The following is a 57076-nucleotide window of genomic DNA, read 5'->3' on the forward strand; positions in this document are numbered from 1 at the left end:
CAAGCCTTTCAGCGTGGCGGCATCGGCCTTGCGCCGCAACGCTTCGACCCAAGCAGCCACATTGCGGTCGCGCTGGTCTGCGCCGGGGGTGGCATTCTGTGAGCTTTTGCGGGGCTGAACCATGCGTAGATTGTGCCGCCTGGCAAGGGGCTTTTATGACCTGCGATACTTATCAACATGCTCCATAGCACCCCCCTCATCACCACCATCGCCACCGCGCTCGGCCTGGCGCTGGTATTCGGCTTTCTGGCCGTTCGTTTCAAGCTGCCTGCGCTGGTGGGTTACTTGCTCGCGGGCGTTTTGATTGGCCCCTTCACGCCGGGTTTTGTGGCAGACGGCCAGATCGCGGCGGAGCTGGCTGAAATCGGCGTGATGCTGCTGATGTTTGGCGTGGGCATGCATTTCTCGCTGGACGATTTGATGTCCGTGCGCAAGATCGCACTGCCTGGCGCGGTGTTGCAGATCGCAGTGGCCACGGCCATGGGCGCGGGTGTCGCGCATTTCTGGGGTTGGCCCATGGGCGAGGCCGTGGTGTTTGGTCTGGCGCTGTCGGTGGCGAGCACGGTGGTGCTGTTGCGTGCGCTGGAGTCCCGCGGCGCGCTGGATTCTCTGAACGGCAAGATTGCGGTCGGCTGGTTGGTCGTCGAAGACCTAGCAATGGTGTTGGTGCTGGTGCTGTTGCCGCCCTTGGCCGGATGGCTGGGCGGCACGGTGCCGGATGCGGCCCACGGCGGTGGGAGCAATGTGTGGTTCTCGCTCGGCTTGACGCTGTTGAAGGTCTCAGCCTTTGTCGCTCTGATGCTTGTGGTGGGCCGCCGCGTGTTCCCCAAATTGTTGTGGATGGTGACGCTGACCGGCTCGCGCGAGCTGTTTACGCTGTGTGTGATCGCCGCGGCGGTGAGCATTGCCTATGGCGCGGCCATCTTGTTTGGTGTGTCGTTTGCGCTGGGCGCGTTCTTTGCGGGCATGGTGATGCGCGAATCGGAATTCAGCCACCGCGCTGCCGAAGATTCTCTGCCGCTGCGCGAAGCGTTTGCGGTCTTGTTCTTCGTGTCGGTGGGCATGCTGTTTGACCCCATGGTGCTGGTCAATCAGCCGCTGCAGGTATTGGCCGTGCTGGCCATCATCATTGTCGGCAAAACCGTCGCCGCCGCGGGGTTGGTGCTGTTCTTCCGCTACCCGCTCAACACGGCGCTGAATGTATCGGCCAGTCTGGCTCAGATCGGCGAGTTCTCGTTCATCCTGGCGGGCTTGGGCGCTAGTCTGGGGCTGTTGAGGCCTGAAGGGCAGAGCCTGATTCTGGCTGGAGCCCTGCTGTCGATTGCGATCAACCCGCTGGTGTTCAGCGCCATCGATGGCCTGGAACGTTGGATTCGCGCAAGCCCCCGGCTGGTCAATATGCTGGAGCGCCGCGCCGACCCGTTAGCCGAACTGCCGATGAGTACGCATGCAAAATTTCTGTCGGGCCAGGTCGTTCTGGTCGGTTGGGGCCGCGTCGGCAAGCGCATTGGCGCCGCGCTGACAGAGCAGGGCATTCCGTTTGTGGTGGTGGAGCAAAACCGGGAGCGCGTAGAGCAATTGCGTTTGAACGGTCTCACCGCCGTGTCGGGCGACGCGGCTGAGGCCGGGGTCCTGATACAGGCACACATCGCGCATGCCAGCATGCTGGTGACGGCCACGCCCGATGCTTTCTATGTGCGCCAGATGGTGAAGAACGCCCGCATGCTGAACCCCGGCATCGAAACCGTGGTGCGTACGCACAACACAACCGAAGCCGAGCTGCTCGCGCAAGAGAACATCGGCCGCGTGTTCCTGGGCGAAGATGAATTGGCCCACAACATGGGCACGCATGTGCTGGAGCGGTTTGGGAAAGCCGCCTAATGTGGCCCCCACGCTCCGCCGCTTTGCGGGTCGCTGCCCCCCGAGGGAGCTAATTCCCCTTGGGGCGGCCCTGCGGGGAATTGGTCTCTTGTCTTAGCGCGCCAAGCGCTTTAATTCAATGCAATCCGGCGTGAACGCGAACGCGTAGTCCGGGTCTGGCTGCACCAGATGGGTTTTCTTGCCCGCGTAGTGCATGCGGGAGAGCAGGTCGCGAATCAAATTCAGGCGGGCCTGGCGCTTGCTGTTGGTAGCCACGATATGCCACGGCGCGACGGCGGTATGCGTTTGCGTCAGCATGGCGTCGCGTGCGGTGGAATAGGCCTTCCAACGCTTCACAGCCACCGCGTCTATCGGGCTGGTTTTCCATTGCTTCAGCGGATCGTTCATGCGGCTCGCCAGGCGTTTGATTTGTTCGTCCTTGCTGATGTCCAGGTAGTACTTCATCAGCTTGAAGCCGGAGTGCACCAGCATCTCTTCGAATTTGGGCACGGACTGCAGGAAGGCGTGGTATTCATCGTTGGTGCAAAAGCCCATGACCTTTTCCACGCCGGCGCGGTTGTACCAACTGCGGTTGAATAAGACCATTTCCTCGGCCACTGGCAAATGCGCGATGTAGCGCTGGAAATACCACTCCTGTTGCTGGCGGCTGGATGGCACACCCAGCGCAACCACACGCGTTTCGCGCGGGCTCAGGTATTCAACGATGCGTTTGATGCTGCCATCCTTGCCCGCTGCGTCGCGGCCTTCCAGCAGGATGATGACTTTCTCACCGCTGCGGATGATGTGTTTCTGCAGTTTTACCAGCTCAATCTGCAGCAGGTTCAGCTGGGTGCGGTATTCCTTGCGAGAGATCGCGCCGTCTGGCACAGGCGCTGTGGGCTCCGCCAAACCTGTGCGGTGACCATCGTTGGCAGCCGTGTCGGCATCCGATGGATTTGGTTTTTCCTGTGCGCTGGTCTTGCTCATATCGTGGTTTCGCTAAAGCCCCATGCTGTGCGCTCTGCAAAGCGGGGTCGGTGCGGTGTCGAACAATGGCGCTGCAAGAATTATTGTGCCTGGGGGTTACCTGGCACACGGAAGGATGTGTTGCACAGCCCTACGCTGCAAGCTGCATTCACAACATCCCTTTGAGGAACTCCATGAAAACTTCTTTGCTGCTCTCCGCCTTGCTGATCACCTTGGGCGTTTCCGCCTGCCAGCCCACGACCGCGCCACCCGCTGTCGTGATGGTGCCGGGTCCTGCAGGTCCAGCCGGCGCAACCGGCGCCACCGGTACTGCGACCAATGTGCCCGTCCCCGGTGCCACAGGCGCAACTGGCGCTACCGGCGCGCCGGGCTATGACGGCAATACAGGAGCTACAGGCGCCACTGGAAGTTCCGGCGCCACGGGTGCACCGGGCTACGACGGCGTCAAGGGCGATACCGGACGCACCGGTAAGCCTGGCGAAACGATTGTGGTTGTGCCAGTTCAAAAGTAACTGCACGGTCCAAAAAAAACCGGTGGTTGGTATGTTTGCGAACAGAAGGATGGGGCGTGTGTCAAATACGCTTCAGTCGTCATTCACCACAACCAACCATTGGGGAAACGCCATGAAAACGACGATTGCTTTGCTATTCAGCACTTTTGTTCTTGCGCTGGGCATGGCCGCATGCCAGCCTTCGACACCACAGCCGGTGGTCGTGGTACCCGGACCTGCGGGCCAACCCGGCCCGGCAGGTCCTACGGGTCTGCCCGGTGCCCCTGGTACCAACGGCACAACCGTTGTGGTCCCCGTGCCTGTTCCCGCGCCAACCGCCAGCGCGCCCAGCAACTAAGCTGGGTGAATAGCTGGGAGGCGCAGCATAGGTTTGCGCCAGAGATTGCAATCCGCAGATGACCAAGGAGCGGCATATGTCCTATTGGCGGCTTTTCGGTGTTCGCATGTCGACACTGCTCGCGTCAACGGCGCTGTTCGTTGCCTGCGGCGGTGGGGCAGGCGGGGCGCAAACAACGCCCCCGCCGCCACCGTCCACGTTTGGCATTCAATTGCAGCAGGTCGCCTCCGGCCTCATGTCGCCGGTATTTCTGACCGCACCCAGCGGGGACGCGCGCCTGTTCATTGTTGAGCAACCCGGGCGCATCCGCATCCTGAAGAATGGCGCACTCACCGGGGTGCCGTTTCTCGACGTCAGCGCGCGAATTTCGTCCAGCGGAGAACGTGGCCTGTTGTCGATGGCGTTTGATCCAAACTATGCGACCAACGGGTTCTTCTTTGTTTATTTCACCGTGCCCAACGGCGATATCGCCATTGAGCGTTTCAGCCGGTCTTCTGTCAACGCAGACCTGGCGGACCCCGCATCGGCCTTGCGCATATTGACCATTTCCCACTCCAATTTCTCCAACCACAACGGCGGGCAGCTGAGCTTCGGTCCGGATGGTTTTCTGTACGCGGGGATAGGTGATGGTGGTGGTAGCGGAGACCCTTCGGGCAATGGGCAAAACACCAATGTGCTGCTGGGCAAGATGTTGCGCCTGGATGTGCGCAGCGCGTCGCTGACCGATCCCTATGCCTCCCCGGCTGGCAATCCGTTTATCGGGCAGGCCGGCAAGCGCTCCGAGATCTGGGCGACCGGCTTGCGCAACCCCTGGCGCTTTGCGTTTGACGGAGTGCAACTGTATGTCGCCGACGTGGGGCAGGACAGCCGCGAAGAAGTCAACATCGCCGCAGCGAGTGCCGCCGGTTTGAACTACGGCTGGAAGGTGATGGAAGGCACGCAATGCTACGGCGCCGGCACCTGCAACATGACGGGCCTCACGCTCCCGGTGCTGGAGTACGAGCACGGCGCAGGGGGCGTCAACGGCTGCTCCATCACTGGCGGCTACGTCTACCGCGGCAGCGCGATGCCCGAGGTCCAGGGCCGCTACTTTTATTCAGACTACTGCGGCGGCTGGCTGAAGAGCTTTGCCTTGCGCGATGGCGCGGCCGCCGAGCGCACGACCTGGCCGGTTGCGAATGTGGGCCATATCCTTTCGTTTGGCGAAGACGCGCAACGCGAGTTGTATGTGTTGACGGATTCCGGCGTGGTCTACCGGCTCGTGAAGTCCTGAGCGATCTGCTCAGGCAACCACGGTGCGGTTGCGGCCGGTTTCCTTGGCTTGGTAAAGCGCCGTGTCCGAGCGCTGTATTGCCGCATCCAGATCGGGCTCGCCTGCTTGCCACGCGCTGACACCGGCACTGAAACGCAAGATCTCTCCGGTTTGCAGGGGCTTGGCCTCCAGTCGCTTGCGTATGCGCTCTGCCAGATGTTCCGCATCGGCGAGCCTGCCGCCGGTCAACACGACGCAGAACTCTTCACCACCGTAGCGCGCCACGAGGTCGGACTGGCGCGCTTCTTCGCGGATGCAGGCGGCGAACAGCTTCAGGGCTACGTCCCCCGCGGGGTGGCCGTGGGTGTCATTGATTTTCTTGAAGAAATCCAGATCCATCATCATCACGATCAGGCCGTGGCTGCGGCGCCGCGCGACGGCTATCTCGCGCGCAGAGGCCTCCATCAGCGCACGGCGGTTGAGCAAACCGGTCAGTGGGTCCGTCAATGCCAGCCGCAGATTTTTGAACCAGGCGCGGTCCTGGTGCAGCATCAACAGGCTCACATTGATCAGCACCACCGTCATGAACGTGGTCCACATGGACAGCACATTGATCGGCGTGGGGGAGCGAAGATCGGGCATCAGCTGCGGCGCCACGGCCGTCAGCAGTGATCTGGCAAACAGGCTGATCGCAAAGATGGAGAACCCGGCCACCAGCAGGTAGCGCGAACGGTCTGTTCCGTCCTGCCGCGGTTTCAGCAGCGGCCAGCAGCACCACAGCGCTTGGCCACCCAGCACCAGATTGGCAAAAATGATGCGGCTGTGGCCATCCTCCAGCCAAATGGTTTGCTGTACCAGGCACACCAGGGGTACCAGCCAGATTTCCCAACGCGCTACCGATTCGCCATAGAACCGCTTCAGGCTGATGCGCGACAGGCTCAGGCACAGCGACAGCAGGGTGACCGCGACCGCCGCCGACATGAAGCCCGGCACATGCGATTTGGCAATGAACAGCAGCCAGCCACACACTTCCAGCGCACCGGCAATCGACCATTCCAGCAAGCCATCGCGAAAGCGCCCCCAAAACACGACCACCAGCATCAGCACAAGAAGTGTCTGTGCCGTCAGCGCGGAGAGGAACAGGGTAGGGACGTCGAGCATTGTGTTTTTGCCGGTGTTGCGGCCATTGTGACGCCAAAATGCCGCCTTTCCGTGCGGCGCAGTGTCTCGGGGATTGCTATAAATTCAGTAGCTGCTTACGCACGTTCTACGGGCGTTTCAGGCATTTTTCCCTCTGAAATCGCTTATTCCAGCAGGGCTGCCGCTTCCTTCTGCCCCATACGTTGCGCGTGTTGCAGCGCGGTCAGTCCCTGTTTGTCGGTTGCGGCGCGGTCAGCGCCCAGCTCCAGCAGGTGCTGGACGATCGCGGTGTGCCCGCCAATTGCGGCCCACATCAGCGCGGTGCGGCCCTGCGTGTCCCGCGCCTGCAGTGACGCGCCGTCATTCAACTGCGCCAGCAACATGGTCAGGTCTCCCTCGCGCGCCGCCAACAGCAGCAGTGTTGCATCTGGTCGATATGCGCTGCGTGCCACGGAAATCGATTTGGTGGGCGCTGGCGCTGGAGCGAAACTGGATGTCAAGGGCGCGGTCTCTCGCGCCCGGGCCGCGCTGGGCGCGGCGCGGTCTGCGCGCGGTTCTGCGTTCGCGGTAGCGCCCAGGCTGCCCTGCATGGCGGGCCGATCAAACGCCGCTGCTGGCGCAGGCGCTGCATCCGCAATTTTTGCGGCTGGAGCCGCTGGTCCGGGTGCGAAGGGGGGCGCAGGCGCGGCAGGTGCGGTAGGTGCCGCAAGTGCTTTGGCGGCGGTGGCGGCCTCAGGTGCGTGCACCTCGGCTACTTGCGCTTTGCGCGCGACGGCCTCGGTAACAGCAGTCTCCTTGCGCATGGCCGGTGCCATCGGCGCAGTCGGGGCCGTGGGTGCAACTGCAACGGGCGCAGGCGCAACGGCTGCAGAGGGCTTGGACGCCTCAGCCAATTCGGAAGGCACAGCGGAATGCACAGGCGCCGGTACCGGCTCCTGCCATTCCGGCGTGTCCTTCATGTGCAGCATCAGCATGCCCAATACGGGTACCAGCAGGACGCTGGCGACCAGGCCGGATTTCCATTGCGGCCAGTTGGCCGCAGCTTTGACGCTTGGCGCGGCTTCCGCGGTGGCGGCCGCACGGCCTTGCGCCAGCATCGTGGCGTGGGCCAGCACAGCCGAACGCACCTGTGGCGCCGGCTGCGCGTCGTCCATCGCCGAGGCTTCTTCGTAGAGGCGTTGCAGATCGTCTTGCGGTGTGGTCATGCCATGTCCTTCAGTGCTTCGCGCAGATGGTTGCGCGCGTAGCGCAGGCGGCTCTTGGCCGTCTCGAAACTGGTGCCCGTGGCCCGGGCGATTTCCTGTACATCCATGCCAGCCTCCGCCTGCAGCAGGAAAGCCTGCCGCTGCGCTGCGGGCAAGGATTCAATCGCATCCAGCAGGGCCCGCGCCTGCTGCCGTGATTCCAGTTGCCGCACTGGGCCAAAGCCCGAATCGGCGGCCAGCGTCAATGCCGGTCCGCTGTCGTCATCCGCTTCAACGTCCAGGCTGACATGCGCCTTGGCGGAGCGAAAGTGGTCCACCACCCGGTGGTGCGCCAGCGTGAACAGCCATGTCTTGAACTTGGCGCTGGGCTGGTATTTGTCGGCCTGGCGTGCCACGGCAAACCAGACGTCCTGCAACAAATCATCCGCCACTGCCTGCACCCGCACGCTGCGCAGGATGAAGCGCCAGCTGCCCATCTCGTGGCGGCGGTACAGCACCTCAAACGCCGCAACGTCGCCCTGGCCATAGCGCAACATCAGGGCTTCGTCGGTGTCAGAGATGTCCGCAGGCATCCGCAAATTATGGTGCCATCACCGTCGATCAATAGCGGCGTACCGGTGGGTCCGGCACATAGGACGCGGTCTCGGACTGCGGGAAGGGCTTGGGGATGCGCCGGTTGGTGTCGGGGATCACTCCCATCGCTATCAGTGACTCGCGGCTGTCGTAGCGGATTCGGATGACCTCATTGGGTTGGGATTGCGCGCGTTCGAAGCCGGTGTGCGATACGACCGATGTCTCGCGCTGGCCGTGGCCCGTGCCCAGCCGTTGTGCTGCCGCGGGTGCGCTGTCGGCGGCACGGCTGCTTTCCAGATTCAGCGCCAGGCCTTTTGCGGCGGGTGCTGCAGGTGGCGGGGGCGCCGCTTCCTCGCGGATGCGTGACTCGCTGGCGGCGCCGTCTTTGCGGAGCATGCCCAACGTTGGAAAAGGTGCAGGTGCGTACTGAACCACGGGTTCGGGTTGGCGCTCCTTGAACAGCGCGACGCCAATCACACCCACTTGCGCGGGCCGCCCCGTCTGCGCTGCATAGGAGTCCCCTGAAGCGGCAAACTCGAAGGCCGCAATCTCGCTGTCGCTCTTGCGCCAGCCGGTGATTTCATAACCGCTGTAGTTGCCGAACACATAGCCGGTCTGGTTGTAGCCGGCGGCGGCACCGCTGAGCACGTTGATGCCATCGACCGACGTGACCGCCAACAACCGCTCACCGCCCTTGTTGCGGATGGCGATGGCGTAGCGCGCGTTGGGTTGCCCGGCGACCCAGTATTCGCCGCGGTGCATGTAGACCGGCAGCGTGGCGCCGGTGTTGCGGTCAATCAGATTGATATCTGCCAGACGCCCTATGGCCAGAGCAGGCAGGGCGGAGCAGGCCAGCAGGGAGCACAGGGCCATGTTCCGGGCAGAAATGCGCAAAAACCGTTTCATAAGTCAACTCCATAGCAGTGGTGGAGTTGACTTAAACGGTGGCGCTGAGCGAATGGGGTTAAACCCCGTGAATTATTTTTTCAGGTTCAGGCCTGCGGCCAGGCCCAGGCAAACAGGGCGCCGGTGATCAGCGCGTAGACCAGGCCATCGACCGTGCCGCGCAACGTCGTTCCCCAGGCGCGACCGTACCAGATTGCCAGCGGCCACAGCGCCAGTGCGTATCCAGCAAAGGCAGTTTCCCAGACCACATGGAACACCACCGCGTGGTGGGCGCCCGGCGCCAGCGATATCGCGGCCACATGGGCGGCGATCAGCGTCACCACCACAGAAAACAAAAACCACTGGCCCAGCGTCTTGCCCATATTCGGCATGCCGTTGGGCAGCACGGTCATCATGACATTCGGGCCGGCATTCTTCTTGGCGGCAAATTCCGGCGACTTCATCTCTTCCATGCTGTCGCAGCTTGGCGCCACGTAGTCCCCTGGTGGCAGCGCCAGCGGGCGCATCGCTTCCAGAAACTTCTCTTCGTCGGGTACCTTGGGGTAGTCCTTCTTGTGCCAGGGCGTGGCCATGTGGATCACGGAGCTGGTAATGAAAACTGCCACCGGCGCCAAAGCGATGGGCAGCCACAAAGAAGCCATATCAACCATGTCTGTCTCCTGTTGTTATCAATAACGCGGGGATTGTGCGCCGGTTAGCGGGCGTTGCCCAGCCCTGCTACCAGCGATTCAATGGCTTCGCGGATCAGGGCCTGGTAGGTGGCGCGGTAGGCCTCTTCGCTGCTTGCCTTGACGGCGCTGGTGGCCGTGCGTTCGCTGGTACCGCTCAGGAAACCAGTCAGCATGTTCATCGCAGATTGCTTGTCTTTTTCACCTTCGGGCATGGTGTCGCGCATCTCGAAGATGTTGGTGGCTGCCACCAGAGGCTCCTTGAGGTAGACCGCGCCGGTGTGGCCCATGCGGCGGCTGTTGCCAAAGGTGCGAGCGCCCTCGGTGTTGATGATCTGGATTTGCGTTTCTTCAGGGAACAACACGGGCTGGGCTTCGATACCTGCGCGGGCGGCGCTGCCTGCAAAGATGCGCAGTGCGCCGTTTTTGGTAGCGCTCACGGTGCCAAAGCTGGCCAACACATGCACTTCAAGCAGTGTGGCGCCTACGGCTTTAGCGAGATCCCCTGCCTGTCTGCCAATGCCCTGGTTTTGCGCGTCGATACGCTGTGACAAGTCACCGCGCGCCGATCCCGATTGGAAATATGCCATTCGGCCCGCGGGCGCGATGATCTGGCTGAGCTGCTTGCCGCCTTGCAGCATCTTTTCGTCTTCGACCAAGTAGGGCGAAGGCTTGGCGTATTTGGCTTCCAGCGTCTGGAACACAGGCTGGCTGGCCAATGGGGCCAGGTCCAGCACTTCGTAACCGGCTTTTTGCAGCGTTTGCACGGTGTCGGTATAGGCCTGCTCGGTGATGGCCTGGCGCGTTGCGTCGCTGATGCCTTCCAGTGTCGCCGTCATGCGCGCGGTGTTTTTGCCGGAGCGTCCTTCACCAAAGAGTTGTGTGTAGAACTCCACCCCAAACCGGCTGATGACCACGCGCTTGTTTTCCTTGATGGCCTCCACGTTGTCGGTACCCACGACGGGTGCGGCGTGTGCACCAAGCGCGAATGCGCAAAGAGCGAAAGCAAGGCTGCTGAAGGCAGTACGACCAAAGGCGGCTGAAAAACTCATTAACGTTCCTTGTGTTGAGGGTGATGGAAGGGTGACATGCCATCGTACAAGGTGTCGCACGGGTTACCGCGCCGTGCGGCGCGGCTTGTGGCAACGCCTAAGATACTTTTTTCTGAGGAGTTGGCATGCAAGTGCGTTTCGATGACAAGGTCGTGGTGATCACCGGTGCGGGTGGTGGCATTGGGCGCGCCAGTGCGCTGGCGTTTGCCCGGGCGGGCGCCAAGGTGGTGGTGACAGACCGCGACGCCAAGGCGGGACAGGAGACGCTGCAACAGGTTGAGGCCGTGGGCGCGCAAGCGCTGTTCATCCAGACTGACGTGACGCAAGCCGCGCAAGTCGAGGCGATGGTGGCGCAAACCGTGGCGCACTTTGGTCGGCTGGATTGCGCTTTCAACAACGCTGGCATTGAAGAGGAACACATGCGCCTGGCCGACTGCACCGAGGACACCTTTGACCGCATCATGGGCGTTAACGTCAAGGGCGTCTGGCTGTGCCTGAAGTACCAGCTGGCGCAGATGGTGAAGCAGGGTGGTGGGTCTATCGTCAACACCGCGTCGGTCGCGGGCCTGATCGGCGCGCCCAAGATGGCAGCCTACAGTGCCAGCAAGCACGCGGTGCTGGGCCTGACCAAATCAGCCGCGGTGGAATATGGCCGCAAGAACATCCGTGTCAACGCGGTCTGCCCGGGCGTGATCCGCACCGTGATGTACGACCGCGCAGTGCAGGCCGACCCCAAGGTGGGCGCGACGGCCGCCCAGATGCATCCCATGGGCCGCATTGGCGAAGCAGACGAGGTGGCGGCGGCCGTGCTGTGGCTGTGTTCCGATGCATCGTCGTTTGTGACGGGGCATGCGCACACGATAGATGGTGGTATGACGTCTGTATAAGAAAAAATGCCTGGAGCGCCCGCGGGGTGTGCGTAAGCAGCTATCAAAACAGGAGTGACTGCGCTGCTTAGCGGGGCGCCATGCCAGCAAAATACGTCGCCAGAATGTCCAGCGTGTGCCGCACCTTGGCCGGCTGCTCACCGCGCCGCGGTGTGATCGCGTAGACCGGCATATCGCCCAACTTCCAGCCCGGCAGCACGGGCATCAGCCGCCCTTCGGCCAACGCAGAGAAGTCCTCCTGGCGCACGGCCATGCAGATGCCCCAACCTGCGACACACAGGGCGTGCAACGCCGACACCTGTGTGGCCTGCACCCGGCCATGCAGTTGCACCGTTTCCAGTTCGCCACCGGGGCCGCGCAGTTCCAGGGTGTCAAAGGTGGTGTTGTCAGCGCCACTGCCCAGCCAGGCGTGTTGCAACAGGTCTTGCGGATGCGCTGGCCAGCCATGTTCTGCCAGATAGGCGGGCGAGGCGCACAACTGGCGCTCCATGCTGCCCAGCTTGCGCGCCACCAGGCTGGAGTTGGCCAACTGGCCAACCCGCAGCGCGATGTCTACGCGCGCCTCGATCAGGTCAATCACCGCGTCATCCAGCAACAGGCGCAGCGTCAGCTTGGGATGGCTGCGCAACGGGGCCAACGCAGTGGCCAACAGGCTGGCAAAGCCAATGGGCGCGGCCAGCCGCAGCTCGCCCTCGGGCTCATCGCGCAACAGTGCCAGCGCCCCTTCAGCCGAGCGGGCCGCTGCCACCATGGCCGCACAGCCCACGTGGTAGCGCGCTCCGGCTTCGGTCAGCGTCAGTTTGCGGGTGGAGCGGTGCAGCAGGGCCAGGCCGAGCGCCTGTTCCAGCTGGCGCAGATGTTGACTCACGGCAGAGGGCGTCATGTCGAGCCGCTTGGCGGCGGCCGTCAGCGATCCGGCCGCCACGACCTCGGCGAAGATCGCCATGCGTTTGAGTTGGTCCATAGGTTTATTGTGAAGTAGGGCTTCATGGTAATAGCGATTTAACCCATCTAGTCAAAGATTGGTGAAGCAGGAACACTAGAGTCTTCTTTCACTGACAGGAGTTTTGACATGCACATCGCACTGATTGGCGGCACCGGTTTTGTAGGCTCCGCCGTATTGACCGAATTGCTCAGCCGGGGCCATCAAGTGACCGCGCTGGCCCGCAATCCCGGCAAATTTGCCCCGCAAGCCGGCTTGACTGTGGTGGCTGCGGACGTGCTGGACGCCAGCCAAGTCGCCAAGGCCGTAGCGGGTGCGGACGCTGTGATCAGCGCCTACAACCCCGGCTGGACCGAGCCGAAAATCCACGACATCTTTTTGCAAGGCAGCGCGGCGATTCTGGAAGGCACGAAGAGTGCAGGCCTCAAACGTATCCTGCTGGTTGGTGGAGCAGGCAGCTTGTTCGTGGCACCGGGTGTGCAACTGGTGGACACACCACCGTTTCCGGCCGAATACAAGCAGGGCGCACTGGCGGCTCGCGAGCTGCTGAACCGCCTCTACAAAGAGACCGCGCTGGACTGGGTCTTCCTGTCGCCTCCGATCGCGCTGGCGCCTGGCGCGCGCACCGGCCAGTATCGCGTGGGTGCTGACGATCTGCTGCCCGGCGTGGGTGATGCCCCCGCAGGCATTTCAGTCGCCGACCTGGCCGTCGCCATCGTCGACGAAATCCAGACGCCCAAGCACAGCCGCAAGCGGTTTACTGTGGCGAACTGATCCGGGTATTGGGAGGCGCTGCTGTTCGGTAGCGGAGGAAATAAGTGGGGTAGTACATTTGGACATACCTTGCTACGTCTGATGCGATGAACCTGCTGTCTTCCCTGCGCTATCTGGTTGCGCTGAACGAACACCAACACTTTGGCCGTGCGGCCAAAGCGTGCCACATCACGCAGCCCGCGCTATCCAATGCGCTGCGGGCGCTGGAAAAAGAATTCAAGGTGGTCATCGTCAAACGGGACCGCGTGTATGCCGGGCTAACACCGGAGGGCGAACGGGTGCTGGCCACGGCGCAGCTGATGATTCATGAGCATGCGACGCTGCAGCAAGAACTCAAGAGTGAAACCCATTTGCCGCGCGGCATTCTGACGATTGCGGCGGTCCCGACAGCCATTCCGATTGCGGCCCGCTTTGCCGCGATGCTGCAGGCGCGCCATCCGGGCATTCAGCCCAATGTGCTTTCCATGAGTTCGGCTGCGCTGGAAAAAGGGCTGGACGAATTGTCAATCGACCTGGCGTTGGGTTACACCGATCGCATGGGGCTGCGCGGTACGCGGCTGTTGGCCTGGCCGCAGTACACCGAGCATTACTTTTTGCTGCGCCGCGCGGCCAAACCCAATCGCGATGGTCTGCAGATAGGCGCCAAAGTCAAGTGGAAAGAGCTGGCGAAACTGCCGCTGTGCCTGCTGACGCCTGAGATGCACAACCGCAGCATTGTGGATGCGGCTTTCACCACTGCCGGTGTGACGGTGCAGCCCGCGATAGAGACCAATTCGATCCTGACGATGGTGCTCAGCGTGCTGGCCGGCAGCGTCAGCAGTGTGATGCCGGGCGCGCTGGTGGGAACGGTGCGCAACCACCATGAACTGGAGGCGCTGCCATTGACCGGGCCTGAGGTGCGCACGCCGATTGGCTTCATGTCGCACGCCGCAGCCCGGCCGTCGCGCGCGCTCGAAGCGGCGTTGGCGCTGGCGCAGGACGGAGCCTGGCTGCGCCATGCCGCAGCGCACAGCGGTTTATTGTCCGTTTGAGCGGTGTTGCATCGCCATATTTGTTTTTTGAATCATTTGATGATTCAATTGAATTGGACCCGGGGCGTCATGCCTCAGATACTGCGGACCTTCACAGTGCGGCATGAGCCAATAAAAAAATACCTATGTTCACTCTGACAACCAAATCGCAGCGTATCCGTTCGGCTTGCGCCAGTTTCGCCGCGGCCATGCCAGGGCGCTTTGCGCTCGATAGCGCGCAAACCGTGGATATCGGTGGCAAGGCGATTCCTGTCTTGCGCAACGGTGAGCGGGCGTTAAATCTGGACTTCTCCATCCCTGATGGCTTTACCGAACGCACGGGCCTGCTCGCCACCATCTTTGCGCGTGTTGGCGAGGATTTTGTGCGGGTCAGTACGTCGGTGCGCAAGCAGGACGGCGAGCGCGCCGTGGGCACACCGCTGGACCGGTCCCAGCCAGCGTACCGCCTGGCGCTGCAGGGCGAGTCCTATGTCGGTTACGCCACCGTATTCGGTAAACGCTACCTCACCCGTTACAACCCGGTACGCGACGGGTCGGGGCAGGTGGTGGGCATTTTGTTTGTCGGGCTGGACGTCAGCCACAACCCCAACATGGGGCTGGCTTCTGCCATGGCATGGCAGATAGCGTTGGCGTACGGCGCGATGTTCGGCGTGGCGCAGTGGTTGCTGGGGCGCCTGGAGGACCCGGTTCAACAGGGCTTTGGCGCGTTCTCGGTGGGCTTTGTCTGGCTGGTGACCTACCTCCTGGTGAAACGCTTTGTGGTGCAACCCGTCCACCAAGGACGCCAAGCGGCGCAGCGTCTGGCGGGAGGCGATTTGCTGCAGCAGGTGCATGTGGGTGACGGAGGCGATATTGGCCAGTTGTTGCTGGCAATTAACAGTATCAACGTCGGCCTGAATGGTCTGGTGGGCAATGTGCGGCTCGCCGCACAGCGGGTGACCGAGGGCACCGGCGAGATTGCCGACGGCAATATGGATTTGGCCAACCGTACGGAAAAACAGGCCTCTGAAGTCAACGCGGCGGCCAGTGCGGTGCACGAACTGACGGCCACTGTCAGCCAGAACGCCGACAAGGCCAATCAGTTGAACACGCTGGTGGGTTCGGTGTCCGGGATGGCCACCACAGGCGGCGCTGTGGTGGGGCAGGTGGTGGACACCATGGGCCAAATCAAAGCCAATGCGCACCGCATCAATGACATCGTTGGTCTGATCGAAGGCATCGCTTTTCAGACGAATATCCTGGCGCTCAATGCAGCCGTAGAGGCCGCCCGCGCTGGCGAACAGGGGCGGGGCTTCGCCGTGGTGGCAACCGAGGTGCGCAGCCTGGCGGGACGGGCGTCCGCAGCGGCGCGCGAAATCAAGGCTTTGATTGATACCTCGGTCAACACGGCGGACACCGGCAGCGAGCTGGTGGATAAGGCGCGGGTATCCATGGAGCAGATCACCCGCTCCATTCAGGAGGTAGTGGGCTTCATTGACGGCATCGCCCTGGCCAGCAACGAACAGCGTATTGGCATCGAGAGCGTGAACAACAGCGTGTCCGAGATCGACCAGATGACCCAGCAAAACGCCGCGCTGGTGGAAGAAGCCGCGGCGGCGGCGATGAAGATGCGCGAACAGGCGGGCGTGCTGGTTGCGGCGATGAACGGTTTCAAGATTCACGGTTGATGACAGGACCGTGAAATCGGAATTAATCCTCATTTGTTGCACTGCCACATTTACTTTTTGAATCAATTCATGTCACGATTCAATTGGACGCATGGTTGGCATGCGTCGATACTCCCGCCACGCCTCACAGCGTGTTGTTGAACAATTACGATATTGGAGAGATAAATGACAACTGCAACCCCAGGTTTACTGGACAAGGAACGGATCATTGCCGGTCCGGGCTTTAACCGATGGCTGGTACCACCAGCGGCATTGGCGATCCATTTGTGTATTGGTATGGCCTACGGTTTTTCCGTGTTTTGGCTGCCACTTTCCAAGGCTCTCGGGCTGAAGGAAGCTATCAAATGCGGCCCCGATGTCGGTTTTTGGGGACAGTTGTTCACCACCACTTGCGATTGGCAGATTTCCACGCTGGGCTGGATGTACACGCTGTTTTTCGTGTTGTTGGGCATTAGCGCTGCCACCTGGGGCGGCTGGCTTGAGCGTTCTGGTCCGCGCAAAGCGGGTGTCGTATCCGCAGTCTGCTGGTGCGGCGGCATGTTGATCTCGGCGCTGGGCATTCATTTACACCAGTTCTGGCTGATGATTCTGGGCTCTGGCGTCATTGGCGGTATTGGCCTGGGTCTGGGCTACATCTCGCCCGTGTCTACGCTGATCAAATGGTTCCCGGACCGCCGCGGTATGGCAACCGGCATGGCCATCATGGGCTTTGGCGGCGGCGCGATGATTGGCTCCCCGCTGGCCGCTGACCTGATGAAGTACTTTGCAACCCCTACTGATGTGGGCGTGATGCAGACTTTCATCGTGATGGCGCTGGTCTATTTCGTGTTCATGATGGCCGGTGCCTTTGGCTACCGCGTCCCTGAAACCGGCTGGAAGCCAGCCGGCTGGACACCCCCACCTGCGCAAGTCAGCAACACCATGATTACGCAAAAGCACGTGCACGTCAGCAAGGTTTGGGGCATTCCCCAGTTCTGGCTGATCTGGATGGTGCTGTGCATGAACGTGAGCGCTGGGATCGGCGTGATCGGTATGGCGTCCCCGATGCTGCAGGAAATGTTTGGCGGCTCGTTGATTGGCGTTTCCGCCAAGTTTGGCGAGTTGGACAAAGCCCAACTGGCTGCTATCGCCACGGTGGCTGCCGGTTTTACCGCGCTGTTGTCCCTGTTCAACATTGGTGGCCGTTTCTTCTGGGCCAGCCTGTCTGACAAGCTGGGCCGCAAAGTGACCTATGTGGTCTTCTTTGTGCTGGGTGGCCTGATGTACTTCAGCATTCCCAGCAGCGCGGCAGCCGGCAGCATCGTGCTGTTTGTTAGCGCAGTTTGCATTATCTTGAGTATGTACGGCGGTGGTTTTGCCACCGTGCCAGCCTATCTTGCCGATATCTTCGGTACGCAAATGGTGGGCGCTATCCATGGCCGTCTGCTGACAGCCTGGGCCACGGCCGGCATTCTCGGTCCAGTGGTGGTGAACTACATGCGCGAGTACCAATTGAGCATTGGCATTCCACGCGAGCAGGTTTACAACCAGACCATGTACATCCTGGTGGGCATGCTGGTGGTGGGCCTGATCTGCAACCTGCTGGTCAAGCCTTTGGACAACAAATGGTTCATGACCGACGCTGAACTGGCTGCTGAGAAGAAGCTCGCCCACGAAAAGGCAGCAGCTTCCGAGCTGGTGCGTAGCGAAGGTGGCAGTGCCGATACCGTCAGCCCAGTGGTCGTTGCACTGGCTTGGGTTGCCGTTGGCATTCCGTTGGCTTGGGGCGTATACCGTACGTCGCTGAGCGTGATGAAGTTCTTTGCCTGATCATTAGGTAAAACGGCCGTGTGGCGTGTGCCGCACGGCCCTTTTGGAAGTCGTATGCAAAACTCTGGTTCCTCAGTGGAAGTCCAGCCGGTGGCGCTTGCCTCGGTGGAGGACATGCGCAGCACCATTCGCCGCAAAAGCAAGCTCAAGGGCCGCCAGGCTGACGAAGCATCGCTGCTGGAAGTGCGTGCACTGATTGGTGAGCGGCCAACGGACGGTCACCGCCGCGATCTGCTGATTGAACATCTGCACAAGATTAACGATGCCTACCGCTGCCTGCATGACAGGCACTTGGTAGCGCTGGCCAAGGAAATGAATATTCCGATGGCCGAGGTCTATGAGGTCGCCACGTTCTACCACCACTTTGAAGTGGTGAAGGGTGACGAGACCGTTCCCGGCTTGACGGTTCGCGTGTGCGACGGTCTGAGCTGTGAGATGGCTGGAGCACAGGATTTGTTGAAGCGGTTGCCCGCCTTGTTGGGCAGTTCGGAGGTGCGCGTCATTCCTGCACCGTGTCTGGGCCGTTGCGAACAGGCACCTGTCGTTGCGGTGCACCAGCGTCCGGTGCCAATGGCTACCACGGATGCTGTGATTTCACTGGTCAAATCGGCCACAGAGCGCCACCCTAGTGCGCAAGCAGCTACTGATTTTATAGCATCCAGTCACGCCGAAATGAGCGTGTCGCCCTACCCACACGCGGTGGAAGTGGCACCTGGCTATACCGGTTACGAGACCTACCGCGCACGCGGCGGCTATGCGTTGGCCGCTGCTCTGGTCAACGGCGAGCAGGATGTAGAGAGCGTCATCAAGGCGATGGAAGACTCCGGCCTGCGCGGCCTGGGCGGCGCCGGTTTCCCGGCCGGGCGCAAGTGGCGCATCGTGCGCGACCAGCCCGCACCCCGCGTGATGGCCGTCAATATTGACGAAGGCGAACCCGGTACCTTCAAGGACCGTACCTACCTGGAGCGCGACCCCCACCGTTTCCTGGAGGGCCTGCTGATTGCTGCCCAGGTGGTGGGTACGCCTGCTTGCTATATCTACCTGCGCGACGAATACCACGGTTGCCGCGAAATTCTGGAGGCCGAGCTGGCCAAGCTACAAGCCTGCCCACCATGCCCGTTACCGCTGATCGAACTGCGTCGCGGTGCCGGTGCCTATATCTGCGGCGAAGAGTCCGCGATGATCGAGAGCATTGAAGGCAAGCGCGGTGAACCTCGCATGCGCCCCCCCTACATCGCCCAGGTCGGCCTGTTTGGCCGGCCCACGCTGGAGCACAACTTTGAGACGCTGTACTGGGTACGCGACATCATTGAAAAAGGCCCTGCCTGGTTCAGCGGCTTTGGTCGCAATGGCCGCAAGGGCCTGCGTTCATTCAGCGTCAGCGGCCGGGTCAAGCATCCAGGTGTCAAGCTGGCGCCGGCGGGTATTTCGCTGACCGAGTTGATTGAAGAATATTGCGGTGGCATGCTGGACGGCCACACGCTGTATGCCTACCTTCCCGGTGGCGCATCGGGCGGTATTTTCCCGGCCAGCATGGCTAATGTGCCGCTGGACTTTGATACCTTGCAGCCGCACGGTGGCTTTATCGGCTCGGCGGCGGTGATCGTTTTGGGCCAGCACGACAAGGCCCGCGATGCCGCGTTGAACATGATGCGGTTTTTCGAGCACGAGAGCTGTGGCCAATGCACGCCATGCCGCGTCGGCACCGCCAAGGCGGCCAAACTGATGGAAGCACCGGTGTGGGACAACACCACCCTGGAAGACCTGAATGTGGTGATGACCGATGCCTCGATCTGCGGATTGGGGCAGGCCGCACCGAATCCGGTGCGCTGTGTCCAGAAATACTTTGCACACGAGGTGAGCTAAATGAACGCACCAACCCGCCTCAACGAAGTGACTCCGCAAACCGTGGAGTTCAAGCTCGACCAAAAAACGATCCATGCTTTTGAGGGTGAAACCATTCTCAAGGCCGCCAAGCGCCACGGCATCGACATCCCCCACCTTTGCTACAAGGACGGCATGCGGGCCGACGGCAATTGCCGCGCCTGTGTGGTCGAGATCAAGGGCGAGCGCACGCTGGCGCCAAGCTGCTGCCGCAGCGCCACGGCCGGTATGGAAGTTCAGGCGAGCAGTGAGCGCGCCGTCAAGAGCCAGAAGATGGTGCTGGAGATGCTGCTCTCCGACATGCCGGACACGGGCTACAAATGGAACGAGAAGGACGAGTCGCAGCAGCACGGCGAGCTGAGCGACTGGGCCGCGCGCATGGATGTGAAGGTGCGCCCCGAGCTCAAAACGCTGCGCCGCGAGCAACCCAAGGCCGATATTTCGCACCCGGCGATGGCCGTGAATCTGGATGCCTGTATCCAGTGCAACCGCTGTGTACGCGCCTGCCGCGAAGAGCAGGTCAACGATGTGATTGGCTACGCAATGCGTGGCTCGCACAGCGAGATCGTGTTTGACCTGAACGACCCCATGGGCGACAGCACCTGCGTGGCCTGCGGCGAATGCGTACAGGCGTGCCCGACCGGCGCGCTGATGCCCAAGACACAAATCGGCTCGCAGATCGTTGACAAAAAAGTCGATTCGGTCTGCCCATTCTGCGGCGTCGGTTGCCTGGTGACTTACAACGTCAAGGACAACGTGATCGTCAGCGTGGACGGACGCGATGGCCCGGCCAACCACAGCCGCCTGTGCGTCAAGGGCCGCTTTGGTTTTGACTATGCAGCCAGCCCGCAGCGCCTGACCATGCCGCTGATCCGCAAGGCCGGTGTGCCCAAGGATCCCGAGGCACTGAACAAGCTGAACCGCGATACGGCTGACTGGTCTGACGTGTTCCGCGAAGCGACATGGGAAGAGGCGTTGGCCTTGTCTGCTGGCAGCTTGAATGGCTTGCGCGACAAATATGGCAAGAAGGCGCTGGCCGGTTTTGGCTCGGCCAAAGGCAGCAACGAAGAGGCCTATCTGTTTCAGAAACTGGTGCGTACCGCATTCGGCTCCAACAACGTGGACCATTGCACCCGCCTGTGCCACGCCTCCAGCGTGGCTGCGCTGCTCGAGGGCGTGGGCTCCGGCGCGGTGAGCAACCAGGTCAATGACGTGGAGCACTCGGACCTGATCTTTGTGATCGGCTCCAACCCTACCGCTAACCACCCGGTGGCAGCGACGTGGATGAAGAACGCAGCCAAGCTGGGCGCCAAGATTGTGCTGGCCGACCCGCGCATTACCGACATCGGCAAGCACGCCTGGCGCACACTGCAGTTCAAGGCCGACACCGACGTGGCCATGCTCAACGCGCTGATCCACGTGATCATCGAAGAGGGCTTGGCCGACGGCGACTTCATCGCCAAGCGCGCCAACAACTTTGAAGCACTGAAGGAAAACGTCAAAGGCTACAGCCCTGAAGCCATGGAGCCGATTTGCGGTATCCCGGCGCAGACGCTGCGCGAAGTGGCGCGGGCCTACGCCAAGGCCAAGGGCGCGATGATTCTGTGGGGCATGGGCATCAGCCAGCACGTGCATGGCACTGACAACGCGCGTTGCCTGATTGCGCTGGCGACGGTGGCTGGCCAGATCGGCAAGCCCGGCTCCGGTCTGCATCCGCTGCGCGGGCAGAACAATGTGCAGGGCGCATCCGACGCGGGCCTGATCCCGATGATGTTCCCCAACTACCAGCGCGTGACCAACAAAGCCGCGCACGACTGGTTTGAGAACTTCTGGGGCATGAAGCTGGACGACCAGCCCGGCTACACCGTCGTGGAAATCATGCACAAGGCGCTGGTCGAAGACAGCGATCCGCACAAGGTGCATGGCATGTACATCATGGGTGAGAACCCGGCCATGAGCGACCCCGACTTGAACCATGCCCGCCATGCGCTGGCCTCGCTCAAGCACTTGGTCGTGCAGGACATTTTCATGACGGAGACCGCGTGGCTGGCCGATGTGGTGCTGCCCGCGACGGCTTGGCCAGAGAAGAACGGTACCGTCAGCAACACCGACCGCATGGTGCAGTTGGGTAAACAGGCGATCGACCCACCAGGCCAGGCGAAGCCAGATTTGTGGATCATTCAACAGATCGCCAAGCGCATGGGCCGGGACTGGGGCTACCAGGGCGAATTTGACGGCGTGGCCGCGGTGTACGAAGAAATGCGCCAGGCCATGCACGCTGCGATTTCTGGCATCACCTGGGAGCGGCTGCAACGCGAGTCCAGCGTAACCTATCCGTGCCTCAGCGCGGAAGACCCGGGCTCGCCGACCGTGTTCATTGAAAAGTTCCCCACCGAAAGTGGCCGTGTGCAACTGGTGCCCGCCGACATCATTCCTGCCAACGAACGGCCCGATGCAGAGTTCCCGTTTGTGCTTATCACCGGCCGCCAGCTGGAACACTGGCATACCGGCAGCATGACGCGCCGCGCTACGGTGCTGGACGCGATTGAACCCATGGCCACGGCGTCGATGTGTGGCGATGACATGACTGCGATGGGCTTGCAAGCAGGCGATGTGATCACTGTGCAATCACGCCGCGGTCAGGTCGCCATCCATGTGCGCCGGGACGATGGCACGCCCCACGGCGCAGTGTTCATCCCGTTTGCGTATTACGAAGCAGCGGCCAACCTGATGACCAATGCAGCGCTGGATCCGTTTGGCAAGATTCCCGAGTTCAAGTACTGCGCCGTGGCGATTCGCCGCGGTGGCGCGGTCGCGGGCAAGAGCGGTTACGGAACAGCCCAAACCGCTGCCGCGGCTGCTGCCACGCAGTAGCATGGCAACCATGTCCTCCATTCCGTTCCTCACCCAGGCCCGTGCGCCATTGACGCACAGCATTGAGGTGGTGAACGAGGAGGGCCTGCGCCAGCGACTGGAGATTCCCGCCGAGCGGCCGCTGACGGTCTATGTGGACAAGCGCGAATTGGTCACGCTGATGACACTGGGCGCGCGTCCGGAGTGGCTGACGCTGGGCTACCTGCTGAACCAAAGGCTGATTCTCAGCGCCAGTGAAGTGGCTTCTGTTACCGTCGATTGGGAAGTGGGTGCTGTAGCAGTCAAAACGCATACCGGCTTGCAGAATCTGGAAGCCAAGACGGCCAAACGTGTGGTGACCACCGGTTGCGGCCAGGGTAGTTTGTTTGGTGAAGTGATGGCGCATATTGAAGGCGTGCAACTGCCAGCCACCAAAGTCACGCAAACCCAGATTTACGCCATCGTGAACGCAATCCGCGTGCAGGACAGTACGTACAAATCGGCGGGCTCGGTGCATGGCTGCGGCCTGTTCCGTGGCGAAGAGATGCTTTTGTTTGTCGAAGATGTGGGTCGCCACAACGCGATCGACACGATTGCTGGCTGGATGGCGATGGAAGCTGCGTCAGCCAAGCCTTTGCAGGTTGAGGGGCTCATCTTCTACACCACCGGTCGACTGACCAGCGAGATGGTGATGAAGGCCGCGCAAATGGGCATTGCGGTAGTCATTTCGCGCAGCGGCATGACGCAGATGGGCCATGCGGTGGCCCAGGACCTGGGGCTTTGCGCCATTGGCCGAGCGCTGAACAAACGGTTCCTGTGCTTTAGCGGCGCCCACCGCTTGCAGTTGGAGGCGGTACCTGCCGGGGTTGCTGCGTGAGTTCGCTCACTGAGAGCGCGCTTGCCGCATGGCATTTGTTGATCAGTGGCGATGCGCTGCTGGTCTCCATCATTCTTCGATCCTTGGCCCTGAGTGCCAGTGCCTGTGTACTTGCATTTTTGATCGGCGCCGTTTTGGGCTCGTGGCTGGCGGTGGCGCGATTTCCTGGCCGTGGCGGCGCGCTGGTGCTGGTCAATACCCTGTTGTCTTTTCCGTCGGTGGTGGCCGGTCTGCTGGTGTATCTATTGCTGTCGCGCAGCGGGCCACTGGGCTTCCTGGGTTGGCTGTATTCCTTCAAGGCGATGCTGTTTGCGCAAACCCTGCTGGTGTTGCCCATCGTCATTGCGCTGGTGCAGCAGGTGGTGGCCGATGCCGATGCCGCACACGGTGAGCAACTGCGCTCACTGGGCGCGGGGCCCAAGCTGACGGGACTGTTGCTGGCCTGGAATGAACGTGGTGCGTTGATGACCGTGTTGTTGGCCGCATTTGGGCGCGCGATCTCGGAAGTTGGCGCGGTGATGATTGTTGGCGGCAACATCGATGGCTTTACCCGGGTCATGACCACCACCATCGCACTGGAAACCAGCAAGGGCGATTTGCCGCTGGCGATGGGGCTCGGGCTCGTGTTGCTGTTGGTGGTGTTGCTGTTGCAGGCGCTGATCGCGTTGCTGCGAACGCCGTGGAGTGCTTGGTGGACAGCGACAAGGCGGGTAGCATGAGTCAATTGGCCGTGTATTCATTGCAGTTGGTCGGCGTGCGCTGGGCATCGGCGCAAGATATTCCTATGGCCTTGACCGACGTGAGTTTGCGCATCCACGCGGGCGAACGGGTGGCGCTGGTGGGTGCAAATGGCAGTGGCAAGTCCACGTTGTTGCGCGTGTTGCATGGCCTGATCGCACCCAGCCAAGGCAACGCACAGCGTCATCTGGCATCGCACGAAGCCATGCTGTTCCAACGCCCGGTTCTGCTGCGCTTGTCCGTTTGCAATAACCTGGCGCTGGCCTTGTGGCTGCGTGGTACCCGATGGCGCCAAGCGCGAACCCGGGCCGTACAAGCGCTGGCACAAGCGGGCTTGGCTGAATTGTCGCAACGACCCGGCAACAAGCTGTCGGTCGGACAAACCCAACGGGTGGCGTTGGCGCGTGCGCTGATGTTGCAGCCGCATGTACTGCTTCTGGACGAACCCACGGCGAGTCTGGACCCGCATTCGAAGCGGCAGGTGGAGGCCACCGCGCAAGCGTTTGGCACGGAGCAGAATGCAACGCACCCCAAAACACTGGTATTTGCCAGCCATAACCTGGGCCAGGTCAAACGCTTGGCGACCCGGGTGATTTATCTGGAGCAGGGCCGAGTACTGGCCGATTTGCCTGTGCATGATTTTTTCAACACAGCGGTGTTGCTGGCCCATTCAGCTGCCGCGGCCCAATTTGTCAAAGGAGAACTCGCATGAAGTTTCATAAGGAAAAAGGCCTCGTAGCGCCCGTGCTACGTGCGTGGGCAGCTATGCTTTTGCTAGCATCCAGTACGGCCTTCGGCCAGACACTGGTGATGGCATCGACCACGTCCACGGAGCAGTCCGGCTTGTTCGCGCATCTGCTGCCCGCATTCAAAGCTGCCAGCGGGCTGGACGTCAAGGTCGTTGCCGTTGGAACAGGTCAGGCTATCGACATGGGCCGCCGCGGCGATGCGGATGTGCTGTTTGTGCACGACCAGGCGGCCGAAGAAAAGCTGGTGCAGGAAGGGCACGCCCTGCGCCGCTATCCGGTGATGTACAACGACTTCGTGCTGGTTGGGCCAACCAGCGATCCGGTCGGCACACGTGGTCGTGACATCGTGCAGGCGCTGCGCAAGCTGCCCACCAGTTCATCGGCCTTCGTTTCCCGCGGTGATCGCAGCGGCACGCACGCCGCCGAACTGCGCTTCTGGAAGCAGTCCGGCGTGGATGCACCCAAAGGCGCGTATTACAAGGAATGCGGCTGCGGCATGGGCCCGGCGTTGAACATCGCGGCCGCCAGCGGCTCCTATGCGCTGACCGACCGCGGCACCTGGCTCAATTTCCGCAACCGGGCTGACCTGGTCATTCTGGTAGAGGGCGACAAGCAGTTGTTCAACCAGTACGGCGTGATGGCGGTCAATCCGGCGCTGCATCCGCATGTGAACGTGGCAGGTGCCACGAAGTTTGTGGACTGGGTGCGTTCGCCTGCCGGGCAAGCGGTGATTGCCAGCTACAAAATTGGCGGCGAACAACTGTTCTTCCCGAATGCCAACCCTTGAATCCGTCGAGCTGACAGCCGTGGTCCTGGCCGGTGGCCGGGGCTCCCGCATGGGTGGGGTGGACAAAGGGCTGCAACTGTTTCGCGGTAAAACGTTGGTCGCGCACGCGATGCAGCGGTTGGCCGCGCAAACGAGCTACGCACCCGTTGCTGTGTTGATCAACGCCAACCGCAACGCAGAGCAGTACGCTGATATGGGCGCGACCGTTGTGGCGGATAGCCTGCAGGATTTTCAGGGCCCATTGGCGGGTTTTCTGGCGGCGCTGGATGCATGCCGCTCGCCCTTCTTACTGACGGTGCCATGTGACAGCCCGTTGTTCCCGCTGGATCTGGCGCAGCGCATGGTGGATGCATTGTTGCAGGCGGACGCACAGATTGCGGTGGCCCAAGGCCCTGAACCCGATGACAGCGGTGCAATGGTGCTGCGCAGCCAGCCGGTGTTTTGTCTGATGCGAACCGGCGTGCGCGAGAGTTTGCAGCGGTTCCTGCAAAGCGGTGGACGCAAGATCGACGCTTGGACCCGTGCCCAGGGACAAGTGCTGGTTCCGTTCAACGCTCCTGGGGATGATCCTCAGGCGTTTGCCAACGCAAATACGTTGGAAGAGTTGCAGCGGTTGCAGTAGTTGCTGGAACTTGGTGGGATGAAACTACCATGGTTGATGCACGGAGTAAGGGATATGCGCGGGGCCTCAGTGTGCCAAAGGCGCACAAAGGCGGCCCCACGCATATCCCTTACTCCGCGGTTGTTCGCATTTCGGTTGATCCTTAACCACCATGTTCCGTCTCGTCGGGGTGGGGAGTGCCGGAGGCCGATTTGTGTGGCCTTAGGCACGCCATGAGGGCCCCGGCATTCTCCGCTCCGGCACGACACTCAGCGACTTGGCCGCCAAAAAGGCCGGTCAGTCCTTGCCCAAACCAGCGCGCAATTTGTCTTTCTTGCTGGGCCGTTTGCCCTTGATGCCGCCAGTACCCGGTGGGTTTTTGACTGGGGTGTTTGCCGTGGTGGCTAGCTCTTTGGCCGGTGCTGGTTCAAACCCGGCGACGGTTTCTACTTCCAGACTGACCTGGTTGCGCTTTTCAATCAGACGGAAATGGGGCAGGGTCTCGTCGTCCACAAAACTGACCGCGACACCGCTTTCGCCCGCCCGGGCTGTTCTGCCGATACGGTGTACATAGTCGACCGCCGAGCGCGGCAGATCGAAATTCACCACGGCTGGCAACTGCGCAATGTCGATACCGCGGGCGGCCAAGTCGGTTGCGACCATCACCTGAATCCGGGAAGCCTTGAAATCGGTCAGCACCTGGGTTCGCTTGCCTTGGCTGAGTGCTCCGTGCAGTGGCTCGGCCAAGATGTCGGCTCTGCGCAGTTTGTCGGCAACGATTTCGGTGGCGTATTTGCTGGCGACGAACACCAGAACACGGGGCCACTTCTGCTCCTGGATCAGGTGGCGCAGCAGTTGGGTGCGGCGGGAGGCGTCGACTTGGATGGCGCGTTGGGTGATCAGCGGCAACTCGGCAGGGTCAGGCGTGACTGAGACGCGCAGCGGTTCCACCAGCAGGGATTGCGCCAGTGCTTGAACCGCCTTGGGGAAGGTGGCGGAGAAGAACAAGTTGTGCCGTTTGCGCGGCAGCAGCGACAGGATGTGGTCCAGTTCCTCGGCAAAACCCATGTCCAGCAGGCGGTCGGCCTCGTCCAGTACCAGGGTTTGCACGTCGCTTAACTGCAAGGCGCGTTGGTCAAGCAGGTCAATCAGGCGCCCCGGGGTGGCCACCATCACATCGGTGCCGCTGCGCAGGCGCAGCATTTGTGGGTTGATCGACACGCCGCCGTAAACCACGGTCACCTTGACCAGGGTCGGCAGGGCTTGCGTCAGCGATTTGATGGTTTCTCCGACCTGCTGGGCCAGTTCGCGGGTGGGCACCAGGATCAGGCCGCGGGTACGGGCGGCATCGGCGCGCGGCGCGGCGAGCAGGCTTTGCAGCAAGGGCAGCGCGAATGCCAATGTTTTGCCGGAACCGGTCGGGGCGCTGGCAAGAATGTCCTGGCCAGACAGAGCAGCGGGCAGGGCGGCGGTCTGGATGGGCGTGGGTTCTTCAAAGCCCAGACGCGTGAGCGCCGTCAGGAGGCCGGGGTTCAGACCCAGAGTGTCAAATGCCATTGGAGAAAAGGAAAAAAGAGAAGCCCGGCTCAGGGCTGGACTTCGGCCGGAACGGACTCGGCAACCGGCACGCGGCGGGCGCCGTCAAACCGGCGCGACCAGTAGGCCACGCCCATGTCTTCGACCCGGACTTCGGCGCCGGGTTTGGGGGAATGAATGAATTTGCCGTCACCGATATAGATGCCAACGTGGCTGAATGCACGGCGCATGGTGTTGAAGAACACCAGATCACCGGGTTGCAATTCTTTCTTGTCGATTTTCTGGGTGCTGGCCGCTTGTTGTGCGGCGCTGCGTGGCAACAGTTTGCCAGCAGTCTGTTCGTAGATGGCGCGGACAAAACCACTGCAATCAAAGCCGGTTTCAAGGGAATTTCCGCCGCGTTTGTAGGGCACGCCGAGGAGGGACATGGCGTTCACGACCAGTTCCGATGCCTTGGCTCCGACCTTCTCCCCAACATCACCGATGCGGGCTATCAAGCCGCGGTCCATCAGGATCTGTGTGACTTCATCCGGTTTTTCCGCGGGTGCAGCCGTCGCCGCTATGGCAAACGTGAGGGCGGCAATCAGAACGGCAAAACGCATGGGTGTTGATCTTAGCGTGATGACACTTCTATGTCAAGTAAAGTTTCACATTAGAAAATGAATGTAACTTATTGATTTAATTAAATTTACTTGCAATTCACCTTTGTAAATTTGACTTTAGTATTTGGATAAATTAAATAAACACTGTTTAAAATAAATATCATTATTTAAATAAAATGCACGATATATTTTCAATGAAACACGTTTAAATTAATGGAATATGAAATTGAATGCAAAACTGCAGCGCCAACAGGCGATGGTGGACGCCCGTCGGGCCATGGTGCTGGACGCTGCACGGACGGTCTTTCTGGAGTCGGGGCTGGAGCGCATGAGCATCCGGGAAATCGCCCGCCGCGCGGGCTATACGCCCGGCGCCATTTACGCGTTTTATGACGGCAAACAGGCGCTGCTGGCAGCGTTGCTGGAGGAAATATTGGACCGGGTTGGCCAAGCTGTGGTCCAGGCCAAGCCAGGAAAAACACGTGTGCAGGGCATGTTGCAGACCAAGGGGTTGGCCTGGTTTTCTGCCTTTGCCGGACAACCGCGCGATCTGGAGTTGACGCTGTTGCTGATGGGCGGAGCCAGTTTGCAGGGGCTCAAGCCCGAGGTCGTACAGCAATTGCACGCCAGTTTGCGCCGCACCTTGGCGTCTTGTGGTGAGGCGCTCGAGGCGCTGGGCGCGACGCCGGCGCAGGCCAATGGCGAGATGGAGGCGCTAATGGCCCATGGTCTGGGACTGCTGCTGGTGCAAAACTCGCTGGGGCTGACCGCGCCCGAAGCCGGGGCCGACATGCTGTTCGTGCGTTACCTGGATCAGTTGGCGCTACGTTTCCTGCCGGAAGGTGCAGTGCAAGCTGAAGTAAAGTCAGCCACAGCCCAATCAGCGCTTTTTGGCTGATCTCTTCACATTCCATACAGAATACACGCCATGCTGCTCGAACTCGAACAATCCCAACTCGTGCTGGTGGACTACCAGCTGCGCCTGATGCCCGCCATGCTTGACGGTGATGCGGTGCTGGCCAATGCCGTGCGGCTGGCCCAGATGGCGGCGGCGCTGGAGGTTCCGGTTTTTCTGACCGAGCAAAACCCGTCCAAATTGGGCGAGACCATGCCTGCTCTGCGCGAGGCGCTGGCGGCAACCGAGCCGCGGGTGTTGGCCAAGATGCAGTTCAGTGCGGTGGAAGAGGGCTTAAGCGAATGGCTGCGCCCGCCCGCCAAGCCGATCCAAGGCAATGCCCGAAGCCTGCCCAAGCATTTGCAAAAGCAGGGGCCTGCCCAGCGCGACACCATCGTGATCGCGGGTTGCGAAGCGCATGTCTGCTTGCTGCAAACAGCGCTGGACTTGCTGGAGGACGAGTTTGATGTCTGGGTCGTAACCGATGCCTGCAGCTCGCGCACCGAGCGCAACCGCGACGCCGCATTTGACCGTCTGGCGGGGGCCGGTGTGGAGCTGATGACTACCGAAATGGTGGCCTTTGAGTGGCTGCGTACGGCCGAGCATCCTGAGTTCAAGGCTATTCAGGCGCTGATCAAATAGGTTTTCTTCTCCTGTAGCGTTTCGAACGGACGGGTGCAGCCGGGCTATGGGCCCGGGCCTCATGATTCGCTGAAGGCTCATAAAATCGACCCGAACCCATAGCCGGACTGCACCCTGGATGGGTAGCGATGACAGGGGAGTCAGCCTCTCGCAAGTTGATAGGCCTACCGTGCGGGCATGAGTACTTACGCAGACTTTTACAACCGTTCGCTACAAGACCGCGACGGTTTTTGGGCCGAACAGGCAAAACTGATCGACTGGCAAACACCTCCACAGCAGATCTGCGACTACAACAACCCGCCGTTTGCGAAATGGTTTGTGGGTGGTACGACCAATTTGTGTCACAACGCGGTGGACCGACACCTGAAAGACCGCGCCGACCAGCCCGCGCTGATTGCCGTCAGCACCGAGACCAACACCGAACAGGTCTACACCTTTGCCCAGTTGCACGCCGAAGTGCAACGCATGGCCGCCAGCCTGCTGGAGTTGGGTGTGCAAAAGGGCGACCGGGTGCTGATCTACATGCCTATGGTGGCCGAGGCCGCGTTTGCGATGCTGGCCTGCGCACGGATTGGCGCGATCCACTGTGTTGTGTTTGGCGGTTTTGCTGCGGGCTCGCTGGCTTCCCGTATTGAGGATGCCGAACCCAAAGTTATTGTCAGCGCTGATGCCGGTTCTCGCGCTGGCAAGGTCGTGGCTTACAAACCCTTGCTGGACGAGGCCATCCGCCTGTCCAGCCACAAACCTGTTGCCGTTCTGATGACCGATCGGGCGCTGGTCACTATGGATTTGGTGGCTGGCCGCGACCATCTGTGGAGCGCTCTGCGGCAAAAACACCTTGCAACGCAAGTGCCCTGCGAATGGGTAGATGCCACGCATCCCAGCTATACGCTCTATACCAGTGGTACCACCGGCAAGCCCAAGGGCGTACAGCGCGACACCGGCGGTTACGCCGTCGCCCTGGCTGCCAGCATGAAACATATTTATTGTGGCAACCCGGGGGAAACCTATTTCTCCACCAGCGACATCGGCTGGGTAGTGGGCCATAGTTACATCATCTACGGCCCGCTGATCGCCGGCATGGCGACCATCATGTACGAGGGATTGCCAACCCGTCCGGACGGTGGCATCTGGTGGAGTCTTGTCGAAAAGTACAAGGTGACCGTGATGTTCAGCGCACCCACGGCCGTGCGGGTGCTGAAGAAACAGGATCCGGCGCTGATCGCGAAATACGACCTGTCCAGCCTGCGCGCGCTGTTCCTGGCGGGTGAGCCGCTGGACGAGCCGACCGCGCAATGGATCAGCGGTGCCTTGGGCAAGCCCATCATCGACAACTATTGGCAAACCGAAACCGGCTGGCCCATCCTGGGCATTGCCAATGGCGTCGAGAAACAGCCCAGCAAGTTTGGCAGTCCTGGCGTAGCGATGTACGGCTATAACGTCAAGCTGCTGGACGAAAACACCGGCGAAGAATTGACGGGTGCCAACCAGAAGGGCGTAGTTGCAATCGAAGGGCCGCTGCCGCCCGGATGCATGCAAACGGTGTGGCGCGACGATGCCCGCTTTGTGAATACCTATTGGAAGAGCATTCCGGGCAAGCTGGTTTACAGCACCTTCGATTGGGGTGTGCGCGACGAAGATGGCTATTTCTTCATCCTGGGTCGCACCGACGATGTGATCAACGTTGCCGGGCACCGGCTGGGAACCCGAGAGATTGAGGAAAGCATTTCGGGCCACCCGAATATTTCAGAGGTGGCGGTCGTCGGGATTGCCGATGCGCTCAAGGGCCAGGTTGCCATCGCATTTGCAGTCGTCAAGGACGCCACTCTTCTGGCGGACGATGCAGCCCGGCTCAAGCTGGAAGGCGAGGTCATGAAAGTGGTGGATAACAGCATCGGGGCGGTCGGTCGCCCGGCTCGGGTTCGGTTTGTGACGGTCCTGCCCAAGACCCGCAGTGGCAAGCTGTTGCGCCGTGCCATACAGGCGGTCTGCGAAGGGCGCGACCCTGGCGATCTGACCACGATGGAAGATCCTGCTGCGCTGCAGCAAATACGGGATGTGTTGGCCGACTAGGGGCCAAACCCGCAGTGCCCTATCCCATTCCCACATTCAGTGGCACAATTCATAGCGCAATGCAGGCCCTTCCCATGCCACAGTCGCATCCGCCAATCGGTTCAGCCGTGTCGCGGAAGGTTAATTAACAAGCTTTAACCAGCTAATGTTCCCTCAAGGGGAACGGAGGTCAGCGGAAAATGAGTGATTCAACGTCCCCCGGGGCGAATCAGACTGCGTCTGTCTATCAGGCGTACAGCAACAATACTTTCCTGTTTGGTGGCAACGCTCCGTATGTCGAAGAGATGTACGAGAACTACCTTGCCAATCCAGGCAGCGTGCCCGATTCCTGGCGCGATTACTTCGACGCGTTGCAAAACGTTGCCGCCGTTGACGGCTCCAACGCCAAGGACGTAGCGCACCAACCCGTCATCAACGCCTTCGCCGACATGGCAAAGAAGGGCGTCAAGCAAGTGGTCCAGGCCACCGGCGCCGATTCCGAGATGGGCCGCAAGCGCACCGCGGTGCAGCAACTGATTGCCGCCTACCGCAACGTGGGCGCCCGCTGGGCCGATCTGGACCCGCTGAAGCGCACCGAGCGCGACAAGATTCCCGAGCTGGAGCTGGGCTTTTACGGCTTCAGCGATGCCGACCAGGAAACCGTTTACAACACCAGCAACACCTTCTTCGGCAAAGAGTCGATGAGCCTGCGTGAGCTGATGAACGCGCTGCGCGAAACCTACTGCAGCAGCATCGGCGCTGAGTACATGTACGCGACCGACCAGAACCAGAAGCGCTGGTGGCAGCAAAAGCTGGAAAGCATCCGCAGCAAGCCCACGTTCTCGGCTGAGCAAAAGAAACACATCCTGGACCGCCTGACTGCGGCCGAAGGCCTAGAAGACTATCTGAGCAAGAAGTACGTCGGCCAGAAGCGCTTCTCGCTGGAAGGTGGCGAAAGCTTCATTGCTTCGATGGACGAGTTGATCCAGCAGGCCGGCGCCAAGGGCGTGCAGGAAATCGTAATCGGCATGGCCCACCGCGGCCGCCTGAATGTGCTGGTGAATTCGCTGGGCAAGATGCCCGCCGACCTGTTTGCCGAGTTTGACCACACTGCACCGGAAGACCTGCCCAGTGGCGACGTCAAATACCACCAGGGCTTCTCCAGTGACGTGACCACCCCCGGTGGCCCGGTTCACCTGACGCTGGCGTTCAACCCGTCGCACCTGGAAATCGTCAACCCCGTGGTCGAAGGCTCAGTACGTGCCCGTATGGACCGCCGCGCTGACCCGTTAGGCAAGCAAGTGCTGCCTGTGCTGGTGCACGGCGATGCGGCCTTCGCCGGCCAGGGCGTTGTGATGGAAACCCTGGCGCTGGCCGAAACCCGTGGTTATTCCACCGGCGGCACGGTGCACATCGTCATCAACAACCAGATCGGCTTTACCACCAGCGATCCGCGCGACAGTCGCTCTACCCTGTACTGCTCCGACATCGTCAAGATGATCGAATCGCCCGTGCTGCACGTGAACGGCGATGACCCGGAAGCCGTGGTGTTTGCGACCCAGCTGGCGCTGGAGTTCCGCATGGAGTTCCGCAAGGACGTCGTGGTCGACATCATCTGCTTCCGCAAACTGGGCCACAACGAGCAGGACACCCCCTCGCTGACTCAGCCGCTGATGTACAAGAAGATTGCAGCGCACCCCGGCACCCGCCGTCTGTATGCTGACAAGTTGGCCACCCAAGGCTTGGGTGCCGAACTGGGCAAGGAGCTGGTGGACGCCTACCGCGCCGCGATGGACGCGGGCAAGCACACGCGCGATCCGGTGCTGACCAACTTCAAGAGCAAGTACGCGGTCGACTGGTCGCCGTACCTCGGCAAGAAGTGGACCGACGCTGGTGACACGGCGATTCCACTGGCTGAGTGGAAGCGCCTGGCCGCCAAGGTCACGAAGATTCCGGACAACATCACGCCGCACAAGCTGGTCAAAACGGTTTACGACAACCGTGCAGCCATGGGCAATGGTGACATTCCGGTCGATTGGGGCATGGGCGAAAGCATGGCGTTTGCGTCTCTGGTGGCCAGTGGCTATCCAGTGCGCCTGTCGGGCGAAGATTGCGGACGTGGAACCTTCACCCACCGCCATTCCGTCATTCACGACCAGAACCGTGAGAAATACGACGAAGGCATTTACGTGCCATTGCAGAACGTGGCCGAGAACCAGGCCCCGTTTGTCGTGATCGATTCCATCCTGTCCGAAGAAGCTGTGCTGGCTTTTGAATACGGCTATGCGTCGAACGACCCCAACACGCTGGTGATCTGGGAAGCGCAGTTCGGTGACTTCGTCAACGGCGCCCAGGTGGTGATTGACCAGTTCATCGCGTCCGGCGAAGTGAAGTGGGGCCGTGTCAACGGCATCACGCTGATGTTGCCGCACGGCTACGAAGGCCAGGGCCCTGAGCACAGCTCGGCGCGCCTGGAGCGCTTCATGCAGTTGAGTGCGGACACCAACATGCAGGTCTGCCAGCCGACCACGGCCAGCCAGATCTTCCACTTGTTGCGTCGCCAGATGGTGCGCAACCTGCGCAAGCCGCTGATCATCATGACGCCCAAGTCACTGTTGCGCGCCAAGGATGCAGCGTCTCCGCTGTCCGAGTTCACCAAGGGCAGCTTCCAGACCATCATTCCGGAAAACAAGGAATTGAAGGCCGACAAGGTCAAGCGCATCGTGGCCTGTTCCGGCAAGGTGTACTACGACCTGGTCAAGAAGCGTGAAGAGAAGGGCCACGACGACGTCGCCATCTTGCGTGTCGAGCAGCTCTATCCGTTCCCGCACAAGGCCTTTTCAACCGAACTGAAGAAGTATCCGAACGCCACCGAAGTTGTGTGGTGCCAGGACGAGCCGCAAAACCAGGGCGCCTGGTTCTTTGTGCAGCACTACCTGCACGAGAACATGACAGAAGGCCAGAAGCTCGGCTACGCCGGACGCGCGGCCTCGGCGTCACCTGCAGTCGGCTATTCGCATCTGCACCAGGAGCAGCAAAAAGCGCTGGTGGAAGCTGCATTCGGAAAACTCAAAGGCTTCGTGCTGACCAAATAACAAGGAAGAATTGATATGGCTATCGTAGAAGTCAAAGTACCGCAGCTCTCTGAATCTGTGGCTGAAGCAACCATGTTGCAGTGGAAGAAAAAGGTCGGCGACGCGATCAAGGTGGATGAGATCCTGATCGAGATCGAAACCGACAAGGTCGTGTTGGAAGTACCTGCGCCGTCGGCCGGCGTGCTGGTTGAAATCGTGCAAGGCGATGGCGCCACAGTGGCTGCCGAGCAGTTGATTGCGCGCATTGACACGGCTGCTGTCGCCGGTGCCTCTGCACCCGCTGCGGCTGCGGCTGCTCCTGCGCCTGCGCCTGCTGCGGCCCCAGCACCTGCACCCGCTGCAGCACCCGCCAGTGCAAGCAAGGGCGATGTCGCCATGCCCGCGGCGGCCAAGCTGCTGGCGGACAATGGCATGTCCATTACTTCCGTTGCTGGTACAGGCAAAGATGGCCGTGTCACCAAGGGCGACGTACTCGGTGCGGTTGCGGCTGGCGCATCTGCTCCTAAAGTTGTAGCTGCTTCCGCAATTCCGACGGGCGCTCCAGCCAAATCTTTGCCTCAAGTGGCAGGCCCTGCAGTGAATCTGGGCGAACGTCCAGAGCAGCGCGTGCCTATGAGCCGCCTGCGCGCACGCGTGGCTGAGCGCCTGCTGCAATCGCAATCCACCAACGCCATCCTGACCACGTTCAACGAAGTGAACATGGCGCCGGTGATGGAAATGCGCAAGCGCTTCCAGGAAAAGTTCGAGAAAGAGCACGGCGTCAAGCTGGGCTTCATGAGCTTCTTCGTCAAGGCAGCCGTCCATGCACTCAAGAAATTCCCGGTGTTGAACGCTTCGGTCGACGGTACGGACATCGTTTACCACGGCTACTTTGACATCGGTATCGCAGTCGGTTCGCCGCGTGGTCTGGTGGTGCCTATTCTGCGCAATGCCGACCAGATGAGCTTTGCCGACATCGAAAAGAAGATCGCTGAATTCGGCCAAAAAGCCAAGGACGGTAAGCTGGGCATGGAAGACATGACCGGCGGCACCTTCTCCATCTCCAATGGCGGAACCTTCGGCTCGATGATGTCCACACCCATCATCAACCCGCCGCAAAGCGCGATTCTGGGCGTGCATGCGACCAAGGACCGTGCGATGGTGGAAAACGGCCAGGTCGTGGTTCGCCCGATGAACTACTTCGCCATGTCCTACGACCACCGCATCATCGACGGCCGCGAAGCCGTGCTGGGGCTGGTCGCGATGAAAGAGGCATTAGAAGATCCAGCCCGCCTGCTGTTCGACATCTAAGTGGAGCTACTGCGCGACTGTGTGGCGTTGTTGCGGGTCCCGTTCTCCCCATCCTCACGTAGCGCTGCTACGTTCCGGTGGGTCGACACCCGCGCCTAGCCACACAGCCGCTCGCTACGCTCTACAAGGGCGTTGATATTTCTGGAGAATTCAATGAGCAAACAATTTGATGTGATCGTTATCGGTGGTGGCCCAGGTGGCTATATCGCCGCCATCCGCGCGGCCCAGCTGGGCTTCAACACCGCCTGTATCGACGAATGGAAGAACGACAAGGGCGGTCCGGCTCCCGGTGGTACTTGTACCAACGTGGGCTGCATTCCGTCCAAGGCCTTGCTGCAATCCAGTGAGTACTTTGACCATGCCAACCACCACTTTGCCGACCATGGCATCACCGCCACGGGCGTGAGCATGGATGTGGCCAAGATGCTGGCGCGCAAGAACACCGTCGTGAAGCAGAACAACGACGGCATCCTGTACCTGTTCAAGAAGAACAAGATCAGTTTCTTCCACGGCCGCGGCTCCTTCGTGAAGGCCGCTGATGGTGGTTACGAGATCAAGGTCGCAGGTGCTGCCGAAGAAACCATTGCCGGCAAGCACATCATTGTTGCCACTGGCTCCAACGCACGCGCGTTGCCGGGCACACCGTTCGATGAAGTCAACGTGCTATCCAACGACGGCGCGTTGAACATTGGCGCCGTGCCCAAGAAGTTGGGTCTGATTGGCTCCGGTGTGATTGGTCTGGAAATGGGCTCGGTCTGGCGCCGTCTGGGCGCCGACGTCACCATCCTCGAAGGTCTTCCGACGTTCCTGGGCGCGGTGGATGAACAGGTTGCCAAGGAGGCGCATAAGGCATTTACCAAGCAGGGCCTGAAGATCGAGCTGGGTGTCAAGGTCGGCGAGATCAAGAATGGCAAGAAGGGCGTGTCTGTCGCCTACACCAACGCCAAGGGCGAAGCCGTGTCGCTGGACGTAGACAAGCTGATTGTGTCGATCGGTCGCGTGCCCAACACCATCGGCCTGAACCCCGAGGCTGTGGGTCTGGCGCTGGATGAGCGCGGCGCGATTGTTGTCGACGGCGACTGCAAGACCAACCTGCCCAATGTCTGGGCGGTCGGTGATGTGGTGCGCGGCCCTATGTTGGCGCACAAGGCGGAAGAAGAGGGCGTTGCTGTGGCCGAGCGCATTGCCGGCCAGCATGGACACGTCAACTTCAACACTGTGCCCTGGGTCATCTACACCAGCCCCGAGATCGCCTGGGTTGGCCGCACCGAGCAGCAGCTCAAGGCGGATGGCGTGGCCTATAAGGCAGGCTCGTTCCCGTTCCTGGCCAATGGCCGTGCGCGCGCACTGGGTGACACCACCGGTTTCGTCAAATTCCTGGCCGATGCCAAGACAGATGAAATCCTGGGTGTGCACATCGTCGGCCCCCAGGCCAGCGAACTGATCTCGGAAGCTGTTGTGGCTATGGAGTTCAAGGCCAGTGCTGAAGACATCGCGCGTATCTGCCACGCCCATCCTTCGCTGTCAGAAGCGACCAAGGAAGCAGCATTGGCGGTGGACAAGCGCACGCTGAACTTCTGAAAGCATGACCCCCACGCTCCGCCACCATGTGGGTCTCTGCCCCCCGTGGGGGCTAATTTTCCTTGGGACTGCCCTGCGGAAAATTTACCATGAAAATGGCTACTTACGCCCGTAAAACGTGCGTAAGCAGCTCCTGATTTCATAGCGAACCCATGACCCTGAGTGTCAAGAAAACCTACGAGGCGGAGCTACTGGCGCGTGGGTACCAGCCCGACCCGGCGCAGTTGCGCGCCTTAGACGCACTGGAGCGCTGCGCGGGCGAGTGGGCGCTGTACAAGGAAAAGCGCTCCAACGCCTTCAAGAAGCTGATCAACCGGCCCGACATTCCGCGCGGCGTCTACATGTACGGCGGCGTAGGGCGAGGCAAGAGCTTTCTGATGGACTGCTTCTACAACGCGGTGCCGCTCAAGCGCAAAACCCGGCTGCATTTTCACGAGTTCATGCGCGAGGTACACCGCGAATTGGCCGAATTGCAAGGCCAGGCCAATCCGCTGGATATTCTGGCTGAGCGCATGGCAGCGCGTTACAAGCTGATCTGCTTCGACGAGTTTCACGTGGCTGACATCACCGACGCGATGATTCTGCACAGGCTGTTGTCGGCCTTGTTCGAGAACGGTGTGGGCTTTGTCACCACATCCAATTTCAAACCTGACGATCTGTACCCCGGTGGCATGCACCGCGACCGCATCCTGCCCGCGATTGCGCTGCTGAACGAAAAGCTGGAAGTGATCAGCGTGGACAACGGAACTGATTACCGCCAGCGCACGCTGGACAACGTGCAGATGTACCACGTGCCGAATGGCCCAGAGGCCGACGTCGCGATGGAGCTGGCTTTCAATGCGCTGGCTGAGTCGCACGACGATGAAGACCGGGTGTTGCACATTGAAGCGCGCAGCATCTGGGCGCGGCGCAAGGCGGGTGGTGTGGTCTGGTTCGACTTCAAGACACTGTGTGGCGGCCCGCGCTCACAGAACGATTACCTGGAAATCGCATCGCAGTTCCACACGGTGTTTTTAAGCGATGTGCCGCAGATGCCGGTGCGCATGGCCTCCGAGGCGCGGCGCTTCACCTGGCTGGTCGATGTGTTGTACGACCGCCGGGTCAAACTGGTCATGTCAGCCGAAGTGCCTGCGGATGCGCTGTATACCGAAGGCCCTATGGCCCACGAGTTTCCGCGCACGGTGTCGCGCCTGCAGGAGATGCAGTCCCGTGAATTCCTGGCTTTGGAGCGGCGTACGGTGGATACGGGACTGACATGAGACAGGCGGTAACACTCGGACTGATGGCGGGCTGTCTGTTGGCCGGAGTTCTTGCGCCGGCGTGGGCACAGGACAAGCAGACTGAGGCCACGGATGCGCGCTCTCTGCTGGAGGCGCGCAAGCGGCAGCAGGCGGCGCTATTCGACGGCCAGGAACAGGCTTGCGCCAAAGTGTTTGCGGTGACGGATTGCGTCAGCCAGGTTAACGAGCGCAGACGTGCCGTGGTGGCCGCTCTGCGCAAAGAGGAAAACGCGCTGAACGATGTGGAGCGACGCCAGCGTGAACGCGAGCGTGCGCAAAATCTGCAGAACAAGGCACGGCAGAGGACAGAACAGGTGCCGCCCATCGACGCCAACGCTGATTCCGCAGAAGAGCGCCTGCGCCGTCAGCAGGACAAACTGGTCAACCATGCGCCCCAGTCCGCGCCCAAGGGGCCCGCTGAGCCCAAAGTGCAAGCGCCTCTTGATGCGCAGACACGGCAGTTGAACGCTGCGGACTATGCGGCCAGACACAAAGCCGCCAGTGAACGGCGCGCCGCACGTGACAAGAAGTTGAAAGAGCAGGGCAAAGCCCCAGTGGATTTACCCACGCCGCCCTAGAGCCGCGGTATCAGTCCAGTGGCTCGACCTTGACGATCACCAGCGACAGGTTGTCGCCACCACCGTGACCGCGTGAGCGGGCCTTTTCGATCAGGAACTCGGAGGCTTCCCGCGCGGACAGCGTGGACAGCACGGAGCCGATTTCGCCGTTGTTGAAGTAGTGCCAGACGCCGTCGCTACACGCCATCATCGTGTCGCCAGGGCGCAGCTTGGGGATGAAATGGAAGTCCACCGGTGGGTCACCTTCGGTGCCCAGGCAGCCCATCAGGATGTTGGACTGGGGGTGTACGGCAGCTTCTTCTTCGGTGATTTCGCCCCGGTTGACCAAGGCCTGTACGTAGGAGTGGTCCATCGTGCGCTTGACGAACTGGTTGCCGTAGTAGTGGTAGATGCGGGAGTCGCCGGTATGTATCCAATGGCAGTCACCACCGGCATTGATGAGAAAAGCCGCCAGCGTGCTGTGCGGTTCTTCTTCGGCCGAAATGGCAGTGAGTTTGATGACGATGTGCGCTTCCTGCACGATCTGGGTCAATGTCGCGACCGCATCGTCGGTTTCCGGGTCGTAGCGGTCAAACAGTTGCTTGGCGGTCATCATGACCTGGTCAGACGCCTTGCGCCCACCACTGCGCCCACCCATGCCGTCGGCGACGATGCCCATCACGCAACCGTTGACGCGTGGGTGCTTGATCAGAGCCACCTGGTCTTGCTGGTATTCGCGGTCACCCTTATGGATGCCGGTGGATGCGCTGAGTCGGTAGCCTTGTGCCATGGAGGTTTTGCTTGAGCAATACTTTCGTAAGTGGGGTCGGAGGACGTATTATCGAACCAGCCTGTGCCGTATTGGTGCGATTTAACCACGTAATTTCCCGCATATCCCCCCTTGGAAGCTAACCTGCATTCGCCCGAACGGCGGCTAATCGAGCTGCGTATGGAGCATGGCGACCTCGATGCACTGATTGACCGGGCGTCCGAAGCCAACCCGGTGGACGAACTGATGATGCGCCGCCTGAAGAAAAAGCGGCTGGCCTTGCGCGACGAAATCTCCCGTCTGGAACAGCGACTCTCCCCCGACGAGCCCGCCTGATTCATGGATTTGCAGCGGTCGGTTGAACAGGTCTTTGCGCCCGACGGGCGATTGGCGCAGGCGGTTTCCACATTCAAGCCACGTGCTGGGCAGACGCAAATGGCGCGCGAAGTAGCGTCAACGATGCAGCAGGGCGGCATGTTGGTGGTGGAGGCTGGAACTGGCATCGGCAAAACATTTGCTTACCTTATTCCCGCGTTGTTAAGTGGTGAGCGGGTGCTGGTGTCGACCGCAACCAAGGCCTTGCAGGACCAGCTTTTCACGCGGGATATTCCAGGATTGCAGGACGTATTGGGCGTGCCAGTACGCGTCGCATTGCTCAAAGGGCGCAGCAGCTATGTCTGCCTGAACCGCTTGGGCGCGGCTGTAGAGAGCGCGTCTTTGGGTGATGCGGCAACCCACGCTGTGTTGACGCGCATGGACCGCTGGGCGCAAGGCAGCCGCAGTGGAGACATTGCAGAGTTCACGACGTTGGAAGAAAACTCACCGATGGTTGAGCGCGTGACGTCAACCCGCGAGAACTGTTTGGGCAGTCGCTGCCCACAGTTGCAGAGTTGCCATGTCAATCTGGCGCGGCGCGAGGCGATGGCTGCAGATATCGTGGTGATCAATCACCACCTCTTTTTCGCAGATTTACAGGTGCGGGAATCCGGTGTGGCGGAGCTGTTGCCTAGCGTGCGCAGCGTCATTTTTGACGAAGCGCACCAGCTCAACGAGATCGGAGTCCAGTTCCTCGGGCGTCAACTCAGTGGCGGACAGTTGCTTAGTTTTGCCAGGGAACTGGAGAAAAGCAGCACCAAGCTCGCTTGGGGAAGTACCGATTGGACTGCGCTCGGCAACGGATTGCGCAATGGTGTGGAAGCCGTCAAGCAGGCCGCATCACGTGCAGACGCACAAACCCGAACCGTGTGGACGGGCGAAGTACCGACAGGCGCGGATACATCGCACTGGGCTGCAGCGTATGCGGTATTGCAAAGTGCCTTGCAGGATATTCAGCGGTTGCTGGACCGCCTGGCCGAGAGTTCCCATGAAATTGCCGCATTGCACACGCGCTGCGCTGATTTGCTCGAGCTGGTGCAAGTTTTTGGATCACCTTCGCCGGCAGGACAAGTCCGCTGGATGGAGGCCGGGGCGTCATGGCGTTTGGTGCAGTCGCCCATGGATGTGTCCGAAGCGATGCAGGCCCGCGTTTTCCCTGCGGCAGGTGAAGCCTCGCTCAAGTCCTGGGTGTTTACGTCGGCAACCTTGGGCAACGATGACAAACTGAGCTGGTTCGTGCAGTCCTGCGGTTTGCAAGGTGCTCGTGTACTGCGGGTGGAAAGCCCGTTTGACCACGCGAACCAATCGGGGATTTATGTGCCTGCCGATTTTCCGCAGCCGCAAGACGCAGCCCACAGCGCGCAAGTGGCGGCTTTGGTAGCCGATGCTGCGACTGTGCTGGGCGGCCGCACGCTGGTTTTGACCACCACGCTGCGTGCAATGCATGCGATTGGACAGGCACTGCAGCTCCACTTTGCTGGCGATGCCATGCAAGTGCTGGTGCAAGGGCAACAAGGCAGGCGCGATTTGCTGGCACGCTTTGTTGAGGGGACAACGGATGTCCCGAGTGCCCGAATTCTGGTGGGTTCGGCCTCGTTTTGGGAAGGCATCGACATTCCCGGCGATGCGCTGCAATTGGTGGTGATCGACAAGCTGCCATTTCCGCCGCCGGGTGATCCGCTGGTGGAAGCGCGCGTGCAGGATTTGAAACTGCAGGGGGGTAACGGCTTCAAGGACTATTTCCTGCCGCAAGCGGTAATTGCGCTGAAGCAGGGGGTGGGGCGGCTGTTGCGCCGCGAGACAGACCGCGGCGTATTGGTGATTTGCGACGCGCGCCTGACAGGTAAATCTTACGGGCGCAGCATCCTGGCTGCACTGCCGCCGATGCGGCGCCTGACCTCAGGCGCGCAGTTTCACGAGGCGCTGGAGGCCCTTACCAGACCTTCCACCAAGGATCTTGCTTGACCTTGAAACCCTTGGCGAGAAATGCTGAGTCGGGATAGGTCTTGTCCAGTACACGCTTCGTGTCATCCCGCAGTTGGGCCAGTCCCAAAGCATCGTAAGACTTGTACATGATGTACAGCGCTTCTTCCAATGCGGGAACATTCCGGTAATCCACCACGGCGGCCTGGGCGCGATTGATGGCGGCCAAGTAGGCGCCACGGGTGTAGTAATAGCGGGCGATGTGCACTTCGTTTTGTGCCAGCGAACCAACGGTGTAGAGCATGCGCTGGCGGGCGTCGATGGAGTATTTGGAGTCCGGGAAGCGGGCTACCAGTTCCTTGAAGGTCTCAAACGACTCCTTTGCGGCCTTCTGGTCACGCTCAGACAAATCCTGGCCGGTGATAGAGGAGAACAGACCCAAGTCGTCGTTGAAGTTGATCAGGCCTTTCAGATAGAGCGCGTAGTCCATGGCCGGGCTGACGGGGTGCAGCTTCATGAAACGGTCCAGGGTCGCGATGGCCTGGACGCTGTCGGATGCCTTGTACTGGCAGTAGGCCTTGTCAAGTTGAGCCTGCTGGGCCAGCGGTGTGCCAGCGGCGCGGGCTTCCAGCTTTTCCAGCAGGGGTACGGCGCGTTCCCACTGGCCGGCAGACATCTCGTCCTGGGCTTCTTTGTAGATGTTGGTCGGGCTCATGGCTGCTGTCTTGTCGACCGGGGTTGATGAGCAACCGCCTAGAAACAAGACGCCGATCGTCAGCAGAATGGCGGGGACGACCGATAATTTGACACGCAGCATGTAGGAAACTTTCTTGAAACAGACCGAAAAGATTATATCGAGCGTATGTGAAGTAACCGAGCCGGAAGATGTCGAGGACATCGTCGGCGAGGTCGAATTGCGCGATGCAACCATAGCTGCAGCACAACATGGGTTGCGACTCGACCGCGCGCTCGTGGACGTGGTGCCTGAATTTTCCCGCAGCTACTTGCAGCAACTGATTGAAGCGGGCCGCGTGAGCCTGCGCGGCCAAGTCTGTGTAAAGACTTCGCAAAAGGTCAAGGCTGGCGATATGTTGCGTATCGAATTGCGCCCCACGCCCCAAAGCCAGGCATTTACGCCGCAAGAGATGCCATTAAATGTGGTCTACGAAGATGCGCACATGCTGATCATCGACAAGCCGGCAGGGCTGGTCGTGCATCCTGCACCGGGCAACTGGAGCGGAACCTTGCTTAATGGCTTGCTGGCCTACGACCCCGCGATGGCGCTGGTTCCGCGGGCGGGCATCGTGCACCGGCTGGACAAGGACACCAGCGGGCTGATGGTGGTGGCACGCACCCGTCAGGCCATGGACGCGCTGGTGCAGGCGATTGCGGCGCGGGAGGTCAGTCGGCAGTATTTGGCAGTAGCACACCGTTCCTGGACGGGGCCGAAGAACGTCACTGTGGAAGCGCCGATTGGCCGTGACCCGCGCAATCGCCTGCGCATGGCGGTAGTGGACTTGGCAAACAACTCAGGAAAAACCGCCAAGACGGATTTTGTGTTGCAGGACAGCACTTCGGAGGGCTGTCTGGTGCGCTGTATCCTGCACACGGGACGCACACACCAGATCCGGGTGCATATGGCATCCATCGGCCACCCTTTGGCGGCTGACACAGTCTACGGAGGCACGGTGATGCCTAGCATGGCCCGACAAGCCTTGCATGCCTGCCGATTGGCGCTGAGCCACCCGGTGGATGGCAAGCCGCTGGTCTTTGAATCTGCCCTGCCGGAGGACTTTTTGCCCCTATTGCATGGCTGGAGCCTGCGCTACAATCCCGCGCAAGGGCTATAAGGCCCTTGGTCGCACCGGCCTTTGGCCGGGCGCAGGCACGGTGCAGACTCTTCGCCCCCCGGTGCCCTCCGAATGGAATCACATTGACCGATCCTGCCACGGCGGGATTTTCCGGAAATAGCCTGACTATGAATATGGCCGAAGCAAAGCGCGTCCTCGAGACCGCACTGATTTGCTCGCAGCAGCCCCTGCCCATGCGTGATATGCGCGCCTTGTTTGACGAATCCCTGGGTGCTGACACGCTCAAGACGCTGCTGGAAGAGCTGCGCGATGACTGGACGGGTCGGGGTGTTGAACTGGTTGGTGTAGCGACAGGCTGGCGCTTCCAGAGCCGCCCTGAAATGCGGGAGTATCTGGACCGCCTGCACCCGGAGAAGCCACCCCGCTACACGCGAGCGACCTTGGAAACACTGGCCATCATTGCCTACCGGCAACCGGTGACGCGTGGCGACATGGAAGACATCCGCGGTGTCACGATCAGTTCTTTGCTGATCAAGCAACTGGAAGACCGAGGCTGGGTGGAAGTCATCGGGCACCGCGAGAGCGCGGGCCGTCCGGCTTTGTATGCGACGACCAGACAGTTTCTTGACGATCTGGGGCTGGCTTCTCTCGATCAGTTGCCACTACTGGACAACCCGGCACAGGCCGCCGACAGTTTCGGCATGCTGGCGCCTTCTGAAGAGCTGGCGCCCGTTGCCGATGTAACCGATATGCCACCCACGACCGAGGCTGAAGATGTGCAAATGCCCATTCCCCTCGAATCCATGGACTCGTCCGGCGAGCCAGCACAAAACGGAATTTCAGAATGAACGATACGGTGAACCCGGACGACATCCCCAACGATATGGATGAAAGTGTGCCCTCTACGCCGGACCAACCCGAAGTACAGCCGCAGGTTGCAGCGCCGGAGGCGCCGGGCAATGTGATTGCCAATCGCTTTGACGACGTGATCTCAGGCCAGTTCGATGCGGACGAGGAAATTGAAGAGCTGGCGCCTCCTAAGCGCGTTCTGGCACCTATGGCGGAAACGCCCAAGCTGCACAAGGTCTTGGCCCAAGCAGGAATGGGTTCGCGCCTCGAAATGGAGCAACTGATTCTGGAAGGGCGTATTTCGGTCAACAACGAACCTGCCCACATTGGCCAACGCATCCAGTTTGGTGATGCGATCAAGGTCAACGGCAAGCCGATTCGGGTGCGCATCGATCCGCCGCCACCACGTGTCATCGCGTACCACAAGCCGGTCGGCGAAGTGGTGACCCATGACGATCCGCAAAACCGTCCAACCGTGTTTCGTCGCCTGCCCAAGTTGCAGCAGGGCAAGTGGCAATCCGTCGGGCGCCTGGACCTGAATACCGAAGGGCTGTTGCTGTTCACCAGCTCCGGCGAACTGGCCAACAACCTGATGCATCCGCGTTTCGGGCTGGAGCGTGAATACGCAGTGCGTGTTCTCGGCGCGCTGAACAAGGAAGAGAAACAACTGCTGCTGGACGGTGTCAAGCTGGACGACGGCATGGCCCAATTTGGCTCCATCGAAGATGGGGGTGGCGAAGGCTCCAACTGCTGGTACCGCGTCACCATTTCCGAGGGGCGCAACCGCGAAGTGCGCCGCATGATGGAAGCGGTGGGGCATGCAGTCAGCCGTTTGATCCGCATTCGCTACGGTGCGATGGTGTTGCCGCGCGGTTTGAAGCGTGGCGGCTGGATGGAATTGGATGAAGGAGACATCCGCTCGCTGATGCAGGCGGCTGGTGGTCGCCGTGAAGGGCCGCGCGAGAATGCGGTTGCGGGCGAGGGCAATGGCGCTGGTCGTGGTAACAACCGCCGCGGTGGGCGCTCTGGTGGTCCACGTGGTGCCAACTATGGCGGGGCACCCGCGCCGCAAACTGCGCCTAAACGACAAGGGCAGGGCAACCCCAGAGGCCAGCGTGGCAACGGCCGCTCGGATGCAGGAGATCGCCAAGGTGCAGGTGGTGGCCAGCCGGATCCGATGAAAACCGCATTTGGCTACATCGGGGCAGACAGTTTCACTCGCCAACGCCAGGAGCCTGGGCAGCGCCGTGGGGGCCCCACAGGCGGGCCGCGACGCAATGGACGGGGGCGTTAACCCTAGGGTGCTAAAATAGCTGGCTTTGCTCCCCTCGGGGGCATGCTGTTTACCAAACTAGATAGGGAAATCATCCATGGCAATCGAGCGCACTCTCTCCATCATCAAGCCTGACGCGGTGGCAAAAAACGTTATCGGTCAAATTTACGCCCGCTTCGAAGCCGCTGGCCTGAAGGTGATTGCAGCCCGCATGGCGCATCTGTCGCGCGGCGAAGCTGAAGCTTTCTACGCAGTGCACAAGGCACGTCCTTTCTTCAAGGATCTGGTCGACTTCATGGTCTCCGGCCCCGTGATGATCCAGGCCCTGGAGGGCGAAAACGCCATCCTGAAGAACCGTGACCTGATGGGCGCAACCGACCCCAAGAAGGCTGACGCCGGCACCATTCGTGCTGACTTTGCTGACAGCATCGATGCCAACGCGGTGCACGGTTCCGACGCCGCAGAAACCGCCGCTGTAGAAATCGCTTTCTTCTTCGCCGGTCTGAACGTCTACAGCCGATAAAAATGACCCCCACGCTCCGCCGCTTTGCGGGTCGCTGCCCCCCGAGGGGGCTAACCCCACCTTGGGGCGGCCCGGCGGTGGAGTTGATGCAATGACGGCCAACCTGCTTGATTTCGATCTCGACGGATTGGCCGTTTTTTGCGAGCGGCTGGGTGAAAAGCGCTTTCGGGCGACCCAGTTGTTCCGCTGGATACATCAAAAGGGCGCATCGCAATTCGAGGACATGAGCGACTTGGCCAAGTCGTTGCGTGAAAAGCTCAAAACTACCGCCCAGGTACAGCCTCTGGCGGTTCTCTCCCAACATATCTCGTCCGACGGCACCATCAAGTGGTTGTTTGACGTCGGCAATGGCGATGCCGTTGAAACCGTATTTATCCCTGAAGACGACCGTGGCACGCTGTGTATCTCCTCTCAAGCGGGCTGTGCAGTCGGTTGCCGTTTCTGCTCCACGGGGCACCAAGGCTTCAGCCGCAATCTGACGACGGGCGAAATCATTGCCCAGCTCTGGTTTGCCGAACACTTCCTGCGCAAGCACCTGAAAGTGGACGAGCGGGTCATCTCCAACGTGGTGATGATGGGCATGGGCGAGCCTTTGCAAAATTACAACGCGTTGGTTCCCGCGTTGAAAGTTATGCTGGATGACCACGCGTATGGGATGTCACGCCGTCGTGTGACCGTGTCTACGTCGGGCGTGGTGCCCATGATGGACCGGCTGGGGCAGGACTGCCCGGTCGCATTGGCGGTGTCATTGCATGCACCAAATGACGTGCTTCGGGAAAATCTCGTGCCGTTAAACCGCAAATACCCCATCGCCGAACTGCTGGCAACCTGCAAACGTTATCTCGAATTTGCACCCCGCGACTTCATCACCTTTGAGTACTGCATGCTGGATGGCGTTAACGATACGCCAGAGCATGCACGCGAACTGCTGGCTTTGGTACGGCCTGAGAAGGGTGCGCGGCCTTGGTGCAAGCTCAACTTGATCCCCTTCAATCCCTTCCCGGCGTCTGGCTTGCTTCGCTCCAGTCCGGAGGCCGTGCAAGTGTTTTCGGACATCCTGAGTAATGCCGGTATCGTGACTACGGTGCGCAAGACCCGAGGTGACGATATTGATGCAGCATGCGGTCAATTGGCCGGAGATGTCAAAGACCGAACCGAGGTTCAGAAACGAATTTCACGCCAACGTACCATCATGCTCAAGCCTGTGGTTGAATCGGGTCATTAAAGCAAGAGGGATATTGCAATGACTGCATGGATGCGCTACGTGAAATCGGCCTGTCTGGGACTATTGTGGGTAGCCTCGCTGGGGTGGGCCGTAGGCGGCATGACGGGCTGTACGACAACCGTCACCACCAATGGGATCAAAGGCGACATGGTGACCGATTCGGACGAGCCCGATGCCAGAAAACGCGCTCGTATTCGCTTGGAGTTGGCGTCCGGTTATTTCAGTAATGGACAGACAGCGGTTGCCCTCGATGAATTGAAGCAGTCGATCACCGCGGATCCCACTTTGTTTGAAGCGCACAACCTGCGTGGCCTGATTTATATGCGTCTGAACGATGTACCTCTGGCCGAAGAAAGCTTCAAGCGCGCCTTGTCGCTGAATCCCAAGGCTGCCACCGTACAACACAACTACGGCTGGCTATTGTGTCAGCAATCTCGCTTGAGCGAGTCCTACCAGCAGTTCAATTTGGCGCTGGCGAACCCCATGTACGGCGAACGCGCCAAGACGCTGATGGCACTGGGTCTGTGCCAAATCAAGGGCGGGCTGCGCGCCGATGCTGAAAACAGCCTGTTGCGTGCCTATGAATTGGATGCGGGCAACCCCATTACCGGGTTCAACCTGGCGACCCTTGCGCTGCAGCGCAAAGACTATGTGCGAGCCCAGTTTTACGTTCGCCGAATCAATAACAGCGAACTTGCCAATGCGGAGTCCCTGTGGCTGGGTATCAAGATTGAAAGACAGTTGGGTAATCGTGACAGCATGGCGCAATTGGGCGGTCAGTTGAAAAAGCGCTTCCCCCAGTCTCCTGAATTGACAGCGTATGAGCGGAGTGCATTTGATGAGTGAGGCTTCTTTGCCGTCCATGGAGTCGCAACCTGTCGCGACTCCTTTGCCTTTGAGCGCAGGTGCCTTGTTGCGACAAGCCCGAGAAGCGGCCGGATTGCACGTGGCGGCGTTGGCCGTTTCGATGAAAGTTCCCGTCAAAAAACTCGAAGCGCTGGAGGCCGATCGACTGGATCTGCTGCCGGATGCCGTGTTCGTGCGGGCATTGGCTTCCAGTGTGTGCCGGGCGCTGAAGATAGACCCTACGCCGGTTTTGCAACGCTTGCCGCAGACGGTTGTGCCACGCCTTGATGCCGAGGAGCGGGGCATCAATGAGCCTTTCCACGTCAGCGGCCATTCGTCCCAATTCTCGATGCCGGCCTTTCTTGCCCGGCCAGCCGTTTGGGTGGTGGGCATTCTGCTGGCTGGCGCGGCCGTGTTGATTGCCTTTCCGGAAGTGCAGCGGCTGGAGAAAGACGCGGATGTGCCTTCAGCTTCCGCCAACACACTGGCCGTGCCCGCGCAGACAGCGATGGCCGCAGAACCGGTCGAAGCAAGGATTACGGCTCCTATAGCGGAAGCAGTGCCATCGGCGCCGGCCCCAGCGCCAGTAACCGCTATCCCTGTCGTAACGCAAGTGGCAGCGCCCATTGGCAAGCCAGCCCCGTCGGTGACCGCACCGGTTGCGCCCGTGGTGGTTCCCGCCGTTGCGGCTGCCGTTGTACCCGCACAGATGGCATCCAGGCCCGCTCTGGCAAGGTTTCAACCCGCCAAGATGGATACCTCTGCTCCAACGGTGAATCTGGCCGGAGCCGCAAACGGTGTTGTGATGTTCAAAGTCAGTGGTACCTCATGGGTGGAAGTGACTGATGCCAAAGGCGTCGTGCAACTGCGCAAAACCATGGCCGCAGGTGAGACCAATGCCGCATCGGGCGCATTACCACTCAACGTAGTGATTGGCCGCGCCGATGTCACCTTGGTGGAAGTACGCGGCAAGCCCTTTGCGTTGGCAGGTATCGCCAAAGACAACGTAGCCCGCTTTGAGGTGAAGTGATGGACGAGAGATCGCCTATTGCCTTGGCGGCGCCGCAGCTGCGCCGTTCATTGCAGTCCCAAGTCGTATGGGGTTCGCGTGTCGTTACCGTTGGCGGTGGCGCTCCGGTGCGGGTGCAGTCCATGACCAATACCGACACGGCAGACGCGATTGGTACCGCAATTCAGGTCAAGGAGCTGGCACAGGCCGGCTCCGAGATGGTGCGCATCACGGTCAACACGCCCGAGGCTGCGCAGGCTGTTCCCTATATCCGTCAGCAACTGGATCGGATGGGCATAGACGTGCCGCTGATTGGCGACTTCCACTACAACGGTCACACATTGCTGACCGACTATCCGGACTGTGCGCAGGCGCTGTCCAAGTACCGCATCAACCCCGGCAACGTGGGCAAGGGCGACAAACGCGATAGGCAATTCGGCGCGATGATCGAAGCGGCGATCCGCTACAACAAGGCGATTCGCATTGGCGTCAACTGGGGTAGTCTGGACCAGGAACTGCTGGCCCAATTGATGGACGAAAACAGCCGTCGCGCAGAGCCCTGGGATGCCAAACCGGTGATGTATGAGGCGTTGATTACGTCGGCGCTGGAGTCGGCTGCTCGCGCGGTTGATATGGGCTTGCCAGCCCACCAGATCGCTTTGTCGTGCAAAGTCAGTGGCGTGCAGGATTTGATTGCGGTCTACCGGGAGTTGGCCGTGCGCTGCGACTATCCGCTGCACTTGGGGCTGACCGAAGCCGGTATGGGCACCAAGGGAACCGTGGCCTCTGCCGCTGCCCTCGGTGTGCTGCTGCAGGAAGGCATTGGCGACACGATTCGCGTTTCTCTGACGCCTGCGCCGGGCGAATCCCGTACCCAGGAAGTCGTCATTGCGTCCGAAATCATTCAGGCCCTGGGCTTGCGCACCTTTGTGCCCAGCGTGACGGCCTGCCCAGGCTGTGGCCGCACCACCAGCACCACGTTTCAGGAATTGACCCAGCAGATTGATGACTTTCTGCGCGCGCAAATGCCGATATGGCGTGATAAATACCCGGGTGTCGAAAAAATGAAAGTGGCCGTAATGGGCTGCATCGTCAACGGCCCCGGCGAGAGCAAACACGCTGACATCGGCATCAGCCTGCCAGGTACCGGTGAGGCCCCAGCGGCACCGGTGTTCATGGATGGCGAAAAGCGTATGACTTTGCGCGGCGACACGATTGCGCAGGACTTCCAGCGCGTTGTCGAGGATTACATCGAAAAGCGCTTCGGCGCCAAGACTGACGTAACCGTCTGATAGAGCAAACCCCAAGAATGAGTGACAAGAAGATGCAGCCGCTACAAGCGGTCAAGGGCATGAACGACATCCTGCCGCCGGAATCGGCGCGCTGGGAATGGCTGGAAGCCCAAATGCGCAGCGTGCTTCAACGCTATGGCTACCAGAACGTGCGCACGCCCATCGTCGAACCCACAGCCCTGTTCGTACGCGGCATTGGCGAAGTGACCGATATCGTCGAGAAAGAGATGTACGCCTTCGAGGACCGCGCGGACAAGCATGGCCAAGCCGAGCACCTGGCGCTGCGCCCGGAGATGACAGCGGGTGTGGTGCGTGCCATGACGGAGCACTCTTTTTTGCGCGACTCCGGCCGGCGCCTCTATTACTTCGGCCCCATGTTTCGCCGCGAGAAACCGCAAAAGGGACGCTATCGCCAGTTCCACCAGATGGGTGTTGAGGCACTGGGCTTTGCTGGTCCCGACGTCGATGCCGAAGTCATCCTGATGGGTAGCCGCCTGCTGCGCGAGTTGGGCCTGAAGGATGGCGAGCATTTCCGCCTGGAGCTCAATTGTCTGGGCGAAGCAGCCGAGCGCCAGGCACACCGCGAGGCCCTGATCGCGTACCTCGAGCAACACAAAACACTGCTCGACGAAGACAGCCAGCGCCGCTTGTACACCAATCCGCTGCGCGTGCTCGACACCAAGAACCCTGCACTGCAGGACATGGCCAATGCGGCTCCCAAGCTGCTGGACTTCCTGGGCGAATCATCGTTGGCGCATTTCAACGGCGTGCGTGCCATTCTTGACGCAGCCAGCATCGCGTACACCATCAACCCGCGTCTCGTGCGTGGACTGGACTATTACAACCTGACGGTGTTCGAGTGGATTACTGACAAGCTCGGTTCCCAGGGCACTGTTTGCGGCGGTGGTCGCTATGATGGTCTGATCGAGCAGCTCGGCGGCAAGCCGACGCCGGCCGTGGGTTTCGGCATGGGCATGGAACGCATGCTATTGCTGTTGGAAGAGGTGGGCGTCGCACCCGCTGCGCCAACACCGCATGCTTATGCCATCGTGCCATCGGCCGACGGACTGCCGCAAGTGATGGTGGCACTCGAAGCGCTGCGTGGCTCGGGAGTGTCTGTCATTCTGCATCCTGGCCAGTCCAGCATGAAATCGCAGTTCAAGAAGGCCGACGCCAGCGGCGCCGCCTATGCCCTGATCTTTGGCCCCGATGAGCTGGCAGAGGGCGTGGTCACCGTCAAATCCCTGCGCGATGGCACGGGTGCCCAAGTAAAGCAGCGGCTGGACCAGCCGTCCCTTTGGGCCCACAGCCTACAATCGAACGCTTAACAAAAAATTTCTATGGCAAATCATCTCGATCTCGAAGAGCAGGAACAGCTCGACCAACTCAAACATTTCTGGAACCAGTACGGAAACCTGATCACTTGGGCTCTGATTGTGGTGCTGGGCGCCTTGGCGTCCTGGAATGGCTACCAATGGTGGCAGCGCAGCCAGGCGACGCAGGCGGCCGCCATGTATGACGAAGTGGAACGTGTGGTGCGTGGTGGCGATGTGGCCAAGGCAGAGCGCGCATTCACCGACATGAAAGAGCGTTTTGCAGCGACCACCTATGCCCAGCAGGCAGGTTTGCTGGTGGGCAAGATGGCATTTGAAGCCGGCAAGGCCGATACCTCCAAGGCCGTTCTGACCTGGGTAGCGGAAAAATCCAGCGATCCCGGCTATCAGGCGGTGGCGCGTTTGCGTCTGTCCTCGTTGTTGATGGACGCTAAAGCACTCGATGAGGCACTGGCCATGGTGAGCGGCGATTTCCCTGCTGAATTTGCACCCCTGGTGGCTGATCGCAAGGGTGACATTCTCAACGCGCAAGGTAAGCGCAGCGACGCCATTGCCCAATACCAGAAAGCCTATCGCGGCCTGGATGAACGCACCGATTACCGTCGCTTGGTAGAAGTCAAACTGAATTCCCTGGGCGTTAGCCCCGACAAGCAAGAGGCCACATCATGATGCGCGCAGGACTGTCGCATATGACCGTGCGTTTGGGCGCTGTGCTCGCATTGGCCGCTGCGCTGGCGGCATGTGGTACGGATCGCCCGAAGCCCACTGAATTGGGGGCCAACCCGGCCCGTGTCGGGGTTCGATCCGCATGGAATGCCCGTGTCGGTGATGTCGATTTCGCGTTGGGCGTGCGTGTTGTGGGTAACAACATCTATCTGGCCAGCACGGAAGGCACCGTTGCTGCCATCGATGCGCGCACCGGTGGTGATGTCTGGCGTGCCAATCTGAAAACCAAGTTAACTGCCGGCGTCGGCTCCGACGGTCGCTACGCTGCGGTCGTCAACTCTGACAACGAACTCATCACACTGGATGCTGGCAAAGTAATCTGGCGCCAGCAAATGGGAGCGCTGACATTGACCGCGCCACTGGTGGCAGGCGAGCGTGTATTCGTGTTGTCAGCCGATCGCACCGTCACCGCTTTTGATGCGGCGAGCGGCCGCAAACTCTGGATGCAGCAACCCCGAACTGGCGATGCGCTGGTATTGGGTCAGGCTGGCGTGTTGATGGCCATGGGTGACACCCTTGTCGTTGGACAGAGTGGTCGCGTGGTGGGCATGAACCCGCAAAATGGGAGTACCCGGTGGGATGCAGCGATTGCCAATAGTCGCGGCACCAATGAGGTGGAACGCCTGGTGGACATCGTCGCCGGTGTCAGCCGTGAGGGCGACAGCCTGTGCGTACGCGCATTCCAGTCCGCAGTCGGATGCATTGACACCTTGCGCGGGCGCACGGTTTGGACCAAGACCTCCAATGGTGCTGTCGGTGTTTCCGGCGATGCGACGACGGTTGTAGGCACAGAAGCCGACGGCAAGGTGGTTGCATGGAAGCGCAATGAGGGCGACAAGCTCTGGACTTCGGAGAACCTGCGCTACCGTGGTTTATCTGCCCCTCTGTGGTTGGGCAAATCCATTGTGGTGGGCGATGAGTCTGGCTTGGTGCACTTTGTTTCCCCTGCAGACGGCAGCTTGTTGAACCGCGTCAGTACGGACGGTTCGGCTTTGGCGGCAGCGCCAGTGCTAGCCGGTTCGACGCTGGTGGTGGTAACACGCCGTGGCGGCGTATACGCCTTCCGCCCCGATTGAGTCTGGACATTCCTTCATGAAACCTGTCATCGCCCTGGTGGGCCGACCCAATGTCGGTAAATCGACATTGTTCAACCGGTTGACCAAAACACGCGATGCGATTGTTGCGGACTTCGCTGGCCTGACGCGCGACCGCCACTATGGCAACGGCAAACAAGGCAAGCAGGAATACATCGTTATCGATACCGGCGGTTTTGAGCCGGATGCGACCAGTGGCATCTACAAAGAGATGGCCAAGCAGACGCGCCAGGCCGTGGCTGAGGCAGACGTCGTGGTGTTTGTCGTGGACGCGCGTGGCGGTTTGTCCGCACAGGACCACGACATCGCCAACTATTTGCGCAAACTGGGCAAGCCGTGCCTGCTGGTGGCCAACAAAGCCGAAGGCATGAAGGACGGCATGCATTTGTCGGATTTCTACGAGTTGGGCCTGGGTGAGGTGCTGCCGGTCAGTGCTGCCCATGGGCAGGGTATTCGGGACCTGATTGATGCGGCCTTTGCGCCACTGCATTTGCCCGACGAGGATGATGAAAACGCCGAGCTCGACCCCTCGATCGTTCGTCTGGCAGTGGCGGGCCGACCCAATGTGGGCAAGTCCACCCTGATCAATACCTGGCTGGGTGAAGAGCGTCTGGTGGCGTTTGATATGCCAGGCACCACCCGCGATGCCATTTCCGTGCCGTTTGAGCGCAATGGCCAGAAGTTCGAGCTCATTGATACGGCCGGTTTGCGACGCAAGGGCAAGGTCTTTGAGGCCATTGAAAAATTCTCGGTGGTCAAGACCTTGCAGGCGATTGAATCGGCCAGCGTCGTGCTGCTGCTGATTGATGCGATCCAGGGCGTGACCGACCAGGATGCCCACATTGCGGGCTACATTCTGGAGTCCGGCCGTGCGGTGGTTGTGGCCGTCAACAAATGGGATGCAGTGGACGAATACCAGCGCGAGTTGGTCAAGCGCTCGTTGGAAACCCGTCTGGGGTTCCTGAAATTTGCCGCTTTGCACCTGATTTCTGCCCAAAAACGCCAGGGCTTGGGCCCGGTATGGGATTCGATTGCGCAAGCGCACCGTGCCGCCAACTGCAAGATGCCGACACCCGTGCTCACACGTTTGCTGCTGGAGGCCGTGCAGTTCCAGACTCCCAAAAAGACCGGCGCCTACCGTCCCAAACTGCGGTATGCGCACCAGGGCGGCATGAATCCACCCATCATCATCATTCACGGAAACTCGCTGGAACACGTCACGGAGGCCTACAAGCGCTTCCTGGAAGGACGTTTCCGCAAGGAGTTTGATCTGGTCGGCACCCCTTTGCGCATCCAGATGAAGTCGTCGACAAATCCTTACGCTGACAAAGACGACAGTTGAAGATATCCCGCCGTCAGGGCTGGGCAAGCCACGGTGTGGTATTGTCAAGTCCTCTCAATTCTTGAACACGGAGAATATCGTGAACAACAAAGGTCAGTTACTGCAAGACCCGTTCCTCAATGCGCTGCGCAGGGAACATGTCCCGGTGTCCATTTACCTGGTCAACGGCATCAAATTGCAGGGCCAAATCGAGTCTTTCGACCAATACGTGGTGTTGCTGCGCAATACCGTGACGCAAATGGTCTACAAGCATGCCATTTCCACTATCGTTCCAGGCCGTGCCGTCAACTTTGCGGTTGCTGGCGAAGAGCCTGCTGCGACCTGATCAACCCATTCGCCTTGGGACTTCCCAAGGGAAGTCTCCATCCATCGCGTTGAATTGACTGCCAAGCCCGTGCCCGTTGTCGCCCCGACCATTCTGGTGGGGGTGGACTTGGGCCTACCCCATTTCGACGGAGAACTGGAAGAGCTGGGCTTATTGGCGCAGACCGCCGGCATGACTCCTGTCGGCCGTGTGACCTGCAAACGCAAGGCGCCTGATGCGGCGTTGTTCATTGGTTCCGGCAAGGCCGACGAAATCAAGATGCTGGCCGCCCAACTCGGTGCCCAGGAAATTCTGTTTGACCAATCCCTGAGCCCAGGGCAGCAGCGCAATCTGGAGCGGCATCTGGAGATGCCCGTCAATGACCGCACCTATCTGATCCTGGAAATTTTCGCCCAGCGCGCGCGCAGCCACGAAGGTAAATTGCAGGTGGAGTTGGCCCGGCTGGAATACTTGAAGACTCGATTGGTGCGCCGCTGGTCCCACTTGGAGCGACAAACCGGTGGCGCCGGGGTACGCGGCGGCCCGGGTGAGAAGCAGATTGAGCTGGATCGCCGGATGATTGGCGAGACGATCAAGCGCACCAAGGAGCGCCTGAGCAAAGTCAAGAAACAGCGCCAGACACAGCGCCGCCAGCGCGAGCGCCGTGATGCTTTCAATATTTCGCTGATCGGCTACACCAACGCGGGCAAATCCACGCTGTTCAATGCGTTGGTCAAAGCGCGTGCCTATGCGGCAGAT

53 protein-coding genes (2 of these 53 running past the window's edge) are annotated in these 57076 nt (G+C 60.6%); 40 read left to right on the top strand and 13 right to left on the bottom strand.

The window, feature by feature from the left end; translation table 11 throughout:
• Positions 1 to 123, bottom strand: partial view of a DEAD/DEAH box helicase gene (locus tag AC1DV6_RS09505; RefSeq protein WP_477977211.1) — the 5' portion only. It extends 2628 nt beyond the left edge of the window; only the first 123 of its 2751 coding nucleotides appear in the window; its start codon is at positions 121 to 123; its stop codon lies off the left edge, out of view.
• Between the two features lie 54 nt (positions 124 to 177).
• On the opposite strand from AC1DV6_RS09505, the gene AC1DV6_RS09510 reads away from it, so the two are divergent.
• Positions 178 to 1881: a cation:proton antiporter domain-containing protein gene (locus AC1DV6_RS09510; protein WP_477977212.1), complete on the top strand. Its 1704-nt coding sequence runs from the start codon at positions 178 to 180 to the stop codon at positions 1879 to 1881.
• 93 nt (positions 1882 to 1974) lie between these two features.
• Here AC1DV6_RS09510 and ppk2 read toward each other — a convergent pair whose 3' ends face one another.
• Positions 1975 to 2847, bottom strand: coding sequence for a polyphosphate kinase 2 (ppk2, locus tag AC1DV6_RS09515; protein ID WP_477977213.1), 873 nt, complete (start codon positions 2845 to 2847; stop codon positions 1975 to 1977).
• A 173-nt stretch (positions 2848 to 3020) separates the two neighbouring features.
• Here ppk2 and AC1DV6_RS09520 point away from each other — a divergent pair, with 173 nt between their 5' ends.
• From AC1DV6_RS09520 to AC1DV6_RS09530, 3 genes are all read left to right on the top strand, one after another.
• Positions 3021 to 3359, top strand: coding sequence for a collagen-like protein (locus AC1DV6_RS09520; RefSeq protein WP_477977214.1), 339 nt, complete (start codon positions 3021 to 3023; stop codon positions 3357 to 3359).
• A gap of 112 nt (positions 3360 to 3471) precedes the next feature.
• On the top strand, positions 3472 to 3696 hold the full coding sequence (locus AC1DV6_RS09525) for a hypothetical protein (protein WP_477977215.1): 225 nt from the start codon (positions 3472 to 3474) through the stop codon (positions 3694 to 3696).
• A gap of 106 nt (positions 3697 to 3802) precedes the next feature.
• A complete protein-coding gene (locus AC1DV6_RS09530; RefSeq protein ID WP_477977216.1) occupies positions 3803 to 4969 on the top strand; it encodes a PQQ-dependent sugar dehydrogenase in 1167 nt (388 codons plus the stop codon).
• 9 nt (positions 4970 to 4978) lie between these two features.
• On the opposite strand, the gene AC1DV6_RS09535 is transcribed toward AC1DV6_RS09530, so the two are convergent.
• The 6 genes from AC1DV6_RS09535 to AC1DV6_RS09560 all read right to left on the bottom strand — a co-directional run bounded on the left by AC1DV6_RS09535 (position 4979) and on the right by AC1DV6_RS09560 (position 10492).
• Positions 4979 to 6109, bottom strand: coding sequence for a GGDEF domain-containing protein (locus AC1DV6_RS09535; protein WP_477977217.1), 1131 nt, complete (start codon positions 6107 to 6109; stop codon positions 4979 to 4981).
• Positions 6110 to 6252: 143 nt separating this feature from the next.
• A complete protein-coding gene (locus AC1DV6_RS09540) occupies positions 6253 to 7293 on the bottom strand; it encodes an ankyrin repeat domain-containing protein (RefSeq protein ID WP_477977218.1) in 1041 nt (346 codons plus the stop codon).
• Positions 7290 to 7865, bottom strand: coding sequence for a sigma-70 family RNA polymerase sigma factor (locus tag AC1DV6_RS09545; RefSeq protein ID WP_477977219.1), 576 nt, complete (start codon positions 7863 to 7865; stop codon positions 7290 to 7292). Before AC1DV6_RS09545 ends, AC1DV6_RS09540 begins: the two co-directional genes overlap by 4 nt.
• A gap of 28 nt (positions 7866 to 7893) precedes the next feature.
• Complete coding sequence (locus tag AC1DV6_RS09550; RefSeq protein ID WP_477977220.1) at positions 7894 to 8772, bottom strand: hypothetical protein; 879 nt, start codon at positions 8770 to 8772, stop codon at positions 7894 to 7896.
• Between the two features lie 86 nt (positions 8773 to 8858).
• Complete coding sequence (locus AC1DV6_RS09555) at positions 8859 to 9413, bottom strand: hypothetical protein (RefSeq protein ID WP_477977221.1); 555 nt, start codon at positions 9411 to 9413, stop codon at positions 8859 to 8861.
• Positions 9414 to 9466: 53 nt separating this feature from the next.
• On the bottom strand, positions 9467 to 10492 hold the full coding sequence (locus AC1DV6_RS09560) for a hypothetical protein (RefSeq protein ID WP_477977222.1): 1026 nt from the start codon (positions 10490 to 10492) through the stop codon (positions 9467 to 9469).
• Positions 10493 to 10617: 125 nt separating this feature from the next.
• On the opposite strand from AC1DV6_RS09560, the gene AC1DV6_RS09565 reads away from it, so the two are divergent.
• The gene (locus tag AC1DV6_RS09565; protein ID WP_477977223.1) at positions 10618 to 11379 is read left to right on the top strand and encodes an SDR family oxidoreductase; all 762 of its coding nucleotides are present in this window, start codon (positions 10618 to 10620) and stop codon (positions 11377 to 11379) included.
• Positions 11380 to 11446: 67 nt separating this feature from the next.
• Here AC1DV6_RS09565 and AC1DV6_RS09570 read toward each other — a convergent pair whose 3' ends face one another.
• A complete protein-coding gene (locus AC1DV6_RS09570; protein ID WP_477977224.1) occupies positions 11447 to 12343 on the bottom strand; it encodes a LysR family transcriptional regulator in 897 nt (298 codons plus the stop codon).
• Between the two features lie 108 nt (positions 12344 to 12451).
• Here AC1DV6_RS09570 and AC1DV6_RS09575 point away from each other — a divergent pair, with 108 nt between their 5' ends.
• The 11 genes from AC1DV6_RS09575 (at position 12452) to mobA (ending at position 26113) form a co-directional block, all read left to right on the top strand.
• Positions 12452 to 13096, top strand: a complete 645-nt coding sequence (locus AC1DV6_RS09575; RefSeq protein WP_477977225.1) for an NAD(P)-dependent oxidoreductase — start codon at positions 12452 to 12454, stop codon at positions 13094 to 13096.
• A gap of 86 nt (positions 13097 to 13182) precedes the next feature.
• Positions 13183 to 14127, top strand: coding sequence for a LysR family transcriptional regulator (locus AC1DV6_RS09580; RefSeq protein ID WP_477977226.1), 945 nt, complete (start codon positions 13183 to 13185; stop codon positions 14125 to 14127).
• Positions 14128 to 14252: 125 nt separating this feature from the next.
• A complete protein-coding gene (locus tag AC1DV6_RS09585) occupies positions 14253 to 15794 on the top strand; it encodes a methyl-accepting chemotaxis protein (protein WP_477977227.1) in 1542 nt (513 codons plus the stop codon).
• A 165-nt stretch (positions 15795 to 15959) separates the two neighbouring features.
• The gene (locus AC1DV6_RS09590; protein ID WP_477977228.1) at positions 15960 to 17603 is read left to right on the top strand and encodes an OFA family MFS transporter; all 1644 of its coding nucleotides are present in this window, start codon (positions 15960 to 15962) and stop codon (positions 17601 to 17603) included.
• A gap of 54 nt (positions 17604 to 17657) precedes the next feature.
• Positions 17658 to 19469 carry an NAD(P)H-dependent oxidoreductase subunit E gene (locus tag AC1DV6_RS09595; protein ID WP_477977229.1) on the top strand — a complete coding sequence of 604 codons (1812 nt, stop codon included), beginning with the start codon at positions 17658 to 17660 and terminating at the stop codon, positions 19467 to 19469.
• Entirely contained in the window at positions 19470 to 22361 is a 2892-nt protein-coding gene (fdhF, locus tag AC1DV6_RS09600; RefSeq protein ID WP_477977230.1) for a formate dehydrogenase subunit alpha, read from the top strand. It abuts the gene before it with no gap.
• A gap of 10 nt (positions 22362 to 22371) precedes the next feature.
• Positions 22372 to 23217 (top strand): formate dehydrogenase accessory sulfurtransferase FdhD, encoded by an 846-nt coding sequence (locus AC1DV6_RS09605; protein WP_477977231.1) that lies wholly within the window; start codon positions 22372 to 22374, stop codon positions 23215 to 23217.
• Positions 23214 to 23936 (top strand): ABC transporter permease, encoded by a 723-nt coding sequence (locus AC1DV6_RS09610; protein WP_477977232.1) that lies wholly within the window; start codon positions 23214 to 23216, stop codon positions 23934 to 23936. Before AC1DV6_RS09605 ends, AC1DV6_RS09610 begins: the two co-directional genes overlap by 4 nt.
• Positions 23933 to 24667: an ATP-binding cassette domain-containing protein gene (locus AC1DV6_RS09615; protein WP_477977233.1), complete on the top strand. Its 735-nt coding sequence runs from the start codon at positions 23933 to 23935 to the stop codon at positions 24665 to 24667. Before AC1DV6_RS09610 ends, AC1DV6_RS09615 begins: the two co-directional genes overlap by 4 nt.
• The gene (locus AC1DV6_RS09620) at positions 24664 to 25491 is read left to right on the top strand and encodes an ABC transporter substrate-binding protein (RefSeq protein ID WP_477977234.1); all 828 of its coding nucleotides are present in this window, start codon (positions 24664 to 24666) and stop codon (positions 25489 to 25491) included. Before AC1DV6_RS09615 ends, AC1DV6_RS09620 begins: the two co-directional genes overlap by 4 nt.
• Complete coding sequence (gene mobA, locus AC1DV6_RS09625) at positions 25478 to 26113, top strand: molybdenum cofactor guanylyltransferase MobA (RefSeq protein ID WP_477977235.1); 636 nt, start codon at positions 25478 to 25480, stop codon at positions 26111 to 26113. The genes AC1DV6_RS09620 and mobA overlap by 14 nt, the downstream gene beginning before the upstream one ends.
• Before the next feature lie 276 nt (positions 26114 to 26389).
• Here mobA and AC1DV6_RS09630 read toward each other — a convergent pair whose 3' ends face one another.
• Entirely contained in the window at positions 26390 to 27649 is a 1260-nt protein-coding gene (locus tag AC1DV6_RS09630; RefSeq protein WP_477977236.1) for a DEAD/DEAH box helicase, read from the bottom strand.
• A gap of 29 nt (positions 27650 to 27678) precedes the next feature.
• Complete coding sequence (locus AC1DV6_RS09635) at positions 27679 to 28230, bottom strand: C40 family peptidase (RefSeq protein ID WP_477977237.1); 552 nt, start codon at positions 28228 to 28230, stop codon at positions 27679 to 27681.
• A gap of 220 nt (positions 28231 to 28450) precedes the next feature.
• On the opposite strand from AC1DV6_RS09635, the gene AC1DV6_RS09640 reads away from it, so the two are divergent.
• From AC1DV6_RS09640 to AC1DV6_RS09675, 8 genes are all read left to right on the top strand, one after another.
• Positions 28451 to 29128 carry a TetR/AcrR family transcriptional regulator gene (locus tag AC1DV6_RS09640; RefSeq protein ID WP_477977238.1) on the top strand — a complete coding sequence of 226 codons (678 nt, stop codon included), beginning with the start codon at positions 28451 to 28453 and terminating at the stop codon, positions 29126 to 29128.
• Positions 29129 to 29158: 30 nt separating this feature from the next.
• Positions 29159 to 29767, top strand: a complete 609-nt coding sequence (locus AC1DV6_RS09645; RefSeq protein WP_477977239.1) for an isochorismatase family protein — start codon at positions 29159 to 29161, stop codon at positions 29765 to 29767.
• Between the two features lie 177 nt (positions 29768 to 29944).
• Positions 29945 to 31840: a propionate--CoA ligase gene (locus tag AC1DV6_RS09650; RefSeq protein ID WP_477977240.1), complete on the top strand. Its 1896-nt coding sequence runs from the start codon at positions 29945 to 29947 to the stop codon at positions 31838 to 31840.
• A gap of 179 nt (positions 31841 to 32019) precedes the next feature.
• Positions 32020 to 34914, top strand: coding sequence for a 2-oxoglutarate dehydrogenase E1 component (locus tag AC1DV6_RS09655; protein WP_477977241.1), 2895 nt, complete (start codon positions 32020 to 32022; stop codon positions 34912 to 34914).
• 15 nt (positions 34915 to 34929) lie between these two features.
• The gene (gene odhB / locus AC1DV6_RS09660; RefSeq protein WP_477977242.1) at positions 34930 to 36204 is read left to right on the top strand and encodes a 2-oxoglutarate dehydrogenase complex dihydrolipoyllysine-residue succinyltransferase; all 1275 of its coding nucleotides are present in this window, start codon (positions 34930 to 34932) and stop codon (positions 36202 to 36204) included.
• Between the two features lie 153 nt (positions 36205 to 36357).
• Positions 36358 to 37785, top strand: coding sequence for a dihydrolipoyl dehydrogenase (gene lpdA, locus AC1DV6_RS09665; RefSeq protein ID WP_477977243.1), 1428 nt, complete (start codon positions 36358 to 36360; stop codon positions 37783 to 37785).
• Between the two features lie 152 nt (positions 37786 to 37937).
• On the top strand, positions 37938 to 39044 hold the full coding sequence (gene zapE / locus AC1DV6_RS09670) for a cell division protein ZapE (RefSeq protein WP_477977244.1): 1107 nt from the start codon (positions 37938 to 37940) through the stop codon (positions 39042 to 39044).
• Complete coding sequence (locus AC1DV6_RS09675; RefSeq protein ID WP_477977245.1) at positions 39041 to 39643, top strand: hypothetical protein; 603 nt, start codon at positions 39041 to 39043, stop codon at positions 39641 to 39643. The genes zapE and AC1DV6_RS09675 overlap by 4 nt, the downstream gene beginning before the upstream one ends.
• Positions 39644 to 39653: 10 nt before the next feature.
• Here AC1DV6_RS09675 and AC1DV6_RS09680 read toward each other — a convergent pair whose 3' ends face one another.
• A complete protein-coding gene (locus tag AC1DV6_RS09680; RefSeq protein ID WP_477977246.1) occupies positions 39654 to 40412 on the bottom strand; it encodes a PP2C family protein-serine/threonine phosphatase in 759 nt (252 codons plus the stop codon).
• 111 nt (positions 40413 to 40523) lie between these two features.
• Between AC1DV6_RS09680 and AC1DV6_RS09685 the strand changes: the two genes are divergently transcribed.
• Together AC1DV6_RS09685 and AC1DV6_RS09690 are read left to right on the top strand one after the other, a co-directional pair.
• Positions 40524 to 40727: a YdcH family protein gene (locus tag AC1DV6_RS09685; protein WP_477977247.1), complete on the top strand. Its 204-nt coding sequence runs from the start codon at positions 40524 to 40526 to the stop codon at positions 40725 to 40727.
• 3 nt (positions 40728 to 40730) lie between these two features.
• On the top strand, positions 40731 to 42731 hold the full coding sequence (locus AC1DV6_RS09690) for an ATP-dependent DNA helicase (protein WP_477977248.1): 2001 nt from the start codon (positions 40731 to 40733) through the stop codon (positions 42729 to 42731).
• Here the strand turns inward: AC1DV6_RS09690 and AC1DV6_RS09695 are convergent.
• Positions 42700 to 43506 (bottom strand): outer membrane protein assembly factor BamD, encoded by an 807-nt coding sequence (locus tag AC1DV6_RS09695; RefSeq protein ID WP_477977249.1) that lies wholly within the window; start codon positions 43504 to 43506, stop codon positions 42700 to 42702. The two genes, AC1DV6_RS09690 and AC1DV6_RS09695, sit on opposite strands and share 32 nt — an antisense overlap.
• A gap of 13 nt (positions 43507 to 43519) precedes the next feature.
• Here AC1DV6_RS09695 and AC1DV6_RS09700 point away from each other — a divergent pair, with 13 nt between their 5' ends.
• The 14 genes from AC1DV6_RS09700 to hflX all read left to right on the top strand — a co-directional run.
• Entirely contained in the window at positions 43520 to 44539 is a 1020-nt protein-coding gene (locus AC1DV6_RS09700) for an RluA family pseudouridine synthase (RefSeq protein WP_477977250.1), read from the top strand.
• A gap of 128 nt (positions 44540 to 44667) precedes the next feature.
• Entirely contained in the window at positions 44668 to 45348 is a 681-nt protein-coding gene (gene scpB / locus AC1DV6_RS09705) for an SMC-Scp complex subunit ScpB (protein ID WP_477977251.1), read from the top strand.
• The gene (locus AC1DV6_RS09710) at positions 45345 to 46643 is read left to right on the top strand and encodes a pseudouridine synthase (protein ID WP_477977252.1); all 1299 of its coding nucleotides are present in this window, start codon (positions 45345 to 45347) and stop codon (positions 46641 to 46643) included. Before scpB ends, AC1DV6_RS09710 begins: the two co-directional genes overlap by 4 nt.
• Positions 46644 to 46719: 76 nt before the next feature.
• Positions 46720 to 47145 carry a nucleoside-diphosphate kinase gene (gene ndk / locus AC1DV6_RS09715; RefSeq protein WP_477977253.1) on the top strand — a complete coding sequence of 142 codons (426 nt, stop codon included), beginning with the start codon at positions 46720 to 46722 and terminating at the stop codon, positions 47143 to 47145.
• 91 nt (positions 47146 to 47236) lie between these two features.
• Entirely contained in the window at positions 47237 to 48370 is a 1134-nt protein-coding gene (gene rlmN / locus AC1DV6_RS09720) for a dual-specificity RNA methyltransferase RlmN (protein WP_477977254.1), read from the top strand.
• Positions 48371 to 48388: 18 nt separating this feature from the next.
• Entirely contained in the window at positions 48389 to 49216 is an 828-nt protein-coding gene (pilW, locus tag AC1DV6_RS09725; protein ID WP_477977255.1) for a type IV pilus biogenesis/stability protein PilW, read from the top strand.
• Complete coding sequence (locus AC1DV6_RS09730; protein ID WP_477977256.1) at positions 49209 to 50246, top strand: helix-turn-helix domain-containing protein; 1038 nt, start codon at positions 49209 to 49211, stop codon at positions 50244 to 50246. Before pilW ends, AC1DV6_RS09730 begins: the two co-directional genes overlap by 8 nt.
• The gene (gene ispG / locus AC1DV6_RS09735; protein WP_477977257.1) at positions 50246 to 51517 is read left to right on the top strand and encodes a flavodoxin-dependent (E)-4-hydroxy-3-methylbut-2-enyl-diphosphate synthase; all 1272 of its coding nucleotides are present in this window, start codon (positions 50246 to 50248) and stop codon (positions 51515 to 51517) included. The genes AC1DV6_RS09730 and ispG overlap by 1 nt, the downstream gene beginning before the upstream one ends.
• A 17-nt stretch (positions 51518 to 51534) precedes the next feature.
• Positions 51535 to 52845, top strand: coding sequence for a histidine--tRNA ligase (gene hisS, locus AC1DV6_RS09740; protein ID WP_477977258.1), 1311 nt, complete (start codon positions 51535 to 51537; stop codon positions 52843 to 52845).
• Between the two features lie 12 nt (positions 52846 to 52857).
• The gene (locus AC1DV6_RS09745) at positions 52858 to 53520 is read left to right on the top strand and encodes a YfgM family protein (protein WP_477977259.1); all 663 of its coding nucleotides are present in this window, start codon (positions 52858 to 52860) and stop codon (positions 53518 to 53520) included.
• On the top strand, positions 53517 to 54653 hold the full coding sequence (gene bamB, locus AC1DV6_RS09750) for an outer membrane protein assembly factor BamB (protein WP_477977260.1): 1137 nt from the start codon (positions 53517 to 53519) through the stop codon (positions 54651 to 54653). Before AC1DV6_RS09745 ends, bamB begins: the two co-directional genes overlap by 4 nt.
• 16 nt (positions 54654 to 54669) lie before the next feature.
• On the top strand, positions 54670 to 56013 hold the full coding sequence (gene der, locus AC1DV6_RS09755; RefSeq protein ID WP_477977261.1) for a ribosome biogenesis GTPase Der: 1344 nt from the start codon (positions 54670 to 54672) through the stop codon (positions 56011 to 56013).
• 79 nt (positions 56014 to 56092) lie between these two features.
• Positions 56093 to 56338: an RNA chaperone Hfq gene (hfq, locus tag AC1DV6_RS09760; protein ID WP_477977262.1), complete on the top strand. Its 246-nt coding sequence runs from the start codon at positions 56093 to 56095 to the stop codon at positions 56336 to 56338.
• A gap of 69 nt (positions 56339 to 56407) precedes the next feature.
• Positions 56408 to 57076 carry the 5' portion of a GTPase HflX gene (hflX, locus tag AC1DV6_RS09765; RefSeq protein ID WP_477977263.1) on the top strand. The gene runs 492 nt beyond the window's last position, so the window shows 669 of its 1161 coding nt (coding positions 1-669); its start codon is at positions 56408 to 56410; its stop codon lies off the right edge, out of view.

It is taken from the genome of Rhodoferax sp. P2_H8_2, from assembly GCF_056403235.1.

Excerpts from the sequence above, each read along its gene's own strand:
- AC1DV6_RS09510 (WP_477977212.1), top strand. The coding sequence starts at position 178 with ATGCTCCATAGCACCCCCCTCATCACCACCATCGCCACCGCGCTCGGC.
- ppk2 (WP_477977213.1), bottom strand. The coding sequence starts at position 2,847 with ATGAGCAAGACCAGCGCACAGGAAAAACCAAATCCATCGGATGCCGAC.
- AC1DV6_RS09520 (WP_477977214.1), top strand. The coding sequence starts at position 3,021 with ATGAAAACTTCTTTGCTGCTCTCCGCCTTGCTGATCACCTTGGGCGTT.
- AC1DV6_RS09525 (WP_477977215.1), top strand. The coding sequence starts at position 3,472 with ATGAAAACGACGATTGCTTTGCTATTCAGCACTTTTGTTCTTGCGCTG.
- AC1DV6_RS09530 (WP_477977216.1), top strand. The coding sequence starts at position 3,803 with ATGTCGACACTGCTCGCGTCAACGGCGCTGTTCGTTGCCTGCGGCGGT.
- AC1DV6_RS09535 (WP_477977217.1), bottom strand. The coding sequence starts at position 6,109 with ATGCTCGACGTCCCTACCCTGTTCCTCTCCGCGCTGACGGCACAGACA.
- AC1DV6_RS09540 (WP_477977218.1), bottom strand. The coding sequence starts at position 7,293 with ATGACCACACCGCAAGACGATCTGCAACGCCTCTACGAAGAAGCCTCG.
- AC1DV6_RS09545 (WP_477977219.1), bottom strand. The coding sequence starts at position 7,865 with ATGCCTGCGGACATCTCTGACACCGACGAAGCCCTGATGTTGCGCTAT.
- AC1DV6_RS09550 (WP_477977220.1), bottom strand. The coding sequence starts at position 8,772 with ATGAAACGGTTTTTGCGCATTTCTGCCCGGAACATGGCCCTGTGCTCC.
- AC1DV6_RS09555 (WP_477977221.1), bottom strand. The coding sequence starts at position 9,413 with ATGGCTTCTTTGTGGCTGCCCATCGCTTTGGCGCCGGTGGCAGTTTTC.
- AC1DV6_RS09560 (WP_477977222.1), bottom strand. The coding sequence starts at position 10,492 with ATGAGTTTTTCAGCCGCCTTTGGTCGTACTGCCTTCAGCAGCCTTGCT.
- AC1DV6_RS09565 (WP_477977223.1), top strand. The coding sequence starts at position 10,618 with ATGCAAGTGCGTTTCGATGACAAGGTCGTGGTGATCACCGGTGCGGGT.
- AC1DV6_RS09570 (WP_477977224.1), bottom strand. The coding sequence starts at position 12,343 with ATGGACCAACTCAAACGCATGGCGATCTTCGCCGAGGTCGTGGCGGCC.
- AC1DV6_RS09575 (WP_477977225.1), top strand. The coding sequence starts at position 12,452 with ATGCACATCGCACTGATTGGCGGCACCGGTTTTGTAGGCTCCGCCGTA.
- AC1DV6_RS09580 (WP_477977226.1), top strand. The coding sequence starts at position 13,183 with ATGAACCTGCTGTCTTCCCTGCGCTATCTGGTTGCGCTGAACGAACAC.
- AC1DV6_RS09585 (WP_477977227.1), top strand. The coding sequence starts at position 14,253 with ATGTTCACTCTGACAACCAAATCGCAGCGTATCCGTTCGGCTTGCGCC.
- AC1DV6_RS09590 (WP_477977228.1), top strand. The coding sequence starts at position 15,960 with ATGACAACTGCAACCCCAGGTTTACTGGACAAGGAACGGATCATTGCC.
- AC1DV6_RS09595 (WP_477977229.1), top strand. The coding sequence starts at position 17,658 with ATGCAAAACTCTGGTTCCTCAGTGGAAGTCCAGCCGGTGGCGCTTGCC.
- fdhF (WP_477977230.1), top strand. The coding sequence starts at position 19,470 with ATGAACGCACCAACCCGCCTCAACGAAGTGACTCCGCAAACCGTGGAG.
- AC1DV6_RS09605 (WP_477977231.1), top strand. The coding sequence starts at position 22,372 with ATGTCCTCCATTCCGTTCCTCACCCAGGCCCGTGCGCCATTGACGCAC.
- AC1DV6_RS09615 (WP_477977233.1), top strand. The coding sequence starts at position 23,933 with ATGAGTCAATTGGCCGTGTATTCATTGCAGTTGGTCGGCGTGCGCTGG.
- AC1DV6_RS09620 (WP_477977234.1), top strand. The coding sequence starts at position 24,664 with ATGAAGTTTCATAAGGAAAAAGGCCTCGTAGCGCCCGTGCTACGTGCG.
- mobA (WP_477977235.1), top strand. The coding sequence starts at position 25,478 with ATGCCAACCCTTGAATCCGTCGAGCTGACAGCCGTGGTCCTGGCCGGT.
- AC1DV6_RS09630 (WP_477977236.1), bottom strand. The coding sequence starts at position 27,649 with ATGGCATTTGACACTCTGGGTCTGAACCCCGGCCTCCTGACGGCGCTC.
- AC1DV6_RS09635 (WP_477977237.1), bottom strand. The coding sequence starts at position 28,230 with ATGCGTTTTGCCGTTCTGATTGCCGCCCTCACGTTTGCCATAGCGGCG.
- AC1DV6_RS09640 (WP_477977238.1), top strand. The coding sequence starts at position 28,451 with ATGAAATTGAATGCAAAACTGCAGCGCCAACAGGCGATGGTGGACGCC.
- AC1DV6_RS09645 (WP_477977239.1), top strand. The coding sequence starts at position 29,159 with ATGCTGCTCGAACTCGAACAATCCCAACTCGTGCTGGTGGACTACCAG.
- AC1DV6_RS09650 (WP_477977240.1), top strand. The coding sequence starts at position 29,945 with ATGAGTACTTACGCAGACTTTTACAACCGTTCGCTACAAGACCGCGAC.
- AC1DV6_RS09655 (WP_477977241.1), top strand. The coding sequence starts at position 32,020 with ATGAGTGATTCAACGTCCCCCGGGGCGAATCAGACTGCGTCTGTCTAT.
- odhB (WP_477977242.1), top strand. The coding sequence starts at position 34,930 with ATGGCTATCGTAGAAGTCAAAGTACCGCAGCTCTCTGAATCTGTGGCT.
- lpdA (WP_477977243.1), top strand. The coding sequence starts at position 36,358 with ATGAGCAAACAATTTGATGTGATCGTTATCGGTGGTGGCCCAGGTGGC.
- zapE (WP_477977244.1), top strand. The coding sequence starts at position 37,938 with ATGACCCTGAGTGTCAAGAAAACCTACGAGGCGGAGCTACTGGCGCGT.
- AC1DV6_RS09675 (WP_477977245.1), top strand. The coding sequence starts at position 39,041 with ATGAGACAGGCGGTAACACTCGGACTGATGGCGGGCTGTCTGTTGGCC.
- AC1DV6_RS09680 (WP_477977246.1), bottom strand. The coding sequence starts at position 40,412 with ATGGCACAAGGCTACCGACTCAGCGCATCCACCGGCATCCATAAGGGT.
- AC1DV6_RS09690 (WP_477977248.1), top strand. The coding sequence starts at position 40,731 with ATGGATTTGCAGCGGTCGGTTGAACAGGTCTTTGCGCCCGACGGGCGA.
- AC1DV6_RS09695 (WP_477977249.1), bottom strand. The coding sequence starts at position 43,506 with ATGCTGCGTGTCAAATTATCGGTCGTCCCCGCCATTCTGCTGACGATC.
- scpB (WP_477977251.1), top strand. The coding sequence starts at position 44,668 with ATGAATATGGCCGAAGCAAAGCGCGTCCTCGAGACCGCACTGATTTGC.
- AC1DV6_RS09710 (WP_477977252.1), top strand. The coding sequence starts at position 45,345 with ATGAACGATACGGTGAACCCGGACGACATCCCCAACGATATGGATGAA.
- ndk (WP_477977253.1), top strand. The coding sequence starts at position 46,720 with ATGGCAATCGAGCGCACTCTCTCCATCATCAAGCCTGACGCGGTGGCA.
- rlmN (WP_477977254.1), top strand. The coding sequence starts at position 47,237 with ATGACGGCCAACCTGCTTGATTTCGATCTCGACGGATTGGCCGTTTTT.
- pilW (WP_477977255.1), top strand. The coding sequence starts at position 48,389 with ATGACTGCATGGATGCGCTACGTGAAATCGGCCTGTCTGGGACTATTG.
- AC1DV6_RS09730 (WP_477977256.1), top strand. The coding sequence starts at position 49,209 with ATGAGTGAGGCTTCTTTGCCGTCCATGGAGTCGCAACCTGTCGCGACT.
- ispG (WP_477977257.1), top strand. The coding sequence starts at position 50,246 with ATGGACGAGAGATCGCCTATTGCCTTGGCGGCGCCGCAGCTGCGCCGT.
- hisS (WP_477977258.1), top strand. The coding sequence starts at position 51,535 with ATGAGTGACAAGAAGATGCAGCCGCTACAAGCGGTCAAGGGCATGAAC.
- AC1DV6_RS09745 (WP_477977259.1), top strand. The coding sequence starts at position 52,858 with ATGGCAAATCATCTCGATCTCGAAGAGCAGGAACAGCTCGACCAACTC.
- bamB (WP_477977260.1), top strand. The coding sequence starts at position 53,517 with ATGATGCGCGCAGGACTGTCGCATATGACCGTGCGTTTGGGCGCTGTG.
- der (WP_477977261.1), top strand. The coding sequence starts at position 54,670 with ATGAAACCTGTCATCGCCCTGGTGGGCCGACCCAATGTCGGTAAATCG.